The sequence below is a fragment of the Pseudaminobacter soli (ex Li et al. 2025) genome, from assembly GCF_003012705.1.
Classification (GTDB): Bacteria; Pseudomonadota; Alphaproteobacteria; order Rhizobiales; family Rhizobiaceae; genus Pseudaminobacter; species Pseudaminobacter soli.
On the sequence record NZ_PXYL01000027.1, the window covers coordinates 1 to 46,947 of the forward strand.

43 protein-coding genes are annotated in these 46,947 nt (G+C 61.7%); 35 read left to right on the forward strand and 8 right to left on the reverse strand.

Translation table 11 applies throughout. The annotated features are described in order from the left end of the window. Nucleotides 1-577 precede the first annotated feature (577 nt). Nucleotides 578-2,236 carry a thiamine pyrophosphate-binding protein gene (locus C7I85_RS27455; RefSeq protein WP_181257419.1) on the forward strand — a complete coding sequence of 553 codons (1,659 nt, stop codon included), beginning with the start codon at nucleotides 578-580 and terminating at the stop codon, nucleotides 2,234-2,236. A gap of 354 nt (nucleotides 2,237-2,590) precedes the next feature. Continuing rightward, nucleotides 2,591-3,799, forward strand: coding sequence for an MFS transporter (locus C7I85_RS27460; RefSeq protein ID WP_106727188.1), 1,209 nt, complete (start codon nucleotides 2,591-2,593; stop codon nucleotides 3,797-3,799). A 79-nt stretch (nucleotides 3,800-3,878) separates the two neighbouring features. Here C7I85_RS27460 and C7I85_RS27465 read toward each other — a convergent pair whose 3' ends face one another. Beyond that, entirely contained in the window at nucleotides 3,879-4,928 is a 1,050-nt protein-coding gene (locus tag C7I85_RS27465; protein WP_245445134.1) for a DUF535 family protein, read from the reverse strand. 176 nt (nucleotides 4,929-5,104) lie between these two features. On the opposite strand from C7I85_RS27465, the gene C7I85_RS27470 reads away from it, so the two are divergent. From C7I85_RS27470 to C7I85_RS27505, 8 genes are all read left to right on the forward strand, one after another. Further along, nucleotides 5,105-5,797, forward strand: coding sequence for a response regulator (locus tag C7I85_RS27470; protein ID WP_106727189.1), 693 nt, complete (start codon nucleotides 5,105-5,107; stop codon nucleotides 5,795-5,797). Next, nucleotides 5,794-7,002 (forward strand): ATP-binding protein, encoded by a 1,209-nt coding sequence (locus C7I85_RS27475; RefSeq protein WP_106727190.1) that lies wholly within the window; start codon nucleotides 5,794-5,796, stop codon nucleotides 7,000-7,002. Before C7I85_RS27470 ends, C7I85_RS27475 begins: the two co-directional genes overlap by 4 nt. 228 nt (nucleotides 7,003-7,230) lie before the next feature. After that, the gene (locus C7I85_RS27480) at nucleotides 7,231-7,755 is read left to right on the forward strand and encodes a cytochrome P460 family protein (RefSeq protein WP_106727191.1); all 525 of its coding nucleotides are present in this window, start codon (nucleotides 7,231-7,233) and stop codon (nucleotides 7,753-7,755) included. Nucleotides 7,756-7,848: 93 nt separating this feature from the next. Continuing rightward, nucleotides 7,849-8,910: an alpha/beta fold hydrolase gene (locus C7I85_RS27485; protein ID WP_245445135.1), complete on the forward strand. Its 1,062-nt coding sequence runs from the start codon at nucleotides 7,849-7,851 to the stop codon at nucleotides 8,908-8,910. A gap of 461 nt (nucleotides 8,911-9,371) precedes the next feature. Beyond that, entirely contained in the window at nucleotides 9,372-13,541 is a 4,170-nt protein-coding gene (locus tag C7I85_RS27490) for a Pls/PosA family non-ribosomal peptide synthetase (protein ID WP_106727192.1), read from the forward strand. 41 nt (nucleotides 13,542-13,582) lie between these two features. Beyond that, nucleotides 13,583-14,020, forward strand: coding sequence for a GNAT family N-acetyltransferase (locus tag C7I85_RS27495; protein WP_106727222.1), 438 nt, complete (start codon nucleotides 13,583-13,585; stop codon nucleotides 14,018-14,020). Further along, complete coding sequence (locus C7I85_RS27500; protein ID WP_342587324.1) at nucleotides 14,017-14,676, forward strand: 4'-phosphopantetheinyl transferase family protein; 660 nt, start codon at nucleotides 14,017-14,019, stop codon at nucleotides 14,674-14,676. The genes C7I85_RS27495 and C7I85_RS27500 overlap by 4 nt, the downstream gene beginning before the upstream one ends. 118 nt (nucleotides 14,677-14,794) lie before the next feature. After that, nucleotides 14,795-15,655, forward strand: coding sequence for an undecaprenyl-diphosphate phosphatase (locus C7I85_RS27505; protein WP_106727193.1), 861 nt, complete (start codon nucleotides 14,795-14,797; stop codon nucleotides 15,653-15,655). 61 nt (nucleotides 15,656-15,716) lie between these two features. Here C7I85_RS27505 and ade read toward each other — a convergent pair whose 3' ends face one another. The 3 genes from ade to C7I85_RS27520 all read right to left on the reverse strand — a co-directional run bounded on the left by ade (nucleotide 15,717) and on the right by C7I85_RS27520 (nucleotide 20,824). Continuing rightward, nucleotides 15,717-17,504, reverse strand: a complete 1,788-nt coding sequence (ade, locus tag C7I85_RS27510; protein WP_106727224.1) for an adenine deaminase — start codon at nucleotides 17,502-17,504, stop codon at nucleotides 15,717-15,719. A 71-nt stretch (nucleotides 17,505-17,575) separates the two neighbouring features. Further along, a complete protein-coding gene (locus tag C7I85_RS27515; RefSeq protein WP_106727194.1) occupies nucleotides 17,576-18,979 on the reverse strand; it encodes an NCS2 family permease in 1,404 nt (467 codons plus the stop codon). A gap of 45 nt (nucleotides 18,980-19,024) precedes the next feature. Beyond that, nucleotides 19,025-20,824 (reverse strand): adenine deaminase, encoded by a 1,800-nt coding sequence (locus C7I85_RS27520; RefSeq protein ID WP_106727195.1) that lies wholly within the window; start codon nucleotides 20,822-20,824, stop codon nucleotides 19,025-19,027. A gap of 119 nt (nucleotides 20,825-20,943) precedes the next feature. Between C7I85_RS27520 and C7I85_RS27525 the strand changes: the two genes are divergently transcribed. From C7I85_RS27525 to C7I85_RS27550, 6 genes are all read left to right on the forward strand, one after another. Beyond that, entirely contained in the window at nucleotides 20,944-21,882 is a 939-nt protein-coding gene (locus C7I85_RS27525; protein WP_106727196.1) for a LysR family transcriptional regulator, read from the forward strand. Nucleotides 21,883-22,137: 255 nt separating this feature from the next. Further along, nucleotides 22,138-22,998 carry a cytochrome c oxidase subunit II gene (locus C7I85_RS27530; protein ID WP_106727197.1) on the forward strand — a complete coding sequence of 287 codons (861 nt, stop codon included), beginning with the start codon at nucleotides 22,138-22,140 and terminating at the stop codon, nucleotides 22,996-22,998. Between the two features lie 60 nt (nucleotides 22,999-23,058). Further along, nucleotides 23,059-24,831, forward strand: a complete 1,773-nt coding sequence (locus tag C7I85_RS27535) for a cbb3-type cytochrome c oxidase subunit I (RefSeq protein WP_106727198.1) — start codon at nucleotides 23,059-23,061, stop codon at nucleotides 24,829-24,831. Continuing rightward, on the forward strand, nucleotides 24,828-25,532 hold the full coding sequence (locus C7I85_RS27540) for a cytochrome c oxidase subunit 3 (RefSeq protein ID WP_106727199.1): 705 nt from the start codon (nucleotides 24,828-24,830) through the stop codon (nucleotides 25,530-25,532). Before C7I85_RS27535 ends, C7I85_RS27540 begins: the two co-directional genes overlap by 4 nt. A 13-nt stretch (nucleotides 25,533-25,545) precedes the next feature. Continuing rightward, nucleotides 25,546-26,268, forward strand: coding sequence for a heme-copper oxidase subunit III family protein (locus C7I85_RS27545; protein ID WP_106727200.1), 723 nt, complete (start codon nucleotides 25,546-25,548; stop codon nucleotides 26,266-26,268). A 9-nt stretch (nucleotides 26,269-26,277) separates the two neighbouring features. Beyond that, a complete protein-coding gene (locus C7I85_RS27550) occupies nucleotides 26,278-26,661 on the forward strand; it encodes a cytochrome C oxidase subunit IV family protein (RefSeq protein ID WP_106727201.1) in 384 nt (127 codons plus the stop codon). Between the two features lie 33 nt (nucleotides 26,662-26,694). Here C7I85_RS27550 and C7I85_RS27555 read toward each other — a convergent pair whose 3' ends face one another. Continuing rightward, a complete protein-coding gene (locus C7I85_RS27555; RefSeq protein WP_106727202.1) occupies nucleotides 26,695-27,612 on the reverse strand; it encodes a LysR substrate-binding domain-containing protein in 918 nt (305 codons plus the stop codon). Between the two features lie 123 nt (nucleotides 27,613-27,735). On the opposite strand from C7I85_RS27555, the gene C7I85_RS27560 reads away from it, so the two are divergent. The 10 genes from C7I85_RS27560 (at nucleotide 27,736) to C7I85_RS27605 (ending at nucleotide 36,993) form a co-directional block, all read left to right on the forward strand. Then, a complete protein-coding gene (locus tag C7I85_RS27560; RefSeq protein WP_106727203.1) occupies nucleotides 27,736-28,776 on the forward strand; it encodes an aromatic ring-hydroxylating dioxygenase subunit alpha in 1,041 nt (346 codons plus the stop codon). Next, complete coding sequence (locus C7I85_RS27565) at nucleotides 28,773-29,888, forward strand: 2Fe-2S iron-sulfur cluster-binding protein (RefSeq protein ID WP_106727204.1); 1,116 nt, start codon at nucleotides 28,773-28,775, stop codon at nucleotides 29,886-29,888. Before C7I85_RS27560 ends, C7I85_RS27565 begins: the two co-directional genes overlap by 4 nt. A 183-nt stretch (nucleotides 29,889-30,071) precedes the next feature. Further along, on the forward strand, nucleotides 30,072-30,848 hold the full coding sequence (locus tag C7I85_RS27570; protein ID WP_106727205.1) for an ABC transporter ATP-binding protein: 777 nt from the start codon (nucleotides 30,072-30,074) through the stop codon (nucleotides 30,846-30,848). Nucleotides 30,849-30,921: 73 nt separating this feature from the next. Further along, nucleotides 30,922-31,719 (forward strand): transporter substrate-binding domain-containing protein, encoded by a 798-nt coding sequence (locus C7I85_RS27575; protein WP_106727206.1) that lies wholly within the window; start codon nucleotides 30,922-30,924, stop codon nucleotides 31,717-31,719. A gap of 110 nt (nucleotides 31,720-31,829) precedes the next feature. After that, nucleotides 31,830-32,537 carry an ABC transporter permease gene (locus tag C7I85_RS27580; RefSeq protein WP_106727207.1) on the forward strand — a complete coding sequence of 236 codons (708 nt, stop codon included), beginning with the start codon at nucleotides 31,830-31,832 and terminating at the stop codon, nucleotides 32,535-32,537. A 4-nt stretch (nucleotides 32,538-32,541) separates the two neighbouring features. Further along, a complete protein-coding gene (locus tag C7I85_RS27585) occupies nucleotides 32,542-33,228 on the forward strand; it encodes an ABC transporter permease (RefSeq protein WP_106727208.1) in 687 nt (228 codons plus the stop codon). 280 nt (nucleotides 33,229-33,508) lie between these two features. Beyond that, nucleotides 33,509-33,889, forward strand: a complete 381-nt coding sequence (locus C7I85_RS27590; protein ID WP_106727209.1) for a GtrA family protein — start codon at nucleotides 33,509-33,511, stop codon at nucleotides 33,887-33,889. Then, nucleotides 33,886-34,866, forward strand: coding sequence for a glycosyltransferase family 2 protein (locus tag C7I85_RS27595; RefSeq protein ID WP_106727210.1), 981 nt, complete (start codon nucleotides 33,886-33,888; stop codon nucleotides 34,864-34,866). The genes C7I85_RS27590 and C7I85_RS27595 overlap by 4 nt, the downstream gene beginning before the upstream one ends. Beyond that, on the forward strand, nucleotides 34,847-35,587 hold the full coding sequence (locus C7I85_RS27600) for a ChbG/HpnK family deacetylase (protein WP_106727225.1): 741 nt from the start codon (nucleotides 34,847-34,849) through the stop codon (nucleotides 35,585-35,587). The genes C7I85_RS27595 and C7I85_RS27600 overlap by 20 nt, the downstream gene beginning before the upstream one ends. After that, nucleotides 35,584-36,993 carry an ArnT family glycosyltransferase gene (locus C7I85_RS27605; RefSeq protein WP_106727211.1) on the forward strand — a complete coding sequence of 470 codons (1,410 nt, stop codon included), beginning with the start codon at nucleotides 35,584-35,586 and terminating at the stop codon, nucleotides 36,991-36,993. Before C7I85_RS27600 ends, C7I85_RS27605 begins: the two co-directional genes overlap by 4 nt. Before the next feature lie 9 nt (nucleotides 36,994-37,002). Here the strand turns inward: C7I85_RS27605 and C7I85_RS27610 are convergent, their stop codons facing one another. Both C7I85_RS27610 and C7I85_RS27615 read right to left on the reverse strand, forming a co-directional pair. Beyond that, nucleotides 37,003-37,356, reverse strand: a complete 354-nt coding sequence (locus C7I85_RS27610; RefSeq protein ID WP_106727212.1) for a hypothetical protein — start codon at nucleotides 37,354-37,356, stop codon at nucleotides 37,003-37,005. Between the two features lie 201 nt (nucleotides 37,357-37,557). After that, entirely contained in the window at nucleotides 37,558-38,166 is a 609-nt protein-coding gene (locus C7I85_RS27615; RefSeq protein ID WP_106727226.1) for a transglutaminase-like cysteine peptidase, read from the reverse strand. A 280-nt stretch (nucleotides 38,167-38,446) separates the two neighbouring features. Between C7I85_RS27615 and C7I85_RS27620 the strand changes: the two genes are divergently transcribed. The 5 genes from C7I85_RS27620 to C7I85_RS27640 all read left to right on the forward strand — a co-directional run bounded on the left by C7I85_RS27620 (nucleotide 38,447) and on the right by C7I85_RS27640 (nucleotide 42,417). After that, nucleotides 38,447-39,025: an undecaprenyl-diphosphatase gene (locus tag C7I85_RS27620; RefSeq protein ID WP_106727213.1), complete on the forward strand. Its 579-nt coding sequence runs from the start codon at nucleotides 38,447-38,449 to the stop codon at nucleotides 39,023-39,025. Between the two features lie 255 nt (nucleotides 39,026-39,280). Next, nucleotides 39,281-39,829, forward strand: a complete 549-nt coding sequence (locus tag C7I85_RS27625; protein WP_106727214.1) for an iron transporter — start codon at nucleotides 39,281-39,283, stop codon at nucleotides 39,827-39,829. 4 nt (nucleotides 39,830-39,833) lie between these two features. Continuing rightward, the gene (locus tag C7I85_RS27630; protein WP_181257421.1) at nucleotides 39,834-40,178 is read left to right on the forward strand and encodes a cupredoxin domain-containing protein; all 345 of its coding nucleotides are present in this window, start codon (nucleotides 39,834-39,836) and stop codon (nucleotides 40,176-40,178) included. Nucleotides 40,179-40,183: 5 nt separating this feature from the next. Beyond that, the gene (locus C7I85_RS27635; protein WP_106727216.1) at nucleotides 40,184-41,020 is read left to right on the forward strand and encodes an FTR1 family iron permease; all 837 of its coding nucleotides are present in this window, start codon (nucleotides 40,184-40,186) and stop codon (nucleotides 41,018-41,020) included. Then, nucleotides 41,017-42,417, forward strand: coding sequence for a 4Fe-4S binding protein (locus tag C7I85_RS27640; protein WP_106727227.1), 1,401 nt, complete (start codon nucleotides 41,017-41,019; stop codon nucleotides 42,415-42,417). Before C7I85_RS27635 ends, C7I85_RS27640 begins: the two co-directional genes overlap by 4 nt. Before the next feature lie 32 nt (nucleotides 42,418-42,449). On the opposite strand, the gene C7I85_RS27645 is transcribed toward C7I85_RS27640, so the two are convergent. Beyond that, nucleotides 42,450-43,058, reverse strand: a complete 609-nt coding sequence (locus tag C7I85_RS27645) for a manganese efflux pump (protein WP_106727217.1) — start codon at nucleotides 43,056-43,058, stop codon at nucleotides 42,450-42,452. Between the two features lie 334 nt (nucleotides 43,059-43,392). Here C7I85_RS27645 and C7I85_RS27650 point away from each other — a divergent pair, with 334 nt between their 5' ends. From C7I85_RS27650 to C7I85_RS30735, 4 genes are all read left to right on the forward strand, one after another. Beyond that, the gene (locus C7I85_RS27650; protein ID WP_106727218.1) at nucleotides 43,393-44,130 is read left to right on the forward strand and encodes an SIS domain-containing protein; all 738 of its coding nucleotides are present in this window, start codon (nucleotides 43,393-43,395) and stop codon (nucleotides 44,128-44,130) included. 145 nt (nucleotides 44,131-44,275) lie between these two features. Next, nucleotides 44,276-45,313 (forward strand): AI-2E family transporter, encoded by a 1,038-nt coding sequence (locus tag C7I85_RS27655; protein ID WP_106727219.1) that lies wholly within the window; start codon nucleotides 44,276-44,278, stop codon nucleotides 45,311-45,313. A gap of 125 nt (nucleotides 45,314-45,438) precedes the next feature. Further along, nucleotides 45,439-46,647 (forward strand): HPP family protein, encoded by a 1,209-nt coding sequence (locus C7I85_RS27660; protein WP_181257420.1) that lies wholly within the window; start codon nucleotides 45,439-45,441, stop codon nucleotides 46,645-46,647. A 178-nt stretch (nucleotides 46,648-46,825) separates the two neighbouring features. Next, the coding region (locus C7I85_RS30735; RefSeq protein WP_146148987.1) for a formate--tetrahydrofolate ligase at nucleotides 46,826-46,947 on the forward strand (122 nt) is incomplete at its 3' end.

Below are 46,947 nucleotides of genomic sequence, written 5' to 3' on the forward strand. Positions count from 1 at the left end.
CCCCTCAGATCAAACGCCAAAGATCGTCGGCGCCGGGCGTCATGCTGCCGCCTAGGCCCGCTTTCTGGCCATTTCCGTCCACGAGAACGCGACCGGAACATTCGGGGGGGTGCGACCGAAACGCTCCTCCGCTACCACCCCTTCACTCACACTCTCCCGCTCGGTGCGACATGGAGCGCACCCTGAAGGCCACCGCAAAGTGACCGTTTGAAGGTTAAGCTTTGGCCCTTCCAGACCCTCTCGATCCACTTCACGATTGTCTCTCCGTTGTCTCGATAGGCGACGCAACATTTCTCGCCGGCTGGCGTTGATACGCCGCGCGCGCGGAATCGGCATGGCCAGTGCGAGAGCGGGCCGTCCGGCTCGTGCGATGGGCGCGAACAGCTGGAAGAGAAAAGCGACGACCACTCTGGAGCCGCGTCGGCCCAAGAAGGTCGAAAAGCGAGACTATTGCGAAGTCTCTCACGCCCAGTGAAATGCCGAGATATCCGCCGTTACAGTCAAAGGTGACGGGCGGCGATCCCGGCTCGAATGAAGTTTGGTTACGTGCAGTCACATCAACCAAATGGAGGTCGCTATGAAGGTACTTGAAGCGATTTCGGCAGCGATTGCGGCTGAGGGCATCGACCGCATTTTCGCGGTCATGGGCGATGCCAATCAAGACATCATCGTAGAGTTGTGTGAAAAACATGGGCTCAAATACGTTCACGCGCATCATGAGACCGCCGCTATCGGCATGGCGGACGGCTATTCGCGCTTCACCGGCAAGATCGGCCTTGCCGCCACCACGCAAGGCCCCGGATACACCAACGCAACGACCTCGCTCGTTTTGGCTCGGCTGCATCGATCGCCGGTATTGATGCTGGCCGGCCACGCTTCCCTGCGTGATCCCTACAACCCGCAGGGCATGGTCGACCAGGACGCAATGGCAAAGCTCACGGCCGGGGCAACGGTGAAAATCGATCACGCCAACAATGTCGATTACTGCCTCGGTGAAGCCTTCCGCCAGCTGAAAGCAAGGAAAGGACCGTTCGTCTTCAACCTGCCGCAAGACGTCCAGCACAATGTCCTGCCGGACCCGAACTGGACCTATCGCCCCATGTACAAGGCAAAGGTGTTGCAGCCGCCGCGGCCGGAAGACGTTGCCGAAGCGGCCAAGATCGTGGCCGGCGCCAAAAAGCCAACCATTCTTTGCGGGCTTGGTGCCGCCCAGTCAAAAGCAGAGCCAGAGGTCCAGAAATTGGCCGAATATCTCGGCGCGCCAGTGGCAACGACTCTGTATGCCGCAGGTTTTTGCTCTCAGTACCCGCTTTATCTCGGTATCAGCGGCGGCCTGGGCTCAGACTTCACGGTCGATACTCTGGCCGAAAGCGATGTCATGATCGTCGTCGGCGCGAGTTTGAATGAGTGGACGACGCATTTCGGCAAGATCCTCGAGAACGGCAAGAAGATCATCCAGATCGATGACCGGGAGGATGCGTTCGGCTGGTTCGCACGGGTTGCAGTCGGCCTCGAAGCCGATGCGAAAATAGCCGTCGCCGCACTGCTCGAGCGGCTGAAGGAAGGCGGCAAGCCGGCTCGTCAGCCGGATGCGGAGACAGTGCAGAAATTCAAGCAGCGGAAGGCGCCGGGCATAAGTTACGACGACGGAAAGACCGTCGATCCGCGTCGCGTCGCGAGCTATCTGGAAGACAAGCTGCCGAAACGGGATCGCATTCTCGTCTTCGACGGTGGCCACGCTGCAATGGTGACCTGTCAGACCATGAGCAGTCCCAGCGCCGACAACTGGGCACTCGGGCTGGACTTCGGAGCCATCGGGCAAGGTTTGAGCATCGCACTGGGTGCCTGCTTTGCGCGACCCGGCAAGCGAGTTACCCACCTGACGGCGGATGCCTCGTTCATGATGAATGTGTCCGATTTCCACACCGCGGTCAGTCATGACCTGCCGCTCACCGTTATCGTGTTCAACGACAATGCCGTCGGGCAGGAACGGCATGATCTGGTTCACAAGGGGTTCCCGACGAAATATGCCGATGTCGCCCAGCCGGATTTCGAAAAGCTCGCCGTCGGCTTTGGCGCCAAGGGTTTCAGGGTAGATAAGCCCGACGATTTCGGCGAGATCGACAAGGCTCTTGCCGTCACCGATGGCCCCGTGATCGTCAATGTGCGCATCAACGGCGACGTTGAACTGCCTGTCAGCTGGGAGATTGCCCAGCATCTCGAGATGACCGAGTAGGAAACGGCCGGCCAACAGATATTTTCAGCGGGCGGTCGCCATGTGCGGCGATCGCCTCGCTGATGGCTTTTGAAAGGAATGTCTGCTCCTGTGGCGCGCCCGCATCGTCCCCACCACGGAAGCGATGCCCAAGGCAGCGAGAACAGCTGATTTGCATCGCTCACCCTCCCGGCACCACGCTGCAGGTGCCGCTGTTGCGACGAACTCGTGGACTCTCGCGAAAAATCCGACGACAAAATATGTAGGCAGATGTCGGCATAGGTGGCGTTTCTTCGTCCTTGGGGGATTCAATCGCGAGTCCGACATCCGAACGGCGGCATCGGGCGGCATAGACAACGTCTGGGGGAGAGTGCCATGAACCATTCCTATCGCTGGGTGATCGTCGGCGCGGGCGGCCTGTTGGGGTGCGTCGCGATCGGGGCCATGTTCTCGCTCCCCGTCTTCCTGCGGTCGATCTCGCAGGACACCGGCTGGTCCATCACCGGCATATCCACGGCGATGACGATAGGCTTCCTCGCCATGGCGGCGGGCAGCGTGGTGTGGGGCACCCTCTCCGACCGGTTCGGCCCGCGGCTCGTGGCGCTCACGGGATCGGGCGTCCTCGCGGCGAGCCTGGCGCTCGCCAGCCAGGCGAGATCGCTGGCCGAATTCCAGCTTCTGTTCGGCCTGCTGGTCGGAGCGGCGACCGCCGCCGTCTTCGCCCCAATGATGGCCTGCGTGACCGGCTGGTTCGATACGCAGCGCGCGCTTGCCGTGTCGCTCGTCTCTGCCGGCATGGGCATGGCGCCGATGACCATGGCACCTCTCGCGGCCTGGCTGATTACGATCCATGACTGGCGCACCGCGATGATGATCATCGCCGGCATTGTGGCGGTCCTGATGATCCCCGCCGCGCTGCTCGTGCGGCGCCCGCCGGCGCTGAGTGACGGGCCAGCGGAGATGGCGGCAGACGAGCCGCAATCCGGCATGACGGTCAGGCAGGCGGTTCGCTCGCCGCAGTTCATCATCCTGATGCTGGCGAATTTCTTCTGCTGCGCCACCCATTCCGGCCCGATCTTCCATACCGTGAGCTACGCCGTGACCTGTGGCGTCCCGATGATCGCGGCCGTGTCGATCTACAGCGTCGAGGGGCTGGCCGGCATGGGCGGACGCATCGCCTTTGGCATCCTCGGCGACAAGTTCGGCGCAAAGCGCGTGCTGGTGATGGGGCTGCTGGCTCAGGCCTTCGGCGTGCTCGCCTATGTGTTCGTCTCGACGCTCGGCCCGTTCTACGCGGTGGCAGCACTGGTCGGCTTCATCTACGCCGGCACGATGCCGCTCTACGCCGTGATCATCCGCGAAAATTTCCCGCTGCGGATGATGGGTACGATCATCGGCGGCACGGCGATGGCCGGCAGTCTCGGCATGTCGACCGGTCCGTTGCTGGGCGGCCTGATCTACGACCATTTCGCCAGCTATGCACTGATGTATATCGGTTCGTGGGGCATGGGACTGGTGGCGGTGTTGATCCTCACGGCATTCCGGCCATTCCCCAGCAGGCAGATGGAGATGGCGGTGGCGTAGAGCAAGCGCTCTCCACCCGGCAAACTGGCAAACACCAGCCCGAGCAACTGCCTACCCTCAGGGCCCGCAAGAGACCGGTTCACTTGGTCAGTAAATTGGCCCCAGCCTGCCAGAAGGCGATCTTGGCAATGTCTCGTCTGCTTTCGCAGCGCTCATTGATCACCGGATTAACAGGTAAGCGAAAACCAAAGGGCGGGAAATGCACGCCGCCTCGTTCAATCCAATAGGCATCAAGATCGGCTCGCATTCTCATACGCCTGCGCGCCGATGCCCTTTGATTGATGACGTGACGCGAGTTGGAAACCGCGATGAGGTAGGGCGTGGCGCCGCGCGCCATCATGCCTTTCAGGACCAGCAGCACTGCATCCTTGGGCCGCAAGCCGCCAAGATCGCGGGTCGCGGCAATGACGGTCCTCTTGGCATCCTGCTGCGCGGATCCTTGCAAGCCTCCGATAACTATACTGTAGGAATCGCCTGGCCTGCGGACGAAGACGAAGCTTGCCGTGCACAAAACGGCACGATCGACAACGCGTATCAAGCGCAGTGCGAAAACGCCCTCATGACGGCTGCCACAATGGTCCGCCAGACATAGCTCCAGACAATAGTCCTGATCGCGCCCCGAGATTGAACCGACTTCAACCTTCTTGCCGCTCCAGAGGGTCTGAAGCATTCGCGGATAAAGAAGAAGCCCCGCCACATCAAAATGCTGGACCAGAATGTCGAAGCGGCTCCGAAATGCCATTCGGTGCACCAGGAATGCCGAAAACGATTTCCGGACCAGATCGTCATGCGGCGGAACAAACGCATGCTGCCGTGTGAATTCCTGAAGGAACCGCAGCCAACGCAATGTGAGTATCGGCGAAATGGCGAAGCGCAGCCAGAAAGCCATTATGCGCCGGAATCCCAGGCGATTGCCCATGCTGATCGTCTGTCGAAGTATCGAATACGACCCGGCCAGTTGCTTCAGCGGCTCGGCGTTGGAGAGCTTTTCGTGATTTCCGGTCGTGGTGGCTGGCAGTTGCGAAAGGGTTGAAGACGAACTCGGATGTGTATGTGTATTCGCAAGCATGACAGCGCCGTTGATAATTGAGCAATATCGGCCAGAAGGCCGCGCCATGCCTTCGTTCATCTGTGTCAAGATTGGATGGAGGAAAATCCGGCACCCTGTGAGCAGCCGTCACAGAAGTTAGCTTTGCTTGGCGCCAAGGCATGAATGGCTGTAGCAAAAGCAGGATTGGTAATAATTAGATCAGCCCGCGACGATTCTCGTTGCCAAGAAAATCCCAAGAACATGCGGAGCCTAATTTGGAAAACAGTCTCGTTCTGATTGCCGAAGACGAGCCGGAGATTGCGCAGATATTGGACGCGTATCTGGTGCGTGAAGGGTACAGAACGGTCCGGGCTGCCGATGGCGAAACGGCGCTCCAGCATCATGCGCTCCTGTCTCCGGATATTGTCTTGCTGGATGTTAGAATGCCGAAGCTGGACGGCTTTGCTGTTCTTGCCCGTATGCGGCAAGCCCGCGATACACCGGTCATCATGGTAACAGCGCTTGCTGAAGACCTCGATCGCTTGAGCGGCCTGCGTCTGGGCGCCGACGACTATGTGGTCAAGCCGTTCAATCCTCAGGAAGTGGTCGCCCGTGTCAAAGCCGTTCTTCGCCGGACCAATGGCGAACGACAGGACACCATACGGCGCTTCGGCGCCATCGAAGTGGATTCGAATGCCTATTCGGCCTTCGTCAACAACGACGGTCAGCGCATTCCCATACAGCTGACCTTAAGCGAATTTCGCATTCTCGCTTACATGATCCGCCGCCCCATGCATGCATTTGATCGCGCCGATATTCTCGATGCATGCCTGCCGGAAAGCGCTGCTTTAATGCGCACCGTCGACACGCACATTTCCAACCTTAGACGGAAGCTGGAAGAGCTAGGCCAGAAGGGCTTCTTTCCCGCCATTCGTGGCATCGGTTATCGGTTTGCGGATCCCAAATGAAGATCCCCTCCCTGTCGCTTGCGAGACTCACTGCGATAGTCATCGCAGCCATGCTGCTGCTCAGCGTCGGCATCGCCTATGTGGGCGTGAGTTGGTATTCGTCCTATTTGGAAGAAGGCATCATCAGCAGCCTGCCTCCGAACGCGGCGGCTGCATACAAGGACATGAATGCCGGGATCGTTCCTGACACTGCTTCCCTCAAGGAACTCTTCGATCTCATCAATGCGATGTCGGAACCAGCCGACTTTCAGCTCTATGTCGCGGTTCTGGTCTGTGGCCTGCTTTCTGCTCTGATGTGTAGCGTTATCGGCTTCTATCTTGCACGACGTATCGCGCACCCCCTCGAAGAGCTCACCTCGGCGGCGGACGGTCTGAAATCAGGTGACTTCTCTGTTCGGGTTCAGGCTTCCCACAGCAGCACTCGCGAAATTTCGAGTCTGGTGGAAACTTTCAACGCACTCGCCACGAACCTGGAGACGATGGAAGAGCGATTGCGGTTCAACAATATGGCCGTGGCCCACGAACTACGAACGCCGCTCACAATTTTACGCGGATCGATGCAAGGCATGCTCGACGGGGTCTTCCCGATGGAAAGGCGGACCGTCTCAAACCTCCTGCTTCAGGTCGAAGGCCTGTCGCGGCTCGTTGACGACTTGCGAACACTGTCTCTCGCCATCGGGCAAAAGCTTGTAATCGATCGCAACAGGCTCAATGCCGCTGAACTTGTCGAAGCGGTGCTCGCATCCGCAAACCCCATGCTCGAAGCGAGCAAGTTGACTGTCGAGACGCAATTGCAGCCGGCTTACGCGTCGGTGGATTCGCAGCGCGTTCGACAAGCAATCCTGGCACTTCTCGAGAACGCCTGCCGTTATGCAGCAAGCGGCGGGGTTCTTCGTTGCGAAACTGAAACGCTGCCGGACAAAAGCGTTGCAATCCGCGTGATGGATCGCGGCCCGGGTTTTCCAGAAGATATGGAAGCAATCGCGGTCAATCCGTTCTGGCGTGGCGACCCGTCACGCACGCGCGCGACCGGCGGCACCGGGCTGGGGCTCTCGGTCGTTCAGGCCATCGCCACGGCCCATGGCGGGCACCTGACCTTCAGCAACAGAAAAGACGGTGGGGCAACGGTTGCTATAATCCTGCCGCAAAATGCGGAAGACAAACTGCAAAAGGTCGGCACGCACGCGGCCATGGGCTACGCCTGAGGAATTTGTCTCTACGAATGGGCGCAACCACTCACGTGTCCGCCATGGTTGCGGGTGACCCGGGCTGACCTTTCGGCGGAGAAGATCGCGCCACTGGCCGGAACTCTTCGCCACAGAACAGCGTTTTGACGGTTCGGCTGATCGCGACGGCCAGCACCCGAAGTCCGGCCTGCGATAGCCGGATATCGATCTCGTGTGACTTCAATTTCGTACTGTTGGAGGCACCGTATGAGACAGGTTATCTCCACGTTCATTGGAGCCGGTGCCTTGGCCTGCGCGGCCGCCTTCCTGGTCCCGGCATTTGGGCAAGCCGACGACGACGCGACGCCGATCTATGGCATCAAGATGCCTCCCGGATACCGCGACTGGAGATTGATTTCCGTCGCCCACGAAGAGGGCATGCTCAACGATCTGCGCGCCATTCTGGGCAACGACATCGCGATCCAGGCCTTCCGCGAAGGAAAGCTCCCATACCCGGACGGCACGATCATTGCCCGGCTCGCCTGGAGTTACGATCCGCTGGAGGAGAGCGCGAAAGCCTTTGGCCGTTTGCAGTCCTACGTGGCCGGGCCGCCCAAGAATGGCGTCCAGTTCATGATCAAGGATTCGGCAAAATACGCCTCGACCGGCGGCTGGGGCTTTGCTCAGTTTGATGACGGAAAGCCGGCAAGCGAAGCGGTGCACAGCACCTGCTTTTCCTGCCACGAGACCGCCAAGTCTCGCGACTTTGTCTTCAGCCGCTACGCGCCTTGAAGGCAAAGCGTGGGTGTGTGCATCGGCTGCAGTGAGCGCGTCAAACCTACCTCAGTTCGTTGCCGAGCTGAGACCAATTGTGGAGGCTGCACAATGGCTTGGATCATGACTTCGGACAAAATCGATCAGGATCGCCGCCGCTTCCTGGGCGCCGCGGCCATGACCGTTGCCGCCGCCGAACTCCTCAAAGCCGGGCCAGCGGAGGCGCAGACCACCGGAGGAAATTCGCCGGGTTCACCGGCGGCCGGGACGAATACGTCGTTCGGCCCGCTGAAGCAGATCGATGCCGGTGAGCTGAATGTCGGATACGCCGAAGCCGGCCCGGCCGACGGTCCCGCGGTCATTCTTCTGCATGGCTGGCCCTACGACATTTACAGCTTTGTGGATGTAACGCCCGTGCTGGCTTCGGCCGGATATCGGGTGATTGTCCCCTATCTACGCGGCTACGGCCCGACCCGGTTCCTTTCAGGTGAAACGTTCCGGAACGGCCAACCGTCCGTGTTCGCCGTCGACACCATCGCCCTTATGGACGGCCTCCATATCCAGAAAGCCACCCTGGGCGGTTTTGATTGGGGAGCGCGAACGGCCAACATCATGGCCGCGCTCTGGCCCGAGCGGTGCAAGGGCATGGTTTCGGTGAGCGGTTATCTGATCGGCAGTCAGGAAGCCGGCAAGAAACCCTTGCCGCCCAAGGCCGAGCTCGAATGGTGGTACCAGTTCTATTTCGCCACGGACCGCGGCCGGGCCGGCTACGACCAATACCGGCGGGATTTTGCCAAACTCATCTGGCAGCTCGCGTCGCCGCAATGGAAGTTCGACGACGCCACCTTCGACCGGAGCGCGGCATCGCTGGCCAATCCGGATCACGTTGCCATCGTCATCCACAATTACCGCTGGCGGCTCGGCCTGGTGCCAGGCGATCCGAAATACGATGATATCGAAGCGAGGCTTGCCAAAGCCCCGGCCATCACCGTGCCGACCATTACCATGGAAGGCGACGCCAATGGCGCGCCGCACCCCGAAGCCAGTGCCTATGCCAGCAAATTCACCGGCAAATACGAACACCGGGTGATCACGGGCGGCATAGGGCACAATCTGCCCCAGGAAGCGCCGCAGGCCTTCGCCCAGGCCGTGATCGACGTCGATCGCCATTGATCGACGTTATCTTGCCGAACGTGAATTGTCGGTTCTGACGCGGGCCAATGAGCTTGGCCCGCAACGCGGCCATGCCTGCGCCAGCATTAGTGACCCACTTCCCACACCCGTATGGAAGTTTACGACCGCCCCCTCAAAGTTCAGCTGGGTGTCACGATTTTGCCGTAGAGCGCTGGCGTGAGGGGCGGACTTAGTGTCGATCTTTGTTACGGAGTGGTGGGTGTGCCCAGAGGGATACAGTGAACGGGCCAGGCGATCGGGGTGATCTTTCCCAAGGGTCATGATACCTCGAAAAGCGCGAGCTTTTCTTTTACGAAGGCTTTAGCTATTCCGCTTCGACAAGGAGAGGTGGTCGCAGATACGGCGCATAGTCAGCCGATAGACACGCCTGCCCCAAGACATTGCATGACGCCGCAGAGATATGCTCGGCGACGCCCGACCTACAATTTGAGAGTGTAGAAATGGATCACGGTGTTGATGGCGCCAAGCTCGATAAGGGCGTGGCGGCCAACCAGCAGGGGGCTGCAGTCGAAAGCGCCGGAACGGCCGAAAACGCCGCCTCCAATACGACAGGGCACCCCCAGATTCTGAAGGGGGCCGACTTTGCCCGAATTGGGCAGCCAGACGAACGCCTCGACAGGTTTTTCGAGGAGCTCGCCGAGAAGTTCGGCCCCTCGCCTGCCGTGATCTCGGACGGGCGTGCCTGGACCTATCGGGAACTCGACAGCCGCGCAAACCAGTTGGCGCATCTGCTCGCCGACCGCGGCGTGCGGCCAGGCGACCGAGTGGGGCTGCTGCTCGACCGATCTGCCGAAACCTACATCGCCGTGCTCGCGGTGATGAAGGCCGGGGCCGCATTCGTTCCGCTCGCCACGGCGTTCCCTGAAGAGCGCATGACGCTCATTATAGAGGATGCCAGCGTCGGGCTGGTCATCACCATCTCGGGCTACGCGGCGCGTGCCGAACGGATGCCCGTTCCGCATATTCTGATCGACAGCGCGGCAGCCGAAGTCTCGGCCCAGCCAGACACTCCGCTGCATCCCGATACTTCCGCCGACGACACCTGCTACATCCTCTACACTTCGGGCACCACGGGCAGGCCGAAAGGCGTGGTGGTAAAGCAGCAGAGCTTCTGCAATTTCGTGCGGGTTGCGGCGGAATCCTACGGCTACCGGCCGAGCGACCGCATCTATCAGGGCATGACCATCGCCTTCGACTTCTCCTCCGAGGAGATTTGGGTGCCCTTTGCCGCCGGCGCCACGGTCGTGCCCGCGCCCGGCCAGCAGCCGCTGGTGGGCGAGGAACTGGCGGACTTCCTGCGCGCCAACGAAGTCACCTGCATGGCCTGCAGTCCCACACTTCTGTCCTCCATCGAAAGCGACGTGCCGAGCCTGCGGGCGATCCTGGTGGGCGGCGAGGCCTGCCCGCACAATCTGGTCGTGCGCTGGGACAAGCCGGGCCGGCAGATCCTCAACACCTATGGCCCTACCGAGGCCACCGTTACGGCGACGATGGGGCTTCTGACGGCCGACAAGCCGGTGACGATCGGTGCACCACTGCCCACCTATTCCATCGTCATCCTCGACCCGGAAAAGCCGGAGGTTACTCCGCCCGGCGAACTGGGCGAGATCGGCATTGCCGGCATGGGCGTCGCCGTCGGCTATCTCAACCGTCCGGATCTGACCGAGCAGAAATTCATTCACGATTTCCTGGATCTGCCGAACAATCCCTCGAAGCGCATCTACCGGACCGGCGACCTCGGTCGCATAAACGATGATGGCGAGATCGAATATCGCGGACGCATCGATACCCAGGTCAAGATTCGCGGCTATCGCATCGAGCTGGGCGAGATCGAGGCCGTGCTGCTGGACCAGCCGGCAATCGCGCAGGCCGCCGTCACGACCTGGGAGGTGGAGCCGGGCCGTGTGGAACTCGTTGCCTACTACGCCTCCAAACTCGGCCTGCCGCCGATCTCCCGCGCCGACATCGTCGCGGAGCTGAGGCGGCGGCTGCCGGACTACATGGTGCCCTCCTATCTGGAGGAGGTGCCGGCGATCCCGATGACGGTCTCCAACAAGGCCGACCTGCGCAAACTGCCCAAACCGACAAGCCTTCGGCTTTCGACCGATCGTACACTCGTCCCGCCTAGCAACGACGATGAGCGCTTCCTCGCAGCTGCGCTGGGCGAAGTGCTGAAAATCGGCGAACTGTCCGTGGAGGACAATTTCTTCGACGATCTCGGCGCCAACTCGCTTTTGATGGCCCGTTTCTGCGCGCGCGTCCGTACCCGCCCGGAATGGGCAACGACATCGATGCGCGACATCTACCTTCATCCCACCGTCGCGCGCCTAGCCGAGCACCTGAAGGTGCCGGAAAAGACGAGCGCGGCCACTTTCGAGCCGATTCTCACGCATCGGGCGTCCAATTTCGCCTATTGGACCTGCGGCCTGGCGCAACTGCTGTTCTACGGAATCTACAGCTATGTCGGCCTGTGGGTCTTCAACTATGGCCTCAACTGGGTCTACGACAAGCTCGACGAGCCGGTGCAGCTCTACCTGCGCTGCGTGCTTCTGTCCGCCGGCGTCTTTTTCGGCATGTCCGGCTTCGCCATCATCGCGAAATGGCTGCTTGTGGGTCGCTGGAAGCCGGAAGCCTTCCCCATCTGGGGATGGCGCTACTATCGCTTCTGGGTCGTGCAGACATTGATCCGCACCGCGCCGGTGGTGCTGTTCCGGGGTAACCCGCTCTACAGCATCTATCTGCGGCTTCTTGGCGCCAAGCTCGGCCACAACACGGTGATCGAGTGCCGTACTGTGCCCGTCTGCACCGACCTCATTTCAATCGGCGACAACACGATCCTGCGCAAGGAATCGATGATTCTCGGCTATCGCGCCCAGGCCGGCTACATCCATACCGGACCGATAACCATCGGCCGCGGTGCCTTCGTGGGCGTGGGAAGCACGATCGATATCGATACCAGCATGGGCGACAGCTCCCAGCTCGGCCATGCCTCGTCGCTTCAGCGCGGACAGAGCATTCCGGCGGGCGAGCACTGGCACGGATCGCCGGCCGTCCCCACCTCGGCGGACTATTGCAAGGTGCGCAATGTCAACGCTTCCAATATCCGCCGCATCCTCTTCGAGACCGCTCAGCTCGTCGTGCTGCTGACCGTCGTCACTCCGCTGCCGCTGCTCTTCCACAGCTATTGGCAGAATGTCAGCGACGACTATCAGGAGACGATCGGCCTCGTCGCTTACGGCACCGCGATCAGTGTGCTCGGCTATATCGTCTTGGCTCTGGTCGCGGCTCTGGTTGTGCCGCGTCTGATCAGGCTGATCCTGAAACCTGGCCGCACCTATACGCTTTACGGGTTCCGCTACTGGCTGCAGACCGTCGCCGAATTCAGCAGCAATTCGCGCGTGCTCAATCTCCTGTTCGGCGACAGCTCGGCAATCGTCCACTACATCCGCAGCATCGGCTGGAACCTCAACAACGTCGTGCAGACCGGTTCCAATTTCGGCAGCAACCAGCAGCACGAAAATCCGCTGCTGTGCGAGATCGGCTCCGGTACGATGGTGTCGGACGGACTGTTCATGATCAACATGCACAAATCCGCCTCCGCCTTCCGCCTCGAGCACACGAAGATCGGCGACTACAACTTCCTGGGCAACAATATCTATTATCCGCCGGATGGCCGGACCGGCCGCAACTGCCTGCTGGGCACGAAGGTGATGGTGCCCATCGATGGACCGGTGCGTGAGAACACGGGCCTTCTCGGCTCGCCGTCCTTCGAAATCCCGCGCATCGTGAACCGCGACAAGGAGCTTATCGCCGGCGTCAGTGAGGACGAGCGCCGCGCTCGCCTGAAGTACAAGAACCGCTACAACGCAGTGACCGCGCTTCTGTTTCTGCTGGCGCAATGGCTCATGCTGTTCGTCACCGTTGCGATCTGGGACCGCGCACTCAACTACTACACCGATTGGGCGGAGATCGCGCTCTTCATGGCTGTGCTGCTGACCTCGGCGATCACCATCCCGTTCTATATTCTGATCGAGCGGGCGAGCCTTGGCTTCGGCAAGCTGAAGCCGCGGATGACGACCATTTACGATCCCACCTTCTGGCATCACGAACGGCATTGGAAACTGTCGGATTCCCCGATTACCCGCCTGTTCGCAGGCACGCCGTTCCGGCCGATGATCTTGCGAATGCTGGGCACGAAGGTGGGCCGGCGCGTCTATGACGGCGGCGCCAACCTCACCGAGCGTTCGCTGGTGGAGATCGGCGACGATGCGACCCTCAACGAAGGTTGCGTCATCCAGCCCCATTCTCTGGAGGAAGGCGCGTTCAAATCGGACTTTACCATCATTGGCAGGGGCTGCACGGTCGGGCCAGCGGCCTTCATCCATTACGGCGTGGTGATGGGCGAAAATTCGGTGGCCGATGTGGACTGCTTTGTCATGAAAGGCGAGACGCTGGAGCCCAACTCCATCTGGCGCGGCAACCCGGCCAAGCTGCACGGGTTCGTAACGCCGAGCCGGGTCGGGAACTCGCCTGCCAAGCGGCCTGGTGCCCGTTCGTCCGTGCGGGAAAAAGCCGCTGCCACGCCCGCGGCCTACGAGGAGGTATCTTGACGGCGAGTGCCGGCAAAGCGGCGGAGATCCGCCTGGCTCCCATGACCGAGGCCAACCGGGCCTTGGTCCTGGCTTTGCAGCTTTCGCCGGACCAGATGGACTTCGTCGCTACGAACGCGGAGTCCCTGGAGGAGGCCGAAGAGGACAGGGACGCGCGCCCGCGCGTCGTGATGATTAAAGATCGCGTTGTCGGGTTTCTCATGTACGAGGCTCCGGCGGACGACGACGAAGCCCGAATCTACCGCTTCATGATCGACCGCACATATCAGGGCAGAGGCTACGGCAAGGCCGCCCTGCGCCAGGCACTGGACGAAATCAGGAGCCTCGGCCACGTGCGGCACGTTTCGATCTGCTACGCGCCGGAGAATGAAGCGGCACGGCACCTCTATCGCTCCGCCGGTTTCGTGGAAGAAGGGCTGGACGAGGACGGAGAGATGATCGCCGACCTCGTTCTGCGGACACAGATGGACGATCTGTGACGCAGCTGCTCCGCACGCCTGCGAGCCGTTCCGAGGAAGCATCCCTGTTGCAGGCGATGAAGGCAATCGCGCCCGACGGTGTTCGGGTCGGATGCCGGACGATCCGCGAAGGGGACGAAACCCATCTGCTTCCCGAAGAGGCTCGCTCCATCCCGGCACGCCATCTGGAAATGAGGCGGGCGAGCGGCGCAGCCCGATGGGTCGCGCGCGGGCTGCTCGCGAAACTCGGGTCAAGTGACTTCGCCATCCTGCGTGCATCATCCGGTGCACCAGTCTGGCCTGAAAGGATCACCGGCTCGCTGGCTCACGATGACGAAATGGCCGTAGCGGCAGCAGCGCCCATTTCCCGGATCACATCCCTTGGGATCGATGTCGAGCCTGCCGAGCCTCTCCCGGACGACATTTCAGCGCTCGTGACCATCGATGCGGATGTGGCGGATACGGCAATAGATCGGCACCTTGTCGGTCGGCTTCTCTTTTCAGCGAAGGAAGCGGTCTACAAAGCGGTGTACCCGCTGGATCGTGAGGTCCTGGGCTATGAGGACATAGCGATAGACCTGGCAACTGGCCACGCCACGACGAAGACGGGTCGCAGGGCCAGACTGACTTACTGCCTTGCCCCGCGCGTCCTTGTGTTGGCGTTTGTTTCTATCTGACTGGTTCCGACATCGCGCCGTCGCTTACGGCCATGCAGTTGTCATATTGAGCAGCGAATTCCATGCTAACGCGTGCGTCTTTCGGAAATAACTGAGATCGTCAGGACAGGAGGCCTATATGAGCGGTGCTTGCACGGAAGGTGTGGATACTGGCTTCGTAGCTTTGGGCGCGGCTAAGGTCGCCTTTCTGGGCATCGTACAGGGGATCACCGAGCTGATGCCGATCTCTTCCACCGCGCATATGCGGCTGGTGCCGGCGGTGCTTGGCTGGCAGGATCCCGGTTCGGCCTTCTCGGCAGCGATGCAACTGGCCGCCCTCAGCGCCGTGCTCTGTTACTTCTGGACGGACATCCGCTCCATCGCGGGCGGATCGATCACCGCTATACGAACGAGAGATTGGTGGTCGCCGAAATTCCGCCTGGCGGTGGGTGTCGTGCTGGGCACGGTGCCGATCGTGATCGCAGGCCTGCTGCTTGCACCGCTGCTCAACCGCTGCGACAGCCCGCTGCGGACCTTGCCAGTTATCGGCATCGCCTGCCTGGTGATGGGTGGCCTGCTCGCGGTCGCCGAATTGGCAGCCCGGCATGAGCGCCGGGTCGAAGACATGCGCCTGCGCGACGCGCTGATTGTCGGACTTGCCCAGGTCGGCGCTCTGATCCCCGGTGTGTCGCGTTCGGGCTCCACCCTGACGGCCGCCCTGTGCCGCAGCTTTACCCGCGACGAAGCAGCGCGCTTCTCGTTCCTGCTCGGCATCCCCGCAATCGCGCTGGCCGGGGTGCATGAGATCGGCACCCTCCTTCACGCTCATCTCGATCTGCAGGGCTGGATGATTCTGGCGGTCGGGATGGTGGCGGGCACCCTGTCGTCCTTTGCGGCACTGTGGGTGCTGATGCGCATCCTTGAGCGCTTCTCGGCCTGGCCCTTTATCTTCTATCGCGTCCTGCTCGGCACAGTCGTGCTCTGGATCGCCTTCAGCTAAGGACGGCTAGCTTCATCCAACCAACGGCGCCGGAACGCCGCCGGTCGGATGACAAAAAAGATCAGGCGATGATGACGTCGGTCTTGGCGAACTTCGTCACGTCGATCAGGCCCATGTCGGAAATGCGCAGTTCCGGAATGACGACGAGCGCCAGGAGCGAGTGCTGCATATAGGCATTGTTCAGCTCGCAGCCGCATTCGCGCATGGCTTCGACAAGACGGCTCGCCTTCACCGCCACCGCTTCCGCGCGCTCGTCCGACATCAGCCCGGCGACCGGCAGCTCGACCAGCGCAAGCTCCCTGCCCTCGGAAATCATGACGATGCCGCCGCCGACCTCCTGCAGACGGTTCGCTGCCTGCGCCATGTCGGCCTTGTTGGTGCCCACCACGATCATGTGGTGGCTGTCATGGGCCACGGTGGAAGCCATGGCGCAGTCTTTCGTGTAGCCGAAGCCGGAGACGAAGGCGTTGACCACCTCGCCCGTCGCGCGATGGCGCTCCACCAGTGCGATCTGGCAGACGTCGTTAGCGCGGTCCATCTGCACCAGCCCGTTCTCGACCGGCAGCTTGCGCTCCAGTGCCTTGGTCGGCGCCTGGTTTTCGACAACACCGATCACGCGCACATTCACCTCGGCTGCGCCGGGCGCGGCAATGTCGAAATCGGTGGCGGTCAGCTTCTTGCCGAGCTTCACCGTGTTCTTCGCACTGTCCGGGTAGTCGTAGGCCGGAATATCGGCCGAAAGCTTGCCGCCCTCGGCCAAAAGCTTGCCGCGTGCGAAAACCATTTCGATCGGCAGCTCGGCGAGGTGCGAGGTGATGATCAGATCGGCGCGCCGCCCCGGCGCGATCGAGCCAAGCTCGCGCTCGAGCCCGAAATGCTGGGCGGTGTTCAAGGTGGCCATCTGGATCGCCGTGATCGGCTTCAGGCCCTGCGCGATGGCATGGCGCACCACACGGTTCATGTGGCCGTCATTGACCAGCGTGCCGGAATGGCTGTCGTCGGTGCAAAGGACAAAGTTGCGCGAATCGACGCCGCGTTCGGTGATCGCTTTCACCTGCGCAGCGACGTCATACCAGGCCGAGCCGAGCCGCAGCATGGCGCGCATGCCCTGCCGCACGCGGGCAATGGCGTCGTCCACGGTCGTACCTTCGTGGTCGTCGGCAGGCCCGCCCGCAGCGTAGGCATGGAAAGCGCGGCCGAGATCCGGCGAGGCGTAGTGGCCGCCGACCGTCAGGCGGGCGGCCTGCGTGGCGGAAATTTCGGCCGTCATCTTGGGATCGTTGGCGGCAACGCCGGGGAAATTCATCATCTCGCCGAGGCCGATGATGTTGGGCCAGCCCAGCGCCTGGCGAACGTCTTCGGCGCTGAGCTCAGCGCCCGCTCGCTCCAGTCCCGGCGCGCTCGGCACGCAGCTCGGCACCTGCACGAGGATGTTGATGGGCAGGCTCTGCGCCTCGTCATTCATCAGTTTCACGCCGGCGAGGCCAAGCACATTGGCGATCTCATGCGGGTCGATGAACATGCTGGTGGTGCCATGCGGAATGACCGCGCGGGCGAATTCGGTCACCGTTACCAGACCGCTTTCGACATGCATGTGGGCATCGCACAGGCCAGGCACGAGATAGCGCCCGGCTGCATCGACAACCTGCGTGCCCTCGCCGATCGTGTGGCTGGCATCCGGCCCGACATAGGCGAAGCGGCCGGCGGCGACGGCGATGTCGGTGTTCGGCACGATCTCGCCGGAATAGACGTTGACCCACCTGCCGTTGCGGATCACCAGATCGGCCGGCGTGCGCCCCATCGCCACGTCGACCAGACGCGGGGCGATTTCAAACCATGGCTGCAGCATATCCTGCATGTCCTCTCAAATCGGGAAACAATACGGGCGGGCATCGCCAACGCGACCCCGCCCTTCGTGCGTCAGTATTGGACCTGCATCACCAGGATCGCGGCGAGCACTGCCACGAACCACATGACCGGCTTCACTTCGCGCGCCTTGCCAGCCACGAGCTTCAGCACGACGAAGCCGATGATGGCGAGCGACAGGCCGAGCGTGATCGAGAAGGTGAGCGGGATAAGCACGATAGCCAGGAAGGCGGGGATCGCGTCTTCGATGCTCGACCAGTTGATGCGGCCCATGGGCTCGGACATGAACAGGCCGGTCAGGATCAGCACCGGTGCGGTGGCGATTGCCGGCACCAGCGAGAGCAGCGGCGACAGGAACAGGAAGGGCAGGAACAGCAGGCCGGAGACGAGGGCCACGAGGCCCGTGCGTCCACCCTGCTGGATTCCCGCGCCCGATTCCAGATAGACGGTTGCCGGGCTGGTGCCGAGCGGTGCCGAGATCAGCGCGGCGACGGCATCGACATGCATCGATTCCTTGACGTTGCGCGGCATGCCGTCCTCATCCTTGAGGTTGGCGGCTTCCGCCAGGCCGAGGAAGGTCGACAGCGCTTCGACGAAATTCGTGAACAGAAACACGAAGATGAACGGCGCATAGGCAACCTGCAGCGCGCCCATCACGTCGATCTTGCCGACGAAGCTGAAGTCCGGTGCAGCCAAAAACCCTTCCCAGTTGACCAGCGTGTGCACGTCCGGCGTATCGGGCCAGAAGGCGCTGCCGTCACCCCACAAGCGGCCGATGGGAATGGCAAGGAGCGTGGTGACGATCATGCCGGCCATCATGGCGCCGGGCACGCGCCGTACCACCAGCGCAACGGTGACGATGAAGCCCGCGATGAAGGTCATCGTGACGGGGTTGAAGTTGGTCAGCCCGACGATCGTGTCGGGGTTGGAGACGATGAACTTGGCATTCTCCAGGCCGATCAGCGCGATGAACAGGCCAATGCCGCAGGCAATGCCGTAACGCAGGTCGGCAGGGATAGCCTCGATGACCGCCGTGCGCAGGTTGAGGACGGCGAGGATCGTGAACAGAAGGCCGGCCCAGAGCACGCAGCCCAGCGCGATTTCGAGCGGCACCTTGGCGCCGATCACCATCGTGTAGGCGAACAGCGCGTTGATGCCCATGCCGGGTGCCACAAGGATCGGGCTGCGCGCATAGAGCCCCATGGCACAGCTGCCGATGAAGCTCACCAGTACGGTCGCGGTCACGCCGGCCGAGAACGGGATCCCGGCGTGCTGCAGAATCGAAGGGTTGACGACGATGACGTAGGATGCCGCCAAAAACGTCGTCAGACCCGCAAGGATCTCGGTACGGATCGTCGATCCGTACCGGCTGATTTCAAAAAATCGGTCGAGAAAACCGTGAAGCCAGGATTGTTCCTGGCTTCGGGCGCTCGCCGTGACATTCGATTGATAGTTCATTTCTCCTCCCCTTTATTGAACTTCACCGAGCCGGGCAACAGGTCCTCACTCTGCCGCCGCGGCCCTGCCCTCGCCGATCCCCTCCAGAAGCGGCGAGATGATCTTGAGATTGACGCAGTCCACGACGCCGAGATCGGTGATCGCATAGTCCGGAATCGCGGTGATCTGGAGCACGAACATATACATGAACGGCCACGGCAGGTCGCAGCCGAGTTCGCGCGCCGCGTCGTCCAGCCGGGTTTCGAGCGCGGCCATTTCCTGCGGGGCGATGTCGGAGACGATGCCGCCGATCGGCAGGTGCAGGAACTCGATGACCTTGCCGTCCTTCACCACCACCTGGCCGCCATTGTTGGCGATGAGGTGATTGATCGCGACGGCCATGTCCTCGGGATTGGCGCCGATGCAGATGATGTTGTTGTCGTCGGGCGCGGTCGAACTGGCAATGGCGCCCGTTTGCAGGTTGAACCCACTGGTGAAGGCGACCGGGCGATTCTGGGTCTTGCCGTAACGCTCCACGACAGTGACGTACTGAACGTTCTGGCCGACATCGGCCAGCACCTTGCCGTCCTTGACCGGCAGCTTCACGTCGCGGCGCGTGCGCACGAAGATCTTTTCCGGCGTGACCGCAATTGCCAGCACATCGGCGGTTTCGCCCTTGCCGGTGTAAGGCAAGATGATGTCGTCGGCGCTGACCGGCTTCACCTTGACCGACTTCAGAAGTGCCTCGCTACGTGCCGGGGGGACGAGCTCAACCGACATTTTGCCGTCGCGCGCGGCGACCGCGCCGTTGGCGATGACGGCCTCGATGCCGAAATTGCGCAGGTCGTCGACGATCAGGATGTCGGCGATGCGGCCCGGCGAGATCGAGCCGACCCTGTGGTCGATGCGCAGCGCCTCGGCGCCGTTGATGGTCGCCATCTGGATCGCTGCCATCGGCGAGATGCCCATGGCGATCGCCATACGCACCATGTTGTCGAGGTGGCCGCGCGAGAGGATATCGCTCGCCACCACGTCGTCGGTACAGAAGCTGATGCGGCGCAGCGCCTTCACGCCCATCTCGGTGACGATACGCAGATTGTCGTTGAGGAAGTGCGAGATGGAGGATTCGCGCACCACGACATGCATGCCGGCGCGCAGCTTCTCCAGCATCTCCTCGGGCGTGTAGCTCTCATGGTCGGCGCGCACGCCCGACTGCATGTAGCCGTTGAGGCGCGCGCCACGCGTCATCGGGCAGCAACCGAGCACCGGCAGGCGGCTCGCCTCGCCGATTTCAATCGCCTTAAGGACATCCGCGTCTTCTTCCTGGATGAACTCGCGCACCGTCTCCCAGATCCCGACGCATTCGGGCCAGTGATGCGTGGCGAGATGGTCTTCCGGACCGAAATAATGGCCGACGGTCGAGCGCGGCATGGTGTAGGGCGTCTTGCACGGCGCGCCCCAGAACACTTTCAGCGGGGTCTGCTTCGCTTCATCGAGGAATTCGCGTGCCGCCGCCGGGCCGCCCACGACGATGATCTGGTCGAGGCCGGAAACGATGGAGGTGGTGCCGAGCGGCACCACGGCCTTGGCGAAGCTGGTCAGCGACAGTTTTGAGCATTCGACATGCAAGTGGCCGTCGATCATGCCGGGGGCGAGATATTTGCCGGTGGCGTCAACGATCTTCGTGTCAGGCCCGATATGGTCGGAAATGTCGCCCACCGCGATGATGCGCTCGCCATAGATTGCGATGTCGGCCTGATAGATTTCTTCCGATACGACATTCACCAACCGCCCGCCGCGGACCGCCAGCGTGGCCTTGGCCTCCTTGCCCGATGCCGCACGAATGAATTCCCGAATATCCGTCACTTGGAGTTCTCCCTAGTTTGGCGGGAGTATTTCGACAGCGGATCGTTTGCACAACTGGCCGAAACTGGATATTTGTCGGACAGATCGTCCAATATGTTGAACGAAATGAGCGCCGCGAAATGGACCTTTCCGTCATCGATTGCTTCGTGAAGGTGGCCGACGCGCGCTCCATTTCGGCCGCGGCACGTCTGCATCGTCTGCCGAAATCCACGCTCAGCCACAGGATCAGACAGCTGGAGGACGAGTTCGGCGTGGAGCTTTTCGTGCGCGAAGGCCACCATCTTCACGTCACAGACGCCGGCTCCGAATTGCTGCGGCACGCCAGGCGCATCCAGGCAAGCTGCGACGACGCCGCGACCGCCATGGCCGAGATGCGCCAGGAGGTTGCGGGCACGCTGCGGGTCGGCTCCACCGGTGAATTCGGCACCACGATTACATCGGAACTGCTCTACGCCTTCCGCCAGCAATATCCGCAGGTTGCGCTCGACGTGATGTTCCTGACCTCGCGCCAGCCCTTCACCGATGTCACGGAAATGGCGCTGGACGGCATATTCCACTGGGGCGAGCCGTCAGATGTCGACTATATCAGCCGGCGGCTGGCGACGGCCTCATACGGCCTCTATGCGAGCCCGTCTTATCTGGCCCGCCACGGCACGCCGCAGACGCCCGACGATCTTACGACCCACCGCGGCCTAGTCTTCCGCCAGCCGACCCGGCCGCAATCCTGGTATCTCGCAAGAGACGAGCGCTCGGAGGTGGATATCCTGCCCACAGTCACCTGCATGGCCAACGACTACTGGACGCTCAAATATTTCGCCGTGGCCGGCGAAGGCTTAGCCTACCTGCCGGGCTTCTTCGTCGAGACGGAGTGCCAAAGCGACCTCCTGGTTCCCGTATTGCCGCAATGGCGTTCGCCCGAGACCGCGATCAACCTGATCTACTCGCGACGACGACACGTTTCCCGGCGCTTCAAGGCATTCGTGGACTTCTGCGTCGAGTTCTATCGCGGGCGGGAGAACAAGCGCATTCCAAGGTACTATGTGGAGAAGGTTGGATAAGACGAACTGCGTAGGATGCAGCAGTCGCGACATGTTGAGGCAGCGTCTCCGTTGTGCCTCATCTGAACCAGATCCTAGGAAATCTCGGCAAGTTCTAGGCCGCGAGATCTTATTGGAGCCTGCGGCAAATTGTCGACCGCGCGTTACAACGCGCGGTCCCGGTAGTTCCCCTAGTACATCCGGCGAATATCAAGCTATAATGCCTCCGGCCTTCCTGCGGGGACAGTGTCTCCGGGATCGCCGGAGGAAGCGAGGATGGCCATTGCGCTTGTGCTCGTTCTGATCGTAATCGGCTCAGTCCTTTTCCATGTGCTGAGCCCCTGGTGGTCGACGCCGATAGCTTCCAACTGGAGCTATATCGACAATACTCTTGTCATAACTTTCTGGATCACCGGAACTGTCTTCGCTGCAGTTGTGCTGTTCATGGCCTATTGCATCTACCGCTTCCGTCACAAGGAAGGGGTCAAGGCAGACTACGCGCCTGAAAACCGGAAACTTGAATCCTGGCTGACTGTGGTGACGGCGATCGGCGTCGCGGCGTTGCTGGCGCCTGGGCTTTTCGTCTGGAGCCGCTTCATCACCGTTCCCAAGGACGCCACCGAAGTGGAGGTCGTTGCCCAGCAATGGCAGTGGAACTTCCGCCTGCCGGGCGTTGACGGCAAGCTCGGCACGTCGAACACGCGCCTTGTCAGCGCGGACAATCCGCTCGGCATCAATCCCGACGACCCCGACAACAAGAACAACATCATCGTCATCGCAGCAGATCTGCATCTTCCGGTCGGCAAGCCGGTCAACATGGTGATGCGCTCGATCGACGTGCTGCATGATTTCTACGTGCCGGAGTTCCGCGCGCGCATGGATCTGGTGCCCGGCATGGTCACCCATTTCTGGTTCACGCCAACCAGGACCGGAACATTCGAGGTGCTCTGCGCCAAGCTCTGCGGTGTCGGCCACGCCTTCATGCGCGGTGTGGTGAAGGTCGATACCGAGCAGGATTATCAGGCGTGGCTGCAGCAACAGCAGACCTTTGCCCAGATGAACGCCGCCGCGCAGAAGACCGGGGCGCTCGAGCACCCGGCAGGATCGACAAACGAGGTGGCGGCAAAGGCGAATTAGCCGAGCCGGCCGCGAGGCGGCCGCGCCGGAAGCAGGATCGCTAAAACGAAGAGGTGTTCAATGACCGATGTCACGCCTCAGGAAGCAGAGTTCATCCCGCCCGCGGAAGTGGCCGAGGTCGAACTCTACCATCCTCACAGCTGGTGGACGAGATATGTCTTCTCGCAGGACGCGAAGGTCATCGCGATCCAATATGCCGGCACAGCCATGTCAATCGGCTTCGTCGCGCTCGTCCTGTCCTGGCTGATGCGACTGAAGCTCGGCTTTCCCGACACTTTCTCCTTCATCACCCCCGATGCCTATTACCAATTCATGACCATGCACGGCATGATCATGGTCATCTACCTGCTCACCGCGCTGTTCCTCGGCGGCTTCGGCAACTACCTGATCCCGCTGATGGTCGGCGCGCGCGACATGGTGTTCCCCTATGTCAACATGCTGAGCTACTGGATCTACCTGCTTGCGGTGCTGGTTCTGGTCGCCAGCTTTTTCGCGCCGGGCGGGCCGACGGGCGCGGGCTGGACCCTCTATCCGCCGCAGGCCATCACCTCGGGCACGCCGGGCGGTGTGAGCTGGGGCATCATACTGATGCTGGTGTCGCTGATCCTGTTCATCATCGGCTTCACGATGGGCGGCCTCAACTATGTGGTCACCGTGCTGCAGGGGCGCACGCGCGGCATGACGCTGATGCGCCTGCCGCTGACCGTGTGGGGCATTTTCACCGCAACCGTGATGGCGCTGCTTGCCTTCCCGGCTCTGTTCGTTGCCTGCGTCATGATGCTGTTCGACCGCGTTGTCGGTTCCAGCTTCTTCATGCCCGCGGTCGTCGATATGGGCACACCGCTGCCGCATAACGGCGGCAGCCCGCTGCTCTGGCAGCACCTGTTCTGGTTCTTCGGGCATCCCGAAGTCTACATCGTCGCCCTGCCCGCCTTCGGCATCGTCTCTGACCTCATTGCCACCCATGCCCGCAAGAATATCTTCGGCTATCGCATGATGGTGTGGGCGATCATCATCATCGGCGCGCTGAGCTTCGTCGTCTGGGCGCACCACATGTATGTCAGCGGCATGTATCCCTATTTCGGCTTCTTCTTCGCCACCACCACGCTGATCATCGCGGTGCCGACGGCGATCAAGGTCTACAACTGGGTTCTGACGCTGTGGAAGGGCGACATCCACCTGACCCTGCCGATGCTGTTTGCCCTCGCCTTCATCATCACATTCATCAATGGCGGGCTGAGCGGCCTGTTCCTCGGCAATGTGGTGGTCGACGTGCCGCTGTCCGACACGATGTTTGTGGTGGCGCATTTCCACATGGTGATGGGTGTGGCCCCGGTGCTGGTCGTCTTCGGCGCGATCTATCACTGGTATCCCAAGATCACCGGCCGGATGCTCAACGAGACGATGGGCCGGATACACTTCTGGGTCACGTTCCTCGGCACTTACATGATCTTCTTCCCAATGCACTATATCGGCCTGGTCGGCATTCCGCGCCGCTATCCCGAGCTTGGCGACACGGCCTTCATTCCGCCGTCCGTGCATACGCTGAACGAATTCATCACCATCGCAGCACTCGTGGTCGGCGCCGCGCAGCTGGTGTTCCTGTTCAATCTCTTCTGGAGCCTGCGCTACGGCAAGGAGGCCGGCGACAACCCATGGCGCGCGACGACCCTCGAATGGCAGACGGCCGGCACGCCTCCGCCGCATGGCAACTTCGGCAAGGAGCTGCCGGTGGTCTATCGCTGGGCCTATGACTACAGCGTACCCGGCGCACCAGAGGATTTCATTCCGCAGAACGATCCCAGTCCCCTGACGCAAGGCGGGCCGGCATGACCGCAATCCTCATTTTCCTGGCCGCAATACTCGCCATTGTCGGCTGGTGGCTGTCGCGCCAAAGGCTGATGTCCAAACCCTGGCTCGAGGCTGGGCCCGTGACGGCCTTCCCGGAAACCGAAGCACCCGATACGCATCCGGCAAAGATCGGGCTCGGCGTATTTATCGCCGTGGTCAGCGCATTGTTTGCGCTGCTGATCAGCGCCTACCTCATGCGCATGGCCTATGTCGATTGGCAGGCGCCGCCGATGCCGCGCCTGCTGTGGCTCAACACCGGCACGCTGTTACTGGCGAGCCTTGCGATGCATTGCGCGGTGGTCGCCGCGCATAAAGGGCAGCTCGACAACCTCCGCCTTGCCCTGCTTACCGCAGGCCTGACCTCGATTGCGTTCCTGGCCGGGCAGTTGCTCGCCTGGCAGGACCTCGCCTCACAGGGCTATTTCGTCACCGAAAACCCGGCCGTCACCTTCTTTTATCTGCTGACGGCAATGCATGGCCTGCACGTCATCGGCGGGCTGGTGGTGCTGGGCCGGACCAACATCCGGGCGTGGCAGAGCGACAGGACCGCCGGGCTCGTTCTGTCCGCCGAGCTATGCGCGGTCTACTGGCATGCCTTGCTCATCATCTGGCTGATACTATTTGCCGTGCTGATGGGCTGGGCCGGCAATTTCATCGACATCTGCCATCGGCTGCTGAGCTAGAAGGAGACGTGGGATGGTCGATACGACGCCTGAACATGCCCCCCACGCAGCGTCGCGGCTGCCGGGACTACGGGGCATAGCCGCCGACTGGTCGTCGGACCAGCGGGCTTTCAAGAACGTGTCCTGGGGGAAGGCCATGATCTGGATCTTCCTGCTCAGCGACACCTTCATCTTTGGCTGCTTCCTGCTCGGCTACATGACGGTCCGCATGTCGACCACGGTGCCGTGGCCGAACACCGCCGAGATCTTTGCGCTGCATATCGCCGGCCGTGAGGTGCCGCTGCTTCTGATCGCCATAATGACCTTCGTACTCATCTCCTCGAGCGGTACGATGGCGATGGCTGTCAATTTCGGCTACCGGCAGGATCGCCGGAAGACCGCGGCGCTGATGATTGCAACCGCACTCCTCGGCGCGACGTTCGTCGGCATGCAGGCCTTCGAATGGACCGAACTGATCATGAAAGGCGTGCGGCCTTGGTCAAACCCGTTCGGCGCGGCGCAATTTGGCCCGGCCTTCTTCATGATCACTGGCTTTCACGGCACGCACGTGACCATCGGCGTGATCTTCCTTTTGATCATCGCGCGAAAAGTGCTGCGCGGCGACTTCGATCGCGGCGCGCCGGGGTTTTTCACCAGCCGGCGCGGCCGCTACGAAAACGTCGAGATCATGGGGCTCTACTGGCACTTCGTCGATCTGGTTTGGGTGTTCATCTTCGCGTTCTTCTATCTTTGGTGAGGTGGAGCGATGGCACAGGCAGAGGCGCAGGATCGGGGGCTTGAGGTACAGGTCGCTCACGCGCCGGCGGCAACGCACGCCGAGGGCCAGCAGCATCCGATCAAGCTCTATCTCGTCGTCTGGGGCTGGTTGTTCATATTGAGCACCTGCTCCTATGCGGTCGACTATTTCAACCTGCAGGGCTATCTGCGCTGGACGCTGATAGTCGTCCTGATGCTGCTGAAGGCCGGACTGATCGTCGCGATCTTCATGCACATGGCGTGGGAGCGGCTTGCGCTCGCCTATGCAATCTTGGTGCCGCCGCTCTTGATGCTGGTCTTCCTGACCATCATGGCGCTGGAGTCCGACTACACCTGGCTGACCCGGATTCTGTCATTCAGCATGGTGCAATAGGTGTGGCCAAAGGCTGCTGGTCGGCTTGGCCGGTCAAATCCGGGGGAGCGATTCCTGCCGGCTGGCTATCGAAACGATCCAGCTGCGAAGCTCTGCCCCCAGCGGCTTTTCCAATGCCGAGCGATCCCAGGCGAGGAAATAGGGAAAGGGTAGCCGCATCGGCAGGTTGAAGGGCACCACCAGGCGACCCGAGGCGATATCTTCAGCAGCCATCGACAATTGCGCCAGCACGAAGCCGCGGCCATTGATTGCCGCATCGATAGCCGCGCTCGATAATGAGAAGGCCACCTCGCCTGCCGCCCGGCGGTACTTCTCGCCGATGCTTGCCGCCCATTCCGCCCATGTCGGCGGTGAGCGGTGGTCTTTCGCCCATTCGATGCCCAGCAGCGGGCGCTCCAGGATATCGGCCGGCTTGCGCAGCGGCTGACGCTCCAGCAGTGCGGGCGAACAGGCGGGAACCACCCAGTCCGTGAACAGCTCCGTATAGTAGACGTAGTCGCGGATCTTGGTGCCATAGGAGATGCGGAAATCGACCTGCTCCTCGCCGAGGCGCGGTTCGACTTCAGCGCCGATCAACCGCACGGTTACGCCGGTATGGCGTGCCTGCCAATCGAAAAGCTGCGGCGCCAGCCATTTGCTGGCGAGCGAAGGCAGGCATGAAATCGTGAGCGCTCCTTCCGAGCGCGCGCGCTCCAGCGCTTCCTGCGCGCCACGGATATGATCAAAGCCGACCGAAATGTCGGCGTGGTACATGCGCCCCCAGGAGGTCAGCTTCACGGTCCGACCGCGCCGCTCCAGCAATTGCAGGCCAAGCGCCTCTTCTGCCTTGCGAATCTGCTGGCTGACGGCGCCTGGAGAGACGCCGAGTTCCTCCGCCGCACCCGTCACGCTGCCGATCCGACCGAAAGCCTCGAAGGCCTGTATTGCGCGCAAGGGAGGCGATTTCGTCATGACAATCCAAACTGCTTTACTTTAGTTTTTCTAAAATAGAACGCAGGTGCAAGCCCTTTTTGCGCGACTGCCGCAGCATTAGCCTTCCCCCACTTAGACGAGGTCTCGAGGGAGGAAGCGGCCATGTTTCTGAGGAATTGCTGGTACGTTGCCGCGTGTGATCACGAGGTCGGCCAAAACGAGCTGAAACCGGTGAAGGTATTGGGCGAGGAAATCGTTCTCTACCGCAAGTCGGACGGCATCGTGGCCGCGCTCGAAGATGCCTGCCCGCACCGCAAGCTTCCGCTGTCGATGGGCCGCATCAAGGGCGACAATGTCGAGTGCGGCTATCACGGGCTGACTTTCGACTGCACGGGCACCTGCACCCGCGTGCCCGGCGCCGAGAAGATCCCGCATGTGGCACAGGTGCGCAGCTATTCGATTGCCCAGCGCTACGGCTTGCTCTGGATCTGGATGGGCGACGCCGAGAAGGCCGATCCGGCGAAAATCTTCGAGGTCGAGCATTGGGGCGACCCCGCCTGGGGTGTCAATCGCGGCGAGTCGATGACGCTCGACTGCAACTACCTTTACATGACCGACAACCTGCTCGACCCGTCGCACGTGGCCTGGGTGCACCAGAGTTCTTTCGGCAATGCCGCGGCCGAGGAAGCCCCTCTCGAAACCACGGTCGGCGAAGACGGCGTCACCGTCTGGCGCTGGATGATCGACGTGGAGCCCGCTCCGTTCTACGCGCCCTACCTCAAATTCTCCGGCAATTGCGACCGTAAACAGCACTACGAGGTGCGCTATCCCAGCCATGCCATCATCAAGGCGATCTTCGTGCCCGCCAACACCGGCGGGGAAGGTAAGCCCTACCATGAAGATGTCTTCCTCATGGATAGCTACAACTTCATGACCCCGGTCGATGAGGGCCACACCAAATACTACTGGTTTCAGATGCGCAATTTCGCGCCTGACGACGAGGAGGTCTCGCGCCAGTTCGCGAAGTCGGTGCGCGGCGCCTTCGATGAGGATCGCGTCGTGCTCAATGCGGTGCAGAAGGGCATGGCCAACATGCGCACGCCCAATCTCGACCTGAAGATCGACGTCGGCCCGCTCCGGTACCGTCGCAACCTGGCCAAGCTGATCGCAGCCGAAGAACAGCAACTGGCGGCGGCCGAATGAACGCCTTCGCCACACCGGCCAGCACAAGCAGAAGCCGGTTTCGTGAGCTGAAGGTTGTGGCGAAGGTGCGCGAAAGCAGCATCATCACATCCTTTCATCTCGAACCGGTCGAACCGGAAGGCTGGCGCCCTTTCGAAGCCGGGCAGTTCCTCGTGTTCCGGATTCCGGTGCGGGACGGCAAGGATTTCGTGCTGCGGAACTACAGCGTCTCCAGCTCGCCGGAACGGACCAATGGCTATCGCATCACGGTCAAACGCGAGGCGGCGCCTGCCGAAGGGCTGCCGGATGGGCTGGGTTCCTGCCACCTCCATGACCGGATCAAGGTCGGCGACGTGCTTACAGCCGAAGGGCCACGCGGCGACTTCGTGCTCGACCGGCAAAGTAGCCGTCCCGTCGTTCTGCTCAGCGGCGGCGTCGGGCTGACGCCGCTCGTCTCAATGCTGCAGGCGCTCGCTGCCACCGACCGCCGGGTATTCTTCATCCACGCCTGCGACAATGGCGAGGTGCATGCGCTGCGCGACGAGGTCGAGGCGCTGGCAGCCTCGCGGCCAGGGATGACCGCGCATTTCTGCTACCGTTTTCCGACGGAAGCGGACCGAGCCGCCGGCGGCTATGAAAGCGAAGGCGTGGTCACGCGCGAATTGCTGCAAAGCCTGCTGTCGCTCGACGACTACGACTTTTATCTCTGCGGGCCTTCGCCCTTCATGCAGGCCGTGCACGGCATCTTGCGCGAGCTCGGCGTGGCTCGCCAGCGCATTGCCTACGAGTTCTTCGGCCCGGCGACGCTGCTGGAGCTTGCGGTTGCGCCGGCACCATCGCAAGCATTGCCGACAACGCCGATCGTAGCATCTACCGATGCCGTAACCGTGGAATTCCGCAGGTCCGGCCGCAAGGCCGTGTGGGATCCGGTGGCCGAGTCGCTTCTCGCCTTCGCCGAAGAACAGGGTCTGGCGCCCGAATTCAGTTGCCGGGCCGGCGTCTGCGGCACCTGCAAGTCGCATCTGCTCGCCGGCGAAGTCGTCTATTTCGAAGAGCCGCTCGACGATCTCGCCGCCGGCGAGGTGCTGTTGTGCTGCTCCAAGCCGCAAGGGCCGATCGTCTTGGACATGTGACGGACCCGGCCCGCAATACGAACTCCAGGCAGAAACCCAGAGAACGGAAGCATAGGCGTGGACAAATCGGTCGATGAATCTTCGAAGCATAGGCGCGACTACGCCCTACCCCCGCAGGTGTCGCCCCTTGCTTCACTGCCAGTGCAGCCGACTGTGCCGGCCACACCGATCGTGCAGCCCCACATGACGCCGAGGTCGACCCCGGCCATCGAGGTGATCGATCTGCACAAGCGTTTCGGCCAGCTCGAAGTGCTGAGCGGAGTCGGCCTCTCAGCGAGTGCCGGCGAGGTTGTGTCCATGATCGGCTCGTCCGGTTCCGGCAAAAGCACCTTCCTGCGCTGCATAAACCTGCTCGAACAGCCGAACGACGGCCGCATCATCGTCGACGGCGAAGAGATCAGGATGAAACGCACCTCGGGCGGAGGCGCACTGCCCGCAGACATGCGCCAGGTCGAGCGCATCCGCGCCCGCGTCGGCATGGTTTTCCAGAGCTTCAATCTCTGGCCGCACATGACTGTGCTCGAAAACATCATCGAAGCGCCGGTGCATGTGCTCAAGGAGCCCCGCGACGAAGCGGTAGACCGCGCCCATGCGCTGCTGAAGAAGGTCGGGCTTTCCGAGAAGCATGGCCAATATCCGGGCCAGTTGTCGGGCGGCCAGCAGCAGCGCGCGGCAATCGCCCGCACGCTCGCCATGCGGCCGAAGGTGATCCTGCTCGACGAGCCGACCTCGGCCCTCGATCCCGAACTTGTCGGCGAGGTGCTGCGCGTCATCCGGCAGCTCGCGGATGAAGGCAATACGATGATCCTCGTGACGCATGAAATGCAGTTCGCGCGCGAGGTGTCCCACAAGATCCTCTTCCTCCACCGCGGCAAGGTGGAGGAGGAGGGAGCGCCGGCTGAGATGTTCACCAATCCACGTTCCGAACGTCTGCGTCAGTTCCTGGCAAGGACACTCTAGGGCGCGCCACCAAGGAGCAGCGGGCCACCGGCACGATGCAAACCCAATAAGTTCAACAAAGGGGAACACATAAATGAAACTAATGGTCTTTTCGCTGCTCGCCTTCCTCGCCGCAGGTGTAAGTAGCTCGGTCGCCTCGGAAGGCGAACTCTCGATTGGCACCGAGGGCGCCTATCCGCCCTGGAGCATGGCCGACGCCGCAGGCAACGTCACCGGCTTCGATGCCGATGTCGGCGCCCTGCTCTGTGCGAAACTCGACAAGAAATGCCACTTCGTCGTGCAGGCGTTCGACGGCCTGATCCCCGCGCTGAAGGCCAAGCGCTTCGACGTCATCATCTCCGGCATGTCGATCACCGCCGACCGCAAGAAGGAGATCAACTTCTCCGTCGGCTACGCCGAACTGGCCAACATGTTCGTGGCACCGAAAGATTCCGACCTCGTCGGCATCAAGGACATCGACACGCTGCTCAAGACGCTCGACGGCAAGAAGGTCGGCGTCCAGTCCGGCACCACCCATGCGCACTTCCTGGAAAAGCGCGTGCCTGGCGCCGATCTGAGAACCTACGACACCCTCGACCAAATGCAGATCGACCTGGCCACCGGCCGCATCGACACGGCCTTTGCCGATCTGTCGGCGTTGCAGGACTTCCTCGCCAAGCCGGATGGCCAGAACTTCCAGCTCGTGGATGTGAAGATCCAGAGCACCTTCGATCCCTCGCTCGGCGAAGGCATCGGCGTGGGCATCGCGCAGGACAACACCGCACTCAAGGCCGATATCGACAAGGCGCTCTGCGAACTCGTCGCTGACGGCTCGATCGGCAAGGCGAGCGAGAAGTGGTTCAAGATGGACATTTCTTTGCCTTGCCACTGACCCCCGACTTGGTTGGTCGCCTGCGCAGCCTTGTGCCGGCGACCGCCTGACCGGCTCGGGCGGCGGCATGCCGGCCAGCCATACGAGTATCGAAAGCTTGGGCAGTTCCGATGGAATTCGGTCTCTTGCAGGTATGGGAAGGCGGCTGGATAGGCGCCATCATGCGGGGAGCGGCGATCACCGTTGCGGTGGCCGTCGCCAGCATGATGGGCGGCTTCGTCGTCGGCGTCATCTGCGGTCTCATCAAATGGGGTCGTGTCCGCCCGCTGACCTATTTGGTCGACGGCTACACCGCCGTGGTGCGCGGCGTGCCGGAGTTGCTCATCATCTACCTCTTGTTTTTCAGCTCGGTCGAGTTCGTCACCAGGGTAGCCACGGCCTTTGGCTACGCCGGGCTCGCCGATAGCGGCTATGCATTCATCATCGCCGTCATCGCCATCGGCGCGATTTCCGGCGCCTATTCCACCGAGGTGGTGCGCGGTGCACTCGCTGCAATTCCGCGTGGGCACATCGAGGCGGCACGCGCGCTCGGAATTCCGGGCCTGCGCATCTTCCGCCGGATTATCCTGCCACAGATGCTGCGCATCGCCATTCCCGGCATCAACAACGTCTGGCAGGTCACCATCAAGGACACGGCGCTGGTGTCGGTCGTCGGGTTGCAGGAACTGATGCGGACGGCGTTTGTCGGCTCCAACACGACCCGCCATCCGTTCATATTCTATCTCATTGCAGCCGTGGTCTATCTCGCGATCACGCTGGTCAGCCAGGCCGGCATCGACCAGGCTGAACGCCTGCTCAGGCTTCGTTCAAGGAAGTAGCCCGATGGATGTCGAACTCTTCTGGCAGGCGGTTCCGGTCCTGCTCAAAGGCTTGAAGATCACCGCGATCCTCACTTTCCTTTCGGTATTGATCGGCTTCAATCTCGGTCTGGGGCTTGCGTTGATGCGACTGTCGTCGAACCGGTTCGTTTCCGGCTTTGCCAAAGGCTACAGCACCGTCTTTCGCGGCACGCCGCTCCTGGTGCAGATATTCCTGCTCTATTACGGGCTGGGACAGCTCTCCTTCATCAAGGACAACGCTGCCCTGTGGTGGGTGATCAGCGATGGCGCCCGCTGCGCAGTTCTGGCGCTGGCCTTGAATACTGCCGCCTATACCTCGGAAATCCTGCGCGGCGGCCTGATGTCCGTGCCGGCGGGCCTTGTCGAGGCGGCGCAGGCCTGCGGCATGTCGCGTGCCTTGCGCTTTCGCCGCATCGAGTTCCCGCTCGCCATCCGCCAGGCGCTGCCCGCTTACGGCAACGAGCTCATCTTGACGGTGAAGGGCACCAGCCTTGCTTCGACGATCACCGTGCTGGAAGTGACCGGCTACGCCAAGCGACTGATGAGCCAGACCTATGCTGTGTTCGAGATCTTCGCCATTGCCGGCGTGCTCTATCTGGCCACCAACCTGGTGTTGATCACCCTTATCCGCGGTCTCGAACGCCACCTGACGCGCTACCAAGCTCGCTAGGGCGGTGGCCCCTCGCCTTCTTGGATTATGGCGCGCGTAGTGCGGAACCGGCGGCGTGCCAATCGGCCGCGCCCAATTAGCGCCTGAAATTCACCGGATTAGTCCGCGTCCTTGACCTGCCCGATGCGATCTGAGGCATCGCGCTTCGCACTGGGCATGACCTCTGACGCCATTTCGTGGTGAAAAAGCCCGATGAATTCGGAAACGGGAGCCTCAGCCCCTCCAAGGAACTGACAGCAACTGTTATTGCAAGTCTTGAGAAACCAGATTCAGTCAGGCCATGTTGAAACGCTTTTCCATCTTTGCCGGCGGCTCCACCATTGGCGCGGCGATCGATTACGTGGTGACGCTGGCCGCGACCAGTTGGCTGAAACTCGACCCGGCCCTCGCACTGGGGCTGGCGATGATCATCAGCGCATCGGTCGTGTTCTTCTTCCATGACCGCATCACTTTCCAGACCGCGAAGAGCAAGCTTGCTCGCCGATACCTCATGTTCATGGCCTGGAGCGGCCTGATCTACGTCCTGCGTGCTTTTCTGCTGAAGGCGTTCCTGTATATAGGCCTGCCCCTGGCTCTGGCGCTTCTTGTCGCAATCGGGTTGGCCTCGATCATTAATTTCGCCATTTCGTCGGCGGTGATTTTCGCAAAGAACCCATCATGACCGCAAAGACCCTCAGCATCATCATTCCGGTTTACAACGAGGCCGAGGGCTTGCCGCATCTTCTCGATCGACTGAACTCGATCGCAGACCGGATTTCCGCGGAGTTTGCCCTCGATGTCGGTTACATCTTCATCGATGACGGCAGCAGCGACGACAGCTTTGCTCTGCTGAATGCCCATGATTTCGGCACGCGGTCCGTCCGGCTTCTGCAGTTTTCGCGCAACTTCGGCAAAGAGGCCGCGCTGTCCGCGGGCATTGACGCCGCAGATAGCACCGATGCGGCGGTCCTGATGGACGCGGACCTCCAGCATCCGCCCGAATTGATCCTCGATTTCGTTCGCGTCTGGCTGACCACCGGGGTGGACAGCGTCTATGCCTACAAGGCAAGCCGCCGCTCATCCGAGGGTCTGATGAAGGCTGCTTTTGCGCGGCTGTTCTTCTGGACCATCAATCGCGACCTCCGATACGAAATCCCGCCCGGTGCGGGCGATTTTCGCCTGATCAACCGTCGCTTCATGACCGCTCTGCGCAGCCTGCCCGAGAGCGACCGGTTCATGAAGGGTCTCTATGGCTGGGTCGGCTTTCGCCAAAGCGGCCTCCCCCTCGATCCACCTCCGCGCACAAGCGGCAGGAGCAGCTTCAATCCGCTGCGCCTGTTGACGATGACGCTGGACGCGTTCACGAGCTTCACCACGACGCCGCTGCGGCTGATGGCTCTGGCGGGCATCGCCATTGCCGTGCTCAGCATCGGATACGGCATCTATGTCGTGATCCAGCATTTCTTCTTCCCCGGGGTCCCCACCGGCATCGCCTCGGTTCTGGCGCTGATCTCGTTCTTCGGCGGCATGCAGATGATATTTCTCGGCCTTCTGGGCGAGTATGTCGGCAAGGCCGTGTTGGAGGCCAAAAAGCGTCCCCCCTACATCCTGGCCGAAGACATCAGCCGCAAGGGGGAGCCTGGTGCGGATCGCGGATGATTTCGGACTGGGGCGTCGGCACGACAAGGTCATCCTCTCATTGCTGGAGGCCGGGCGGCTTGACGGCACATCCGTCATGGTCAACGAGGCGATCGACCCAAGCGACATAAAGCGATTGCGCGACCTGCGCAGGGCAGGCTCACTGGTCGGCCTGCATCTGAACTTGACGCAGGCATTCCCGAAGCACGGACCGGTCTGGCCTCTGGCCACGTTGATGAACATTCGGCTGCCGGACGGTGTTGCTGCTTCGCTCGATCGGCAGATGGAAGAGTTCGTCGCGCTCTTCGGCAGCCTGCCCGACTATTACGACGGCCACCAGCACTGCCATTGCTTTCCGGCAATAGCGCCGCTGGTGACGCGTTTGTCATACGGACCCAAGACATGGGTGCGCGTACCGCTGCCTGCCACCTGGGCGGGACGATGGGGCAATGTTCGAGCAGGCGGCGCCAAAGTATTGGCAATCATGGCGTTTGCGGCGCGGGCGAAAACAGTTTTCACCCAAGCGGGCCTGCTGACGAATGCCGACTTTTCGGGCTTTCTCCGCCTCGACGACCCAAAGAAGGTTCGACTGTGGCTTCCGCGCCTGCTATCGGCGGCGGGACCGGATTGCCTGATGATGCTGCATCCGGGCGACGCCACAGATTTGATGCAATGCTCCGGCCATGCACCGGAGAGCCGCGCAGCCGAAACCGAAATCCTGATGGAAAGCGCTACAGCATGACCAGAAACCGCGCCATTCTCTGGGGCTTGATCTTGCTGCTGGTCGTACGGCTGCTGGCCATGATCTGGGTGCCGCTGACCGACCCGACCGAGGCGCGCTATGCCGAAATCGCCCGCAAGATGGTCGAGACCGGCAACTGGATCACACCTCAGTTCGATTATGGCGTGCCGTTCTGGGCCAAGCCGCCGCTCCACACATGGCTGTCGGCTGCCGGTATCCTGATCCTCGGTCCGACGGCGTTTGCCGCGCGGCTGGGAATTTTGCTCTCGGCCATCGCAACGCTGGCGATCCTCTGGCTTTGGGCATGCACCGTGACCGACCGTCGGATCGCGGCAGCCGCGGTCTTGATTGCCGCCAGTTCGGCGCTATTCTTCGGCTCCGCGGCCTTCGTTCAGACCGATATGGTGCTGGCGCTCGGGGTCACCGCCTGCATGGCCGGCTTTTACGGCGGCCTGCAAGGAGACCGCCGCTGGGGGTGGCTGTTCTTTGCGGGGCTTGCCATTGGACTGTTGGCCAAGGGACCCGTAGCGACCGTCCTGTCGCTCATGCCGATCACCGTATGGATGATATGGCGCGGCGGATGGAAGGACCTTCTGCGCTTGCCGTGGATTGGCGGCGTCGCCTTGGTCGTGGTGCTGGTCATTCCCTGGTACGCGGCAGCAGAGATCGCAACGCCGGGTTTCCTGCACTATTTCATCATCGGAGAACACATCCAGCGCTTCCTGCAACCCGGCTGGTCAGGCGACCTCTACGGCGCGGGACGTGCGCATCCGAGGGGCACGATCTGGCTATACTGGCTTGCCGCCACCCTGCCCTGGAGCCCGCTGCTGCCTGTGCTGTTCTGGCGGCTGCGCAAGGGCATACCCGACGGTGGTTCCGACGGCGGGCTCTACCTCTATTTGTTCCTGTTTGCGCTGTCGCCGCTGGCGCTGTTCACTTTGGCAGCGAATGTTCTTTGGGCATATGTGCTGCCCGGCTTGCCGGCCGCAGCGCTTCTGGCTGTGATGCTATGGGTTCGGAGCGGCCCGTCGCGTGAGTTCTGGTTGAAGATAGGCGTGGCCGAAGTCGTGGTGGTCTCAGCCGCCATCGTCGTAGTCGCGATGCTCGGCTTCGACCGTTCGCTCGTGCCTTCCGAAGGCCGCCTGATCAAGGCCTTCCCGGATTCGGGGCGTCTGGCCATTCTGGATTCGCGCAGTTTCTCGGCGGAGTTCTATACGCAGGGCAAGATCGCGCGGCTGAAGACGCTCGAAGCGCTGGCTCCCTGGCTTGCGCCAGGCGATGGCGTCCTAGTGCCCAAAGGACAACGCGACGCCTTTCTCGCTCAGTTCGGCGAAGCAGCCAAGCCGTTAGCCGAGGACAAAAAGTATATGCTTTTCGTCCCCATACCGGCAGATCCGAAGCCCTAGCAGAGGCGGTCAGGCGCGCCCTGAGACGACCTCGACCGGGCCATGATCGTCGCAATGGTCGCCATGCGGATGTTGCAGGCGCCCCTCGACGATGTAGTCGACATGATCACCGTGCGGAACTGCCTCATGCCCGCAGCCAGGCCCATGAACGTGACCGGCAGCGCCGGTGCATCTGTGCTCCGGTGAGCAACGGTCGGGATTCTGGTCGCTGACCTCTATCACATGCTCATCGTTGCTCTTTCCGTGCGGGTGCTCGAGATGCCCGTCGCGCAGATAGTCGAGATGACCATGGTGGCGGATCGCGGTGTGGCCGCAGCCCGGCCCGTGCCGATGCGGTTCAGCGTGAGAGGTTTGACTTGGCATTGTTTTTCCCTTTTGCGCTTGCCTGCTCGACACGATTTGCAGGGTCATTGAGGGGGATGGCGGCAAGTCCGCCGCGCGTCGCTGCAAGCCTACTCCGGACAAAAGCGACCAAGGGACAATCTATTGCCCCTCATCCTACCGACAAGGGCGCGCCTGGGAAGAAACTGCGCCATCTCCGGCATCGCGTCGCACGCCTGCCGCTTATTTGACGCTGCCGACATATTCGTCCGGGCGTTCCTTGATCGACACCCAGCGCCCGGTGTGAAGTTCCGACTGGCGCTTGAGGAACTCATAGTCCGTATCGGTCCACTGCAGGATTCGCGGCTCGAGATTGTCGAGGATGAAATCGCCAAGATCGGTCGTGACGGTCAGGATGGCATGGCCCTCCCCGTTCGGCAGCCGCACGACGGTGATCAGGAGATCGTTCACCGGTATGCCGCGCTCGAGCAGAAGCCGGCGCTTTTCCAGCACCATGTCATCGCAGTCGCCCTCACCCTTGACCGGATAGCCCCAATATTCCTCCTGGCCCCACACTTCCATGTCGGTCTTGGGAATGATGGTCGTGTTGACGTGGTTGTTCACGTCCACGAGCGTTTTCCACACACTTCTGGTCAGCTCCAGCGGACGTGGATGGGCGGTGCGAACGGCGCACTCGGCAGGAAGACGACGACAAAACTCATAGTGGCCGATCGGTTGCGACGTGTATCCGCCGATCGGCATGAACAATTGCTTGGCGTTTGCCTGACCAGCAAAGCATGCTGCAAGAATTATGACTAACGAAATGAAAAGATTGATCTTATTGTTCTGCATGATGCCGTCCCTGAGTGGCGGCACCATTGCATGCGGCGATTTCGGTCAGGCAAAATCGCGAAGCGACATTTGACCTAAAAACTGCTCAAATTTTTAACGAACTGAATTGCCGGCAAATCGATCGATGCGGCCATAATTCCGCTATGGCCGGCTTTTACGGGCCAACCGCTGCGTTCCGACGACGGGAAATGCGGACGCCAAATTGATTGGTCGATTAATGAATTGTTGAGCATCCGGCGATGATCATCGCGGGAGCCTCGGGAAAGCGCGCTGCCAAAATATGCTACAACTCGACAACGATCTCTTCCTGCTCCTGAACGCGGGGCCGACCCCCAGCGCAACCGTGACGTGGCTGGCGCTTTTCGCCACCAAATTCCTGATGCTGCTGATCCCGATCTACCTCACGGGCCTCTGGGTAAGCGGCGGGCGCCGTAACCGGCTGACTGCCGTAGCTCTGTGCGTCGCGCTCGGGATCGCCATCGTCATGAGCTACATGATCGGTCTGGTCGCTTTCAGGCCTCGGCCATTCATGGTTGGGCTCGGCAATGCCTTGGTCGAGCACCGGCCGAACTCTTCCTTCCCCAGCAATCACGGACTTGCATTCGCCGTCTGCGCGGCCGTTCTGTTCATGCTGCGGCGCAAGGGGGCTGCCTGGGCGGCTGCCGCAGTGGGCATAATCGTCGGCTGGTCGCGAATCTATATCGGCGTCCACTACCCGCTCGACATGGTCGGCTCGATCGTGGTCGGAACAATCGCGGCCATGGCTTCGCTCTGGATCATGGATCGATACGGCACCCCGCTTCTGATGCTGGCCGAACGCGCGCAAAACCTCGTTCTGGCACGATTTGCCAAAGCGTGAGCCAGCCGAGTCGGGTCGGCTGGGCTATCCCAAGCCCAGCCGGGTGGCAACTGTGCCTGCGGAAGGACCATTACGCCACGCTGCTCATGCCTCTCTCAACGACAGCATCTCTAGTTTAGAATTGATCTAAACTACTGTTTTTACTTGACTCATCGCCGGCAAACGAGGAAAAGCTGGATAAACATGACCGTTTGAGGCAGGTATTGAAATGCCTCGAACGCGAAAAGTTGATCCACTCCAACTGAGAGCATGCCAATGAGAATCTCGATCAACAGGGCCGCGCTCGTCCTCCCTGCCCTCCTGCTTGGTTCCGGTATTGCTCTGGCCAAGGAAACTCCGGTGGGCAAGCCTCAGACGGTCTCCGGCATGGAAGTCGCTGCTGTCTATCTCCAGCCGATCGAGATGGAGCCGGAAGGCATGATGCGGGACGCCAAGGATTCGGACGTCCATATGGAAGCCGACATCAAGGCTACCAAGGACAACACCAACGGCTTCGCCGAGGGCGACTGGATACCTTACCTCGTGGTCTCCTACGAGCTGACCCATCTCGACAACGGCCAGACGCAGAAGGGCGACTTCATGGCCATGGTCGCCAACGACGGACCGCACTACGGCGACAACGTCAAGCTCGACGGCCCCGGCAAGTACAAGCTCAAGCTGACGATTTCGCCGCCTTCGGCCAATCCGCATGCGCATTTCGGCCGCCATGTCGACAAGGAGACGGGCGTTGGCGAATGGTTCCAGCCGTTCTCCGTCGATTATGATTTTGTCTATGCCGGAACCGGCAAGAAGGGTGCTTATTGATCCGATGACCTTGCGCGGACAGTTGACTGCGATCTTGTCAGGATTTGTCCTGGGATCCGTATCCCTGTCCGCTGCTCTGGCGGACGAACCGACCTTTCGCATCGAGTTCAAGGACGGAGCGATCAACCCGCTCCGTCTTGAGGTGCCGGCCAAGACGCGCTTTCGGCTCGAATTGGTCAATCTTGGCGACACCCCGGCCGAATTCGAGAGCCTTGAGCTCCGGAAGGAAAAAGTCCTCGCACCGCAGTCCGACAGCGTAATGGTGATCCGCACGCTGGATCCTGGTGAGTACTCGTTTTTCGACGATTTCCATCCAGGCACTGCGCCTGCAGTTCTCGTCGCGAGATAACGGCGATGTCCACGCAAGACTTCAACATCCTGTTCGTGATCTGGCGAGAGTGCATTGAAGCGCTGCTCGTCATCGGCATTTTGAATGCCTGGTTGGCGCATCGTCCGCCGGCCGAACGCCGGGTTGGGCGCATGTGGCTTTGGTCGGGCGTTGGCGTTGGCTTGATCGGCGCCGTGGCGCTCGCCGCAACGCTTCTGTTCATCGGCGATACGTTGAGCGACGAGGCGCAGGAATACTTCCAGACGGCGATCGTGCTTATCGCCGCAGGCTTGATCGTCCAGATGGTGTTCTGGATGCGCCGGCATGGCCGCACCTTGAAATCCGAGCTGCACGCCTCGCTCGATCACGCCGCCAACAGGTCAAACTGGGTCAGCGTGTTCGTGCTTGCGGCAATCGCCGTCCTGCGTGAGGGCAGTGAAGCGGCTGTTTTCCTCTACGGAACCATGGCCAGCGTCTCCGGCTCGAATTTTGCGGCCGCAATCGCCGCGGGCCTGGGCCTTGTCGCGGCATTCGCCACCTATTGGCTGCTTCAGGTGGGCAGCCGGGTTCTGTCATGGCGGACATTCTTCCGCGTCACAGAGGTGATGCTGCTGTTCCTGGCCGCTTCGCTGCTGATGTCCGGGGTTGGCCACCTCATCTCCCTTGACGTACTGCCTACGCTGTCGCCGCGCCTGTGGGATACGTCGTGGCTGCTGCCGGACAACGGCATGCTTGGCGGCCTCGTCTCGGGATTAACCGGCTATCGTGCCCAGCCGGTTCTGATGGAACTGCTTGTATACGCTGCGTATTGGACTTTCGTGTTATGGATTCTGTATCGGCCCCGGGCGCTTCGACCGGCATGACCGTCCGTAGGGGCGCCGGAAGAGCGCGGGTACTGACGATGCGCGCGGGCGAGTGGCTCCGCGATCATCAGCGCGCCATCCGCCGGCTGCAGTGGGGCATCATCGGGGCCTATGTGGCCCTGCTCGTGATTCCCGCGCTGGCGCCGATGCCTACCCGGCTGTCGCATATTTGGTCCGACGTCGTCCTGTTCGCCCAGTTTGTGTTCTGGGGGATCTGGTGGCCTTTCGTGCTGGTCAGCATGGTGCTGGTCGGCCGGTCCTGGTGCGGCCTGTTCTGCCCGGAAGGAGCGCTTGCCGAAGCGGCCAGCCGCCACGGGCTGGGGCGCGCGATACCTCACTGGATCAAGTGGAAGGGTTGGCCTTTCGTCGCCTTCGCCTGCACCACGATCTATGGGCAGATGGTCAGCGTCTATCAATATCCGATGCCGGTGATCATCGTTCTTGGCGGCTCCACCTTCGCCGCCATCGTTGTGGGTTTCCTGTACGGACGCGACAAGCGTGTCTGGTGCCGTTATCTCTGCCCGGTCAACGGCGTCTTCGGCCTGCTTTCAAAGCTTGCGCCCCTGCACTACCGCGTGGACAAGGAAGCGTGGAACGATTGGCGCCGCGAGCCCGGCGCGCCGGCTCCCCACATCAATTGCGCCCCGCTGGTGCCCATTCGCACGATGCGCGGCGGCTCGGCCTGCCACATGTGCGGGCGCTGCGCGGATTTCAAGCAGGCAGTCGCGCTTGAACCCAGATCGCCGTCGCATGAGATCGTCAATGTGGCCGGCGACGAGCCCAAGCCATGGGAAAGCGTTCTCATCATCTTCGGCCTGATGGGCATTGCGGCAGGCGCCTTCCAGTGGGCGTCCAGCCCGCTTTACGTGACGGTCAAGCAGATGATCGCCGAATGGCTGGTCGAGCATGGCGGCACGATGCTGCTCGAGCCCCGGCTTCCCTGGTGGATCCTGACCAACTATCCCGACCAGAACGACATGATGACGCCCCTGGATGGCGGCCTCATGATCGTCTACGTGCTCGTCACCGCCTTCGTGACGACGATTGCGGTGGGCGGAGCGCTCGCCTTGGCGGTACGCGCTCTTGGCTCGTTTCAGGCGCGCCGCTTCCATCACCTGGCGCAGTGCCTGATCCCGATGGCCGGTTGCGGCGTCTTTCTCGGCCTCTCGATGACGACCGTTACCCTGCTGCGCTCCGAGGGCCTGTCGCTCGACTTCGTCGACTTGCTGCGCATGGGTCTGCTGGCCGGTGCTGCCTTGTGGTGCGTCTGGCTGATGTGGTCGGTGATCGGCCGCTACACGGCATCGACGTGGCGCCGGATTGCGGCAACCGTCGCCGGGTCCGCCGCAGTCCTGTTCGGCACCGTCAACTGGATCGTGCTGTTCTGGGTCTGGTAAGCCCGGAACGGCTTACGGCCGCTAGGCCGGGCCTACCAGATCTGGCCGATGGCGAGACCGACGAGGATCATGCCGCTGATGAGCGTGCCGAAGCGGCCGAGATCGAACCGGCCAATGCTGATATGCGTCGCTCGCAGACCGAGCGCCACGCCAAGAGAGATCGTGACCAGGCTGCCGATCGAGGCAGAAAGAGCGATTGCAAAGGACGGCATGTGAAGCAGCCCGGCACCGACGGCGTTGGCGAGGGCATTGGCAGACAGCGCCACGCCGAGAACCAGCGCTTCGACAAAACCAATTCGCCCGTTCTCGACTGCAAGCACTCGGGAGAACCAACCCGCAATGCCACGCGACTTGGCTGACCCTGCCGCCGATTTTTCGCGCGGCAGAACCAGCAGCAGGATCCGAACGCCGATCAGGAACAGCAACACCGCGCCGACGATATCGGGCAGATCGCCGGGAAGGACCGCGCCGATCCACTCGCCAAACAGGATGCCCGCCTCGCTGAGCACGAAGCAGATCACTGCGATGATGAGATTGGCGCCCAACCCTATCCGGATACCACGCACGCCGTAGGACAGGCCGACGGCGAGGTTGTCGATGCTTGAGGCGATTGCCAGTCCGGTGATGAAGAGCCAGTCCATTTTATCTCAAGGCGTTTGCGGGCTCGGCCGAAGCGGCAAGCACTCAAAAAAACTCCGATCATCTACATTGACAGTGAAGTACGGAGAAGGTGTTTTTTGGGCGCCCCAATCCCGTCTGGTGAAATTAACGGCCTCACCTACAGGGGTAATGTAGACGCCTGAAAGCTCTTATAGGAATACCATAAGAACTGCGTGCGCCTTCGAGCAGGCAGCAAGATCCTGCCATACAAACGGAAATCCGCTTTACAGTCCCGGTCCAAGTCGTACACATCGTGATAATTCCGGATCGTCGCCTCATGATCCGGCGACCCGCTTGTCTCAGTCGGAAGATCACATGTCCAAAACCCCGACCGCCGCTGCCTATCTGACCGAGCTCGCCGCCCGCATGGGAAGGCTCATCGAAGAGAATTCCGATTCGATCGCCGCCGCCGCAGACGCGGTAGAACGTACAGCCAAGGCCGACGGCCTGGTCTACATATTCGGCACAGGCCATAGCCACAACATGGCGGAGGAAGCACACTACCGTGCCGGCGGGCTGGCTCTGACAGTCCCGATCCTGTCCACCCCGCTGATGGTGCATGAAGGCGCTGTGGCCAGCACCGCGTTTGAGCGCATGCCCGGCGTGATCGTTCCGGTGTTCGAGCACTATCCGATGGGCCCGAACGACGTGCTGATCATCGTCTCCAACAGCGGCGTCAACACCGCCACCGTCGAGGGCGCGCAGCTCGGCAAGGCGCGCGGCGCCACCGTTATCGCCATCACCTCGGTGGAATATTCGAAGCAGGCCGCTCGCGGTCGGACGCGACTTGCGGAAGTCGCCGACATCGTGCTCGACAACGGTGCGCCTCCCGGCGACGCGATCATGAACGTGCCCGGCAGCGAGCTTCGCGTCGGGCCGATCTCGACCTCCATCGGCGCGGCACTGATGAACGCCGTCTTTGCCGAGGTGGCGGTGCGGCTGCAATCGTCCGGCACCGACGCCCCTATCTATCTCAGCGCCAATATGCCGGGCGCCAAGGAGGTCAACGACGCGCTGATCGCCCGCTATCGCCCGCGCAACCGGCATCTTTGATCGCTGCCGCATCGAAGGGCAGCTCGGACTCGACTAGCGCACTTCAGCGCCAACATAGCCATTCATGGCTGAAGCTGCCGTTGAGCTAAGCCGCTCCAGCTGATACCCATTTGCCAGGCGATGCGCTCAGGCGTGGAGAGAAAGCGTGGCAGCCGGTGGCCGCTCGATAAGCCCATTGTCGACGAGCATTCTCGTCATCGGGCTTCTCTATTTTGCCCAGTCGATATTCGTGCCCCTCTCCTTCTCTCTTTTCATCATAGCGCTGGTCTGGCCGCTCCAAGCGGCCCTGAAGCGGCGCATGCCGCAACTTTTGGCGCTTCTGATCACGCTGACCGTAACCATCGTGGTGATCGTCGCCGTCGGCTCCTCGGTCATCTGGGGCTTCGGCAAGCTCGGTCATTGGCTCATCGTCAACGCCTCACGCTTCCAGGCCATCTATGCGGACTGGACGAGCTGGCTCGACGAGCGTGGCGTCGCGGTCGCCGGCCCACTGGCCAACCATTTCGACGTGTCCTGGCTCATCCGGTTCACGCAAGGGGTGGCCGGGCAACTGAACGGCTTTGCGGGCTTTGCCATCCTGGTGTTCATCTTCGTCATGCTCGGCCTGCTCGAAGTAGACGACTTCAACGCAAGGCTCCGCTCGCCTGCCGCACAGCCCTATGGCGAGAAAATTTTGCTGGCCAATCGCGAGATCGGCACCAAGCTTCGACGCTTCATGGTGGTGCGCAGCCTGGCGAGCGTCCTGACCGGCCTGGTTGTCTGGGGCTTCGCCCTCGTCGCCGGGCTCGAACTGGCCGCTGCCTGGGGAACCATTGCCTTTGCGCTCAACTACATCCCCTTCGTGGGCCCCTTCATAGCCACGATCTTTCCGACGCTCTTTGCCATCGCCCAGTTCGGTTCGTGGCAGATGGCCCTAGCCATTTTCATCAGCCTCAATCTTATCCAGTTCATCATCGGCAGTTATCTCGAACCGCTGCTGACCGGAGCGTCGCTGGCGATCTCGCCCTTTGCCGTCATTTTCGCGGTGTTCTTCTGGAGCTTCATGTGGGGCATTTCGGGCGCGTTCATCGGCGTCCCGATATTGATCGTCTTCATGGTCTACTGCGCTCAAATCCCATCGAGCCACTGGATCTCCGTGCTTCTGTCGGCCGATACCTCCCAATTCAAGAAAGCCGAAAGCTGACCCGCAATGGTGGCCGTTCCCCTGAGGTCACAGCTTGCTGAAAATCGACTGAAAACGGAAAAACGTGCCTTGCGACAGATGCATCGGCGGGGATAACTCACGCGCCGCATATCGAGCTGTCGCAGATGCCTGACTTCCTGAGTTCATTGAAAAGGCTGCTTCCAGCCCTGCCACAGATCGGCAATGCCGAGCGGCTGCGCATTGTCTGCGGGGCGCTCATCGGCATCTTCGTCACCGGGCTGCTCACCAAGATAGCTGCTGGCTCCACCACAGCCTCGCCGCTGCTGATCGCGCCCATGGGCGCATCGGCCGTGTTGCTCTTTGCGGTTCCGTCGAGCCCGCTGGCCCAGCCCTGGTCCATCATCGGAGGCAACATGGTAGCCGCCTTCATCGGCATCACCTGCGCCTTGTGGATCGACGATCTGCTCATCGCCGCCGCCCTCGCCGTCTCGCTGTCGATCGGCGCGATGCTGTTGCTGCGCTGCCTGCATCCACCGAGCGGCGCGGTGGCATTGACGGCGGTTCTCGGCGGGCCGGCAGTTCACGCGGCCGGTTATGGTTTTGCGCTCTGGCCAGTTGGCATCAACTCGCTGCTCATGCTGACGGCCGCGCTTGTCTTCAACAACCTTACCGGCCGGCGCTACCCGCATCTGGCTCCGCTGCCGGCCGCCAACCCGCATGGCACCGCCGACCCGGTGCCGACACAGCGCATCGGCTTCACGGCCGCCGATCTCGAAGCCGTATTAAGGCGTCATGGTGAAGTCATCGACGTGGCCGCCGACGATCTCGACGCGCTGCTGCACGAAGCCGAGATGCAGGCCTATCACCGCCGCTTCGGCGAGATCCGCTGCGCCGACATCATGTCGCGTGATGTTGCGACCGTCGCACCGCAGGCCCCGCTGCGCGACGCATGGGCGCTGCTTTGCGAGCATCGCATCAAGGCGCTTCCTGTCGTTGCCGAGGACCATAGCGTCGTCGGCATCGTTACCCAGACCGACTTCATGGAAAGCGCCTCTTGGGGACCGCATGGCGAGTTGCATTTTGGGTGGGGACGCCGTCTGCGTCATGCCATCCGGCCGCGGAAGGGTCTCAAGCAGACGGTGCGCGAAATCATGAGCACACCGGTTCGCTCGGCTGATCCGGACACTCCGATCGCCCGGCTGGTTCCGATGATGGCTGACGCCGGCCTGCACCACCTTCCCGTTGTCGACGCCGCCGGCAAGCTGGTCGGCATCGTCACCCAGTCGGACCTGATCGCCGCGCTCTATCACGGCAGCCTCTCGGAAAAGGATCTGACGGACGAACCTCCGCTGTTGCGCGCCGCAGCAAGCTGAGCTTTATTCCGAAAATTCTTGATATGAAATTTTCTTTCATTCCAGTTGACGCCTGTGTCGCATGATGGCTTACTGGCCGCGGCTGGACACTTCGCAAGGTCATGCAGTTCTTGAGGCAGTCAGTCGATTGCCCTCTGCCGCGTTGTGCCGATAACTGGTTCACTTCGAGGGGAGACCAATGCCGGAATTCAAGAGCGACATCGAAATCGCGCGCGGCGCGAAGAAGCAGCCGATCCAGGCGATCGGCGACAAGATCGGCATCGCCTCGGAGCATCTTTTGCCCTACGGCCACGACAAGGC

Bases quoted from the DNA above. Each gene is read 5' to 3' on its own strand.
- C7I85_RS27505 (WP_106727193.1), top strand. From the start codon at position 14,795: ATGAGCGGTGCTTGCACGGAAGGTGTGGATACTGGCTTCGTAGCTTTG.
- C7I85_RS27525 (WP_106727196.1), top strand. From the start codon at position 20,944: ATGGACCTTTCCGTCATCGATTGCTTCGTGAAGGTGGCCGACGCGCGC.
- C7I85_RS27650 (WP_106727218.1), top strand. From the start codon at position 43,393: ATGTCCAAAACCCCGACCGCCGCTGCCTATCTGACCGAGCTCGCCGCC.
- C7I85_RS27625 (WP_106727214.1), top strand. From the start codon at position 39,281: ATGAGAATCTCGATCAACAGGGCCGCGCTCGTCCTCCCTGCCCTCCTG.
- C7I85_RS27485 (WP_245445135.1), top strand. From the start codon at position 7,849: ATGGCTTGGATCATGACTTCGGACAAAATCGATCAGGATCGCCGCCGC.
- C7I85_RS27515 (WP_106727194.1), bottom strand. From the start codon at position 18,979: ATGAACTATCAATCGAATGTCACGGCGAGCGCCCGAAGCCAGGAACAA.
- C7I85_RS27635 (WP_106727216.1), top strand. From the start codon at position 40,184: ATGTCCACGCAAGACTTCAACATCCTGTTCGTGATCTGGCGAGAGTGC.
- C7I85_RS27540 (WP_106727199.1), top strand. From the start codon at position 24,828: ATGACCGCAATCCTCATTTTCCTGGCCGCAATACTCGCCATTGTCGGC.
- C7I85_RS27615 (WP_106727226.1), bottom strand. From the start codon at position 38,166: ATGCAGAACAATAAGATCAATCTTTTCATTTCGTTAGTCATAATTCTT.
- C7I85_RS27495 (WP_106727222.1), top strand. From the start codon at position 13,583: ATGACCGAGGCCAACCGGGCCTTGGTCCTGGCTTTGCAGCTTTCGCCG.
- C7I85_RS27560 (WP_106727203.1), top strand. From the start codon at position 27,736: ATGTTTCTGAGGAATTGCTGGTACGTTGCCGCGTGTGATCACGAGGTC.
- C7I85_RS27640 (WP_106727227.1), top strand. From the start codon at position 41,017: ATGACCGTCCGTAGGGGCGCCGGAAGAGCGCGGGTACTGACGATGCGC.
- C7I85_RS27475 (WP_106727190.1), top strand. From the start codon at position 5,794: ATGAAGATCCCCTCCCTGTCGCTTGCGAGACTCACTGCGATAGTCATC.
- C7I85_RS27455 (WP_181257419.1), top strand. From the start codon at position 578: ATGAAGGTACTTGAAGCGATTTCGGCAGCGATTGCGGCTGAGGGCATC.
- C7I85_RS27555 (WP_106727202.1), bottom strand. From the start codon at position 27,612: ATGACGAAATCGCCTCCCTTGCGCGCAATACAGGCCTTCGAGGCTTTC.
- C7I85_RS27565 (WP_106727204.1), top strand. From the start codon at position 28,773: ATGAACGCCTTCGCCACACCGGCCAGCACAAGCAGAAGCCGGTTTCGT.
- C7I85_RS27550 (WP_106727201.1), top strand. From the start codon at position 26,278: ATGGCACAGGCAGAGGCGCAGGATCGGGGGCTTGAGGTACAGGTCGCT.
- C7I85_RS27590 (WP_106727209.1), top strand. From the start codon at position 33,509: ATGTTGAAACGCTTTTCCATCTTTGCCGGCGGCTCCACCATTGGCGCG.
- C7I85_RS27535 (WP_106727198.1), top strand. From the start codon at position 23,059: ATGACCGATGTCACGCCTCAGGAAGCAGAGTTCATCCCGCCCGCGGAA.
- C7I85_RS27575 (WP_106727206.1), top strand. From the start codon at position 30,922: ATGAAACTAATGGTCTTTTCGCTGCTCGCCTTCCTCGCCGCAGGTGTA.
- C7I85_RS27660 (WP_181257420.1), top strand. From the start codon at position 45,439: ATGCCTGACTTCCTGAGTTCATTGAAAAGGCTGCTTCCAGCCCTGCCA.
- C7I85_RS27620 (WP_106727213.1), top strand. From the start codon at position 38,447: ATGCTACAACTCGACAACGATCTCTTCCTGCTCCTGAACGCGGGGCCG.
- ade (WP_106727224.1), bottom strand. From the start codon at position 17,504: ATGCTGCAGCCATGGTTTGAAATCGCCCCGCGTCTGGTCGACGTGGCG.
- C7I85_RS27465 (WP_245445134.1), bottom strand. From the start codon at position 4,928: ATGAACGAAGGCATGGCGCGGCCTTCTGGCCGATATTGCTCAATTATC.
- C7I85_RS27585 (WP_106727208.1), top strand. From the start codon at position 32,542: ATGGATGTCGAACTCTTCTGGCAGGCGGTTCCGGTCCTGCTCAAAGGC.
- C7I85_RS27480 (WP_106727191.1), top strand. From the start codon at position 7,231: ATGAGACAGGTTATCTCCACGTTCATTGGAGCCGGTGCCTTGGCCTGC.
- C7I85_RS27570 (WP_106727205.1), top strand. From the start codon at position 30,072: ATGACGCCGAGGTCGACCCCGGCCATCGAGGTGATCGATCTGCACAAG.
- C7I85_RS27460 (WP_106727188.1), top strand. From the start codon at position 2,591: ATGAACCATTCCTATCGCTGGGTGATCGTCGGCGCGGGCGGCCTGTTG.
- C7I85_RS27645 (WP_106727217.1), bottom strand. From the start codon at position 43,058: ATGGACTGGCTCTTCATCACCGGACTGGCAATCGCCTCAAGCATCGAC.
- C7I85_RS27630 (WP_181257421.1), top strand. From the start codon at position 39,834: ATGACCTTGCGCGGACAGTTGACTGCGATCTTGTCAGGATTTGTCCTG.
- C7I85_RS27545 (WP_106727200.1), top strand. From the start codon at position 25,546: ATGGTCGATACGACGCCTGAACATGCCCCCCACGCAGCGTCGCGGCTG.
- C7I85_RS27605 (WP_106727211.1), top strand. From the start codon at position 35,584: ATGACCAGAAACCGCGCCATTCTCTGGGGCTTGATCTTGCTGCTGGTC.
- C7I85_RS27490 (WP_106727192.1), top strand. From the start codon at position 9,372: ATGGATCACGGTGTTGATGGCGCCAAGCTCGATAAGGGCGTGGCGGCC.
- C7I85_RS27580 (WP_106727207.1), top strand. From the start codon at position 31,830: ATGGAATTCGGTCTCTTGCAGGTATGGGAAGGCGGCTGGATAGGCGCC.
- C7I85_RS27610 (WP_106727212.1), bottom strand. From the start codon at position 37,356: ATGCCAAGTCAAACCTCTCACGCTGAACCGCATCGGCACGGGCCGGGC.
- C7I85_RS27595 (WP_106727210.1), top strand. From the start codon at position 33,886: ATGACCGCAAAGACCCTCAGCATCATCATTCCGGTTTACAACGAGGCC.
- C7I85_RS27530 (WP_106727197.1), top strand. From the start codon at position 22,138: ATGGCCATTGCGCTTGTGCTCGTTCTGATCGTAATCGGCTCAGTCCTT.